Below are 56,255 nucleotides of genomic sequence, written 5' to 3' on the forward strand. Positions count from 1 at the left end.
CGTACCCCCTGCTGGGCCAGCCACACCCCCTCGGCCACGATCTCGTCCGGTACGCGGGAGACGAAGGACCCGCGGAAGGACGGGATGGCGCAGAACGAGCAGCGCCGGTCGCAGCCGGAGGCGATCTTGAGCGAGGCCACCGGGCCGTCGTCGAGCCGCTTGCGGGCCACGGTCGGCCCCCAGGCGTGGCCGGGCACGGTGACGTCGGTGCGCTGCCGCTCGACCGGGGAGATCGGCAGCAGCGTGCGCCGGTCGACCGGGACGTGCGAGGGGATGCTGTGCCCCGCGATGACGTCGCCGAGCCGCTCGGCCAGGTCCGGGTAGTGGTCGAACCCCAGGACGGCGGCGGCCTCGGGCAGGCTCTCGGCCAGTTCGGTGCCGTAGCGCTGCGCCATGCACCCCACCGCGACGACCTTCGCCCCGGTGTCGGCCGCGGCCAGCAGCGTGTCCACCGAGTCCTTCTTGGCCGACTCGACGAACCCGCAGGTGTTGACCACGATCACATCGGGGGTCTCCTCGGCGTCGACCAGGTCCCAGCCGCCCCCGGCCAGCCGCCCGGCCAACTCCTCGGAGTCGACCTCGTTGCGGGCGCACCCGAGGGTGAGCATGGCGACACGGCGTGGTGTGGTGGGAGAGGACACGGGCCAAGGGTAACCGCCCGGTGTCCAGGGGTTGGACACGTGCTTCCCGACCGCCCCTGGGACAGGATGACCCCATGGTGACCGAGGACGACGTGCGCGCGGCAGCGTTGGCGCTACCTGGCACGACGGAGAAGCCCTCTTACGGCACCCCGGGCTTCCGCGTGAAGGACAAGCTTTTCGCCCGGTTGAAGGACCCCGTGACGCTGGTGGCCTGGGTGGCGGACGAGTCCGAGAAGCACGCACTCATCGCGGAGGACCCCACCCGCTACTTCACCACCCCGCACTACGACGGCTACGCCTCCGTACTCGTGCGGCTCTCGGAGATAGAGGTCGCGGACCTGGAAGACATCCTCTTGGAGGCCTGGCGGGTCCGCGCCCCCTCTCGCTTGGTCGCCGAGTTCGACGCGACCTGACCGGTCAGAGCCGCTCGAACACCGCCGCGAGGCCCTGGCCCCCGCCGATGCACATCGTCTCCAGCCCGTACCGCCCGTCGACCCGGCGCAGGCCGTGGAGCAGCGTCGCCAGGACCCGCCCACCCGTCGCGCCGAGCGGGTGTCCCAGGGAAATGCCGGAGCCGCTGACGTTGGTGCGGTCCCAGTCGGTGTCCTTGAAGCCCCACTCCCGGGTGACCGCGATGACCTGGGCCGCGAACGCCTCGTTGAGCTCGATCAGGTCGATGTCGGCGAGGGTGAGGCCCGCGCGCTCCAGCGCGCGCGCCGTGGCCGGGACCGGGCCCAGGCCCATGCGGGCGGGTTCGACACCGGAGACCGACCAGCTGACCAGGCGGGCGAAGGGGCGCAGGCCGAGGTCCGCGGCGAGCTCCGGGGTGGTCACCAGGCACGCGGCGGCGCCGTCGTTCTGGCCGCTGGCGTTCCCGGCGGTCACGGTGGCCTCGGGGTCCTGGTGGCGCATGATCGGCTTGAGCTTGCCGAGGGACTCGATGTTGGCGTCGGCGCGCGGGTGTTCGTCGCGGGTGACCTCGCCGACCGGGACGAGTTCGGCGTCGAAGTGGCCCGCGGCGATGGCCGCGACCGCCCGCTGGTGCGAGCGCAGGGACAGCTCGTCCTGCTCTTGGCGGCTGATGCCGTAGTCGCGGCGGAGGTTCTCGGCGGTCTCGACCATGCCGCCGGGCACGGGGTGGTTGACCCCGCCCGCGGTCACCCTCGCGCGCGCAAGGCGGTCGTGCAGCTCCACCCCGGTGCCCTTGACCCCCCACCGCATGGCCGTGGAGTAGAACTCGACCTGGCTCATGTTCTCCGCGCCGCCCGCGATGACGACGTCGTTGGCGCCGGTCTGCACGCGCATCGCGGCGTCGACGACCGCCTGCAGGCCCGACCCGCAGCGGCGGTCGACCTGGGTGCCGGGCACGGAGATCGGCAGGCCCGCGTCGAGCGCGGCGACCCGGCCCAGCGCCGGGGCGTCGCCGTTGGGGTGGCACTGGCCGAACACGACGTCCTCGACCAGCGCCGGGTCGACACCGGTGCGCCGGAGGAGCTCGGTGATCACCGTCGCGGCGAGGGTGGTGACACCGACCCCGGTGAACACCCCGCCGAAGCGGCCGACCGGGGTGCGGAGCGGCTCGCAGATCACGGCCTCGCGCATGGGACTCCTCTGGTTGGTTCGGCAGGCGTGTCGATTCTGCCCGTGGCCGGGCCGCCGCGTCGCGGGGTCTAAGTTGAGCCGTTGTGAACCCCCTGGTACGGCGGGCGCGGGTGACCGATGTCCGCGCCATGAAGGCAGTCATCGACACCTACGTCGGCAAGGTCCTGCTCGCCAAGGCGCTGGTGACGCTCTACGAGGACATCCAGGAGTTCTGGGTGGCCGAGGTGGACGGCGAGCTGGTCGGCTGCGGCGCGCTGCACGTGCTGTGGGAGGACATCGCCGAGATCCGCACCATCGCGGTGGCGCCGAGCGCGCGCGGCAAGGGGGTCGGGCACATCCTGGCCCGCCAGCTGATCGAGGTCGCCCGCGAGCTGGGCCTCGGCCGGATCTTCGTGCTCACCTTCGAGACCGAGTTCTTCGCCGGGCACGGGTTCGTGGCCATCGACGGGACCCCGGTGAGTCCGGAGGTCTACGCCGAGATGCGCCGGTCGATGGACGAGGGCGTGGCGGAGTTCCTGGACCTGGAGTACGTCAAGCCCAACACCCTGGGCAACACGAGGATGCTTCTCAAGCTCTGATTCTTCGAGTGTTCACTCGAAGAGTCTTGACTCGTACCGCGCGGACCCACCATGATCGTGTCTCGTGGGACGGGACACCGCGCTGACCGTCGAGCAGCTCGCCGCCGAGGCGGGACTGCCGACGAGCACGATCCGCATGTACCAGACGAAGGGCCTGCTGCACGCGCCGCGGCGGCGGGGCCGAACGGCCCGCTACGACAGCACGCACGTCGAGCGGCTGGGTCTGGTGCACCGGTTGCAGCAGCGCGGCTTCTCCCTGACCGCGATAGCCGAGCTCATCGCCGCGCGAGACCTGGGGGCCCGCGTCGGCGATGTGCTCGGCCTCGACGGGACCGGCGGACCGGACGACTGGGTGCCGCTGCGGGTCGGCGAACTGCTCTCGACCGCGCCCGCCAGGCAGCTCAAGCCCACCCTGGTCGCGCGGGCGACCAGGACCGGGCTGCTGCGCTGGCGCCGCGGCTGGCCGCACACCCGGCGGTGGTCGGCGGAGGCGGGCATGCGGTTGACCCGCCTCGGCGTGCCGCAAGTCGAGATGCTCGACGCCTTCGACCGGGTGCACGCCGCGAGCGCCGAGATCGCCGCGGACTTCACCGCGCTGTTCGAGAAGCACCTGTGGCCGTCGCTGGCCGCCCACGCCGCCGAGGAAGACCAACTGGAGCAGGTCCGCGCCCTGCTGCTCGAGCTCACCGAGACCGCCCAGTCGGTGGTGGCGGGCGCGTTGCGCGAGGCCATCCGCACCGCGGCCGAGACCTTCGCCGCGGAGCAGGACCTGCTGCCAGACGACGGCGACGCGCCGTGGGCGAGCCACACGCCGCCGGTGCTGGTGCGGCCGGACGACGAACCGGACGACCCGGCGCCCAGCGACGCCGAGATCCAGTGCTTCCTCGACGAGATCGTCCAGTCCCCCGACGGGCCCGACGAGCACAGTGGACGATCCACAGGGGTCCCCGGCGCGGACCAAGGGGGACCTCAGGGTTGACCGGACCCCTTGCCGGGCAAGGGAAACCTCGCGGCCACCCAGCGTTCCCCCCGGATCGCCCGAACGGTGGTGCCGCGGGGACGGGCGGGCGGTGCGTAATTGTCCCACCGACCGCGCCCCCTTCCCGCGAGGAGCACGCCGTGCCCAACTCCACCCTCCGCCGCTTCGGCCGCGGTGTCGTCACCACGATCGCCGTGAGCGCCGCCCTGGTCACCGGGGCGGGCGTCGCCGCAGCCGACCTGAGCCAGGCGCAGCTGCGGTCGACCACCGACAGCTACCTGTTCTCCCAGAGCCTGAACCAGTTCCAGACCACGCGGGCCAACCGGCCGTACGCCACCCAGCTGGACTGGTCCTCCGACGGGTGCTCCAACTCCCCCGACAACCCGTTCGGCTTCACCTTCGTGAAGGCCTGCTACCGGCACGACTTCGGCTACCGCAACTACAAGAAGCAGGGCCGGTTCACCGAGACCACGCGCCTGTCGATCGACAACAACTTCAAGACCGACCTGTACACGATCTGCGCGGGCAACTGGTCGTGCAACCGCACCGCGGACGTCTACTACGCGGCGGTCCGCCAGTTCGGCAACAGCTGATCGGCCGCGATCGGGTGGGACCGGGCCCCGCGCCCGGTCCCACCCGCCGCGATCACGCCTTGCGGACCACCAGCGTGGCGACCGCACCCGGCACGTCGAGCTTCACCAGGCTGACCTTGTAGCCGCCCGCCTCCGCCTCCATCGGGAACTGCTTGTTCGTGTGGACCTGCACCGCCGAGCCCGCCAGGGTCAGCTCCACCGTCGCGTCGCCCTCCCAGACGCACGCCTGGCCGGGCTTGCACCGGCTGTCCTGGGAGACCTCGCGGAAGGCGATCAGCACGTCGGAGTCCGACAGGGCGGTCGACTCGCCGCGCTCCAGGTCGAACTCGGTGTTGAGCGGCGGACCCACCCGCTCGGTCGTCGTCGGCTGCGCGGGGATCGTCGGACCACCCCCGCCGGGGGCACCGTTCGCGGCCTTGCCGCACGCGGACAGCATCACCAGCGCGCCCGCGGCCACGAGCACCTTGGTCATCGCACTCATCTTCATCGCCACTCCTCACCCTCGCCCACAAGACGGTGCGGGCGAGGGATCGGGTTGCATCGCCGGACGATCAGCCGCCGTAGGGCTGCTGGGGGTGGCCACCCTGCTGCGGGTAGCCCCCTTGCTGCGGGTAACCGCCCTGCTGGGGATACCCGGGCTGCTGGTGCCCGCCCTGCTGGGGGTATCCCTGCTGCTGCGGGTAACCCTGCTGCGGGTAACCGCCCTGGACCGGGTAGCCGGGCTGCTGGTAGCCACCTTGCTGCGGGTAACCGGGCTGGACAGGGGAGCCGGGCTGCTGGTAGCCACCCTGCTGCGGGTAGCCGCCGCCGGGGCCGTGGCCGCCCGCGAAGGCCGGGTCGGCGACCGGGCCCACATACCGCGCGCTGCCGAACGCCAGGATCAGCAGGCCGATGAAGCTGAACAGGATGAGCACCACGGCGAAGCCGCCGTCCTTGCCGAACGCCTTCGCCAGGTCGATCATCACGATGATCAGGATCACGACGTTGACCAGCGGGATGAACAGCAGCAGCAGCCACCAGCCCGGTCGCCCAACGATCTTGAGCAGCACGTAGGTGTTGTAGAACGGCACGATCGCCGCCCAGCCGGGCTGCCCGGCCTTGGTGTAGACCTTCCACATCGCGACGACGCCGATGACGGCGAACGCCAGGCCGACCACCATGGCGCCGATGAACACGCCCCACGGGAACTCGGCCGTGGTGGTGTAGTTGTAGTCGTACGGGTCCACGCTGCTGGATCCTCCCTCAAGCCGCGCCCGGGTGCGGGCGCGCGCAATCATCCGCCGGTACCTTGGCCGGAACCCGGCCCGGATACGGCGGTTCGCGAGGTCGTTAGCTGTTCGAGACCTCAAGGGACCGAGGTCCGACCGAAGTGGTCACTCGGGGTCGTCGTCCACAGCCGACGGTCCACCCCGGAGCGTCCACAGCACGTTCTCCAGCTCGTCCGGCTTGATCAGCACCTCGCGGGCCTTGGAGCCCTCCGAAGGCCCGACCACGCCCCTGGTCTCCAGCAGGTCCATCAACCGACCCGCCTTGGCGAAGCCGACCCGCAGCTTGCGCTGCAGCATCGAGGTCGAGCCGAACTGCGAGGTGACGATCAGCTCGGTGGCCTGCACCAGCAGCTCGAGATCGTCGCCGATGTCCGGGTCGATCTCCTTGGCCTCGCCCGGCTTGGCGGCGGTGACGCCGTCGGTGTAGTCCGGCTGCGCCTGCTCCTTGGTGAACGCCACGATGTCGGCGATCTCCTCGTCGCTGACGTAGGCGCCCTGCACCCGGACCGGCTTGGCCGCGCCCATCGGCAGGTACAGCCCGTCGCCCATGCCGATCAGCTTCTCGGCGCCCGGCTGGTCGAGGATGACCCGGGAGTCGGTCAGCGACGAGGTCGCGAACGCCAGCCGGGACGGCACGTTGGTCTTGATCAGGCCGGTGACCACGTCCACCGAGGGCCGCTGGGTCGCCAGCACCAGGTGGATGCCCGCCGCCCGCGCCTTCTGGGTGATCCGCACGATCGCGTCCTCGACGTCGCGCGGCGCGGTCATCATCAGGTCGGCCAGCTCGTCGACGATGGCCAGGATGTAGGGGTAGGGCCGGTACTCGCGCTCGCTGCCCGGCGGCGCGGTGATCTCCCCCGACTTCACCTTCTTGTTGAAGTCGTCGATGTGGCGCACCCGGTTGACCTGCATGTCCTGGTAGCGCTGCTCCATCTCCTCGACCAGCCAGGTCAGCGCGGCGGCGGCCTTCTTGGGCTGGGTGATGATGGGCGTGATCAGGTGCGGGATGCCCTCGTACGGGGTCAGCTCGACCATCTTGGGGTCGATCAGGATCATCCTGACCTCGTCCGGGGTGGCCCTGGCCAGCAGCGAGACCAGCATCGAGTTGACGAAGCTGGACTTGCCGGAACCGGTGGAGCCCGCGCACAGCAGGTGCGGCATCTTGGCCAGGTTCGCGGTGATCATGTGGCCCTCGATGTCCTTGCCGAGGCCCACCACCATGGGGTGGCCGTCGCCCATGGCCGTCGAGGAGCGCAGCACGTCGCCGAGGCGGACCATCTCGCGGTCGGCGTTGGGCACCTCGATGCCCACCGCGGACTTGCCGGGGATCGGCGCCAGCAACCGCACGTTGTCGGTGGCCACCGCGTAGGCGATGTTCTTGGTCAGCGCGGTGATCTTCTCGACCTTGACGCCGGGACCCAGCTCCACCTCGTAGCGGGTGACCGTCGGGCCGCGGGTGAAGCCGGTGACCTGGGCGTCGATGGAGAACTGGTCGAGCACCCCGGTGATCGCCTCGATCATCGTGTCGTTGGCCTTGCTGCGCGCCTTCGGGGCGTCCCCGGCGACGAGCAGGCCGGGGTCGGGCAGCTTGTAGTCGCCCTCGACGGTGCGGGTGACCGAGATGGTGTCCTGGTCCGGCTTGGGGTCGACGACCTGCGGGGTCTCCTTCACCTCCACCGGGCGCTTGCGGGCGGGCTTGACCGGCGCGGGCTCGTCGAGCGGCAGCGTCGGCTGCTCGGCCGGGTCCGCCGCCTGGTCGGCGGCCTTGCGGCGCGGGGCCTTGCGCGGCTTGAGCGGGGGTTCGACGAGCTCGGGCTCGTCGCCGAAGAGGTCGGCGCCCTCGGCATCGGCCTCGCTCGGGTCGCGGCCGAGGTCGCGCAGCCGGGTGGGCACGTCGCGGATCCGGGTGCCGGTGAACACCAGCACACCGAAGCCCAGCAGCAGGAACAGCACCGGGATCGCGACCCACGCGGTGACGCCCTTGGCCAGCAGCCCGCCCGACAGGTAGCCCAGCGCGCCGCCCGCGTACATCCTGCCGTCGTTGTCGACCGGCTGACCAGCGAACACGTGCAGCACACCGAGCAGGGCGAGCACCACGAGCAGCGAGCCGACGGTGTAGCGGGGGCGCTTCTCCGGCTGCGGGTCGGTGCGCATCATCGCGACACCGAGGACGAACAGCAGCAGCGGCATCGCCACGGTCATCGCGCCGAGCACGGTCCGCACGCCGTCCTCGAGGTAGCCGCCGACCTTGCCGACGTGCCACCACACGGCGGCGCCGAGGATCACCCCGAGGGCGACCAGGGCGAACCCGATGCCGTCCCGGCGGTGCGCCGGGTCGAGCTCCTTGGTGCGACCGATCGCGCGGACCAGCGAGCCAGCGCCCTTGGCGAGCAGGCCCCAGGCCGCGGCCAGGACGCCCTTGCTCGGCGGTGGTGCCTTGCGAGCGGCGGGGGTGCGCTTGGCCGGGGGGCGGGAGGCGGCGGGTTTGCGCGGCCCGCCCTTGCCCTTCGCTGTCGTCGTCCGGCTCGCCATGGGATCACACGGTAGTGGGCGAGCCGCCCGCTCGGGGCTTGCCACACCGTGCGCCCCCGCACCGGCGCCCGCGCGCGGCCGTGCGATGCTCACGCCATGTCCGCGCTGCGCAGCCCCGCGCCCCGCCCTTCGCGCCACCCGGGCGGCCCCGGGCAGACCCCGCCGGTGTGGCGGGCGATGTGCGCGATCGACACCGCGCTGGTGCGCTCGGTCGGCACGCTGGAGATCACCGGGGAGTTCCCCGCGCACCTGCGCGGTCAGCCGGTGCTGGTGGCGGCCAACCACATCGGCATGTTCGACCCGTTCGTGATGATCGCCGCGATGCGCGCGATCGGCCTGCTCCCCCGGTTCATGCTGACCGCGGGCCTGCTGGACGCGCCGGTGCTCGGGTACTTCCTGCGCAAGGCGGGGCACCTGCGGGTCGACCGCGGCAAGGCCAACATCGCCGACGCCTTCGGCCGCGCGACCCAGGCGCTGACCACGGCCAGCGTGCCGCTGCTGCTCTACCCCGAAGGCCGCGTCAGCCGGGACCCCGGCCTGTGGCCGGAGCGCGGCAAGACCGGGGCGGCGCGGATGGCGCTGCACGGGAACGTGCCCGTCGTGACGGTGAGCCAGTGGGGCGCGCACGAGGCGGTGTACTGGGGCACGGAGGTCGTGAACGGCCCGGCCGACGTCAAGCCGCTGGTCACGTCGTTCTTCAGGGCCGTGCGCAAGCGCCCGGTGTTCAAGGTCCACTTCGGCGACGTCGTCGACCTGGCCGACCTGTCGGCGACCAAACCCGGTGACGCGATGCGCGCCCACGCCCGGATCATGCGCCAGATCACCGACAACCTGGTCGCCCTGCGCCCCGGCGAGCTGGACAAGCCGCACTTCCACGACCCCACCCGCCCCTGCGACTCGATCAGCCCCTGGCGCTCCTGACACCGGCACCCGGGGCAGGCCGGGGAGCGGTCGACCACCGGCGTCTCGCGGGGCCGCCAGCCCGGGCACGAGCGCAGCTCAGCGACCGCGCCAATGAGACAGTCGCCGCAGGCGAACCGGCCGCCACCAACCCGGAGGCCGCGCCCCTGAGCCCGGCAGGCCGCTCCGCTCTCCGCCGCGTTCCCGCCCGGAGCCGTGGGCCCTGTTCCGGGTTCGAAGTCTGGCCGGAAACGTCCTACCATTGGCCGTCGACTTCGGACAGACTGCTGGCGTGACCACCGCAACGACAACGCCGGTTAGGCAGCACCGCGGTCGCGGGACCGTGTTCATCCTCGTGGCCTCCACCGCTTTCGGCAGTTCCGGCCCGCTGGCCAAGCCGGTGATGCAGGCCGGGTTCGCCCCGGAGCAGGTGGCCGCCGCCCGGGCGGGACTGGCGGCGCTGATGCTGCTGGTCGGGGTGGCGCTGGTGCGGCCGCGGATCCTCAAGGTGCGCCGCGAGCATTGGCGGGTGGTCGTCGCCTACGGGCTCATCGGGGTCGCGGCGGTGCAGTTCCTCTTCTTCGTCGCCGTCTCCCGCCTGCCGGTCGGGGTGGCGATGCTGCTGGAGTACACCTCGCCGGTGTTGGTCGCGCTGTGGGTGCGGTTCGTACGGCGGGTGCGGCTGCCCGCGCTGTCGTGGCTGGGCACCGGGCTGGCGCTGGGCGGGTTGGCCCTGGTCGCGCAGGTGTGGTCGGGGCTGCGGCTGGACGGCGTCGGACTGCTGGCCGGGGCGGGCGCGGCGCTGTGTTCGGCGGGCTACTACCTGCTCGGCGAGAAGGGCGCGGGCGAGCAACACCCGATCGGGATGGTCACCTGGGGCATGGCGGTCGGCGCGCTGGGCCTGTTCGTGGTCGCGCCGCCGTGGCGGCTGCCGTTCGACAAGTTCGACGACACCGCGCTGCTGGGCGACACCGCGGTGCCGATCTGGGCGCTGCTGGTGGCCGTCGCGGCGATCAGCACGGCCATCGCGTACGCCCTGAGCACCAGTTCTCTGCGCCACCTGCCCTCGACGGTGGCCAGCGTGCTCGCCCTCTCCGAGCCGGTGGTGGCCACCCTGCTGGCCTGGACGCTGCTGGGCGAGGTGCTCGCCCCGGCGCAGATCGTGGGCATGGTGGTGCTGCTGACCGGGGCGATGCTGGTCCAACTGGCCGCACGCACCCCTGTCACACCAGCAGAACCACTGCCCACCGAATGAGACCGCGGTCACGTCAGAATCACACCGTCGAGTGAATGTGCGGGTTGTCACGCCGTCACCGGAACCGTGAAAGGTAAAGGGTCGTTTACCTGACGGACGCGACACATCGTGGTTGATCGGTCACCATGTGCTCACCAGGGCCCGATCCCCGGGGCCTGGCTCGACCGACCCGCGATCACTTTCACCCGATACCCAGGAGGTTCCGCCATGGGCCAGGTTCGCCCCAGCGGTCCAGCGCACGCACCCCCGCTGGCGAGGGCCAGCCGCTGGCTGCGCGCAGACGCCCGGTTCGACCTTTCCGCCTCGCTCGTCGTCTTCCTCGTCGCCATCCCGCTGTCGGTCGGCATCGCCGCCGCATCGGACGCCCCGGTCATGGCCGGGCTCATCGCCGCCGTCGTCGGCGGTGTCGTCGCCGGATCGCTCGGCGGTTCCCCACTGCAGGTCAGCGGCCCCGCCGCCGGGTTGACCGTGGTCGTCGCCGAACTGGTCGGCCAATTCGGCTGGGCCGTCACCTGCGCGATCACCGTCCTCGCAGGCGTGCTGCAGGTGGCCCTCGGCGCCTGCCGGGTCGGCCGCGTCGCGCTCGCCATCTCCCCCACCGTCGTCCACGCGATGCTCGCGGGCATCGGCGTGACCATCGTCCTCGGCCAGCTGCACGTCCTGTTGGGCGGCGCGGCGGAGGCGACCGCCTGGGAGAACGTGCGCGACCTGCCCGCCACCGCCGGGTCGATGAACCTGGCCGCGGCGGCCACCGGTCTGGTGGTGATCGGCCTGCTCGTGCTGTGGCCGAGGATGCCCGCCAAGGTGCGCGCCGTGCCGGGACCGCTCGTGGCGATCGTGCTGGTCACGGTGACCAGCGGGCTGCTGGTGCTCGACGTGGCGCACGTGGCGCTGCCCGACGACCCGCTCTCGGCCATCCAGCTCCCGCAGCTGCCCGAGGGCGGCCAGTGGTTCGCCTTCGCCGTGGGCGTGGCAACGATGACGATCATCGCGAGCGTGGAGAGCCTGCTGTCGGCGGTGTCGGTGGACAAGATGCGCGCCGGGCACCGCAGCGACCTCAACCGGGAACTGGTCGGGCAGGGCGGCGCCAACATCGCCTCCGGCCTGCTCGGCGGCCTGCCGGTCACCGGGGTGATCGTGCGCAGCTCCACCAACGTCCGCGCGGGGGCGCGGACCAGGGCCTCGGCGGTGCTGCACGGGGTGTGGGTGCTGCTGTTCACCGTGCTGCTGGTCGGCCTGGTCGAGCAGGTCCCGCTGGCGGCGCTGGCCGGTCTGCTGATCGTGATGGGCGTCAAGCTCGTGCGGCCCGCCGACATCGCCGTCGCCCGCAAGCACGGCGACCTGCACGTGTACCTGGTCACCCTCGGCGGGGTCGTGCTGCTCGACCTGCTGCAGGGGGTGCTGCTCGGGCTGGCGGTGTCGCTGCTGGGCATGCTGCGCCGGGTCGTGTGGGCCAGGGTCCGGGTGCGCACCGGCGACGACACCGACGAGGACGGCCGCCCCCGCTGCGCGGTGATCGTCGAGGGCACGCTGAGCTTCCTGTCGGTGCCCCGGCTGTCGCGGGTGCTCACCCAGGTCCCCGACGGCAGCGCGGTCCAACTGGAACTGGTCGTGGACTACCTCGACCACGCCGCCTACGAACACCTGTCCGGCTGGCAGCGCTCGCACGAGGAGACCGGCGGGACCGTCGCGGTCGACGAGATCGGCAGCATCCCGCGCCGCCGCGAGGGCCTGCCCCGGTGGTTCTCGCCGTGGTCGCACTGGCAGGACACCGACGTGGACGAGCGACCGCTGATCCCGACCCAGCGCGCCACCGGGTCGGACCACATCCTGCGCCCCCTGGTGGCGGGCGCCCGCGAGTACGACCGCACCGGCGCGCCCGCGCTGCGCCCGCACCTGCGCAAGCTCGCGGGCTCGCAGCAGCCGCACGCGGTCTTCCTGACCTGCGCCGACTCGCGCATCGTGCCCAACGTGATCACCGCGTCCGGGCCGGGTGACCTGTTCACCATCCGCAACGTGGGCAACCTGGTGCCCGACCCGGGACCCACCGGCGACCACTCGGTGCACGCGGGCGTGCTCTACGCGGTCCGCGCGCTGGCCGTGCCCACCCTGGTGGTCTGCGGCCACTCCGGCTGCGGCGGGATGGCCGCCCTGCTGGGCGATCGCACCACCCTGGGCCAAGACGACCCCATGGGCCAATGGCTGCGCTGGGGCGAACCGAGCCTGTCCGCCCTGCGCGACGGACACCCCCTCGGCGAACGCGCCGCCACCGACGGCTGGTCGGAGGTCGACCGCCTGGCAATGGTCAACGTGGCCGTCCAGGTCGACAAGCTCCAAGCGATCCCCGAAGTCGCCAACACCGGCGTCCGCGTGGTCGGCCTCTTCTTCGACATCCCCACCGGCTCCCTCCTCCTGCTCGACGGCGACCGCATAGCCCCCCTCGCCGACACCGCCCTCACCGGCTGACGCACCACGCACGAAGGGCCCGGGATCGCTCGATCCCGGGCCCTTGTTTGTCACGATGGCCGACTTCCGGAGGCTGCCCAAGCAAGCGGCCGCCACCGCCCTCACCGGCTGACACACCAGGCACGACCAGCCCAACCACCCGACTCCGACCACCCAAAGCAACCACTGGACACTCGGAGTCGCTGGTGCCAAACCAACCCACCGAGCCAGCCCCGCCAACCTCACCACTGGACACTCGGAAGCCGCTGGTGCCAGGTCAGCCCCGCCGGGTCAGCCCCGCCAACTCAGCCACCCGACTCCGACGGCATTACCGACCACTGGACACTCGGAAGTCGCTGGTGCCAACTGCTCGATGTGGTGGACCTGTTTTGTGTGGAGGAGCGGCAGTCGTAGCGTTCCTGCGCGGACAGGGCCACGCTTTTCGGCCCCAGCTTTGCGGTCCTGCCACGGCTGGCGCAGGGGCCCCACGCAAAACAGGTCCACCACATCGAGCCTGCACTCAAATCGCGGATCCAGCGCAAGGTCGCGAAGCGACGAGCCGACGATCCGATGCAATGCCGAAGGCGAGCCGATCAGGCCCCTTGTTTGTCCTCAGTGGACAGAGCGCCGATCAGCCGCCGTTGGTCGGGGTGTAGCGGGGGCTGGCGGTGGGGCCGGGGACGGCGGCGAGGAGGTGGGGGCCGAGGGTGGCCCGGGCCCGGACAGCGGCGTGGGTGCCGCCGAAGTCGGTCGGGTCGCCTGCGCCTTGCGAGAACAGGGCGTAGGTGAGGATCGGGGTTCCGGCGGCGTCGAAGACGATGCCCGCTTCGTTGCGGCCGTCGTTGAACCAGCCCGCTTTGGTGGCGACGCGGGCGCGGTCGTCCGACGACATGTTTCGGCGGATGCCGTCGGTGTGCGCGGCCTGGGAGCGCAGGATCTTGAGCAGGTACGCCGTCGACGCGGCTGTCAGGAGGCGGCCCGCGGCGAGGGCGGTGAACAGGTCGTGGGTTTCGCGCGGCGTGGTCTTGCCCAGGTAGAACCGGTTCGGGTTGGCCGTGGGGACCACCTGGGTCTTGGGGAAGCCCTTCGCGACCAGGGTGGCGTTGACCTCGGCCGTCGGCGTGACCAGACCGGCCAGCCGGTTGGCGGTGTCGTCCGAGACGGTGAGCAGCAGGGCGTGGCCGACGGTCACCGAGCTGGGGTAGGCGCCGTCGAGCGGGAAGATGCCGTCACCGGCGGTGTTGACGATCTCGGCGGTGACCTCCAGGCGCTGGGTCAGCGCCGCCTGGCCGCGGTCGACCTTGTCGAGCACCGCGACCGCCACCGCCACCTTGTTCACGCTGTACGCCTCGACCAGGTCGTCGGCCCGCGCACTGACGATCTCCTGGCCAGCGAGGGTGATCAGCGACTGCCACGCCCCGCCCGCAGCGCGGGTCTCGCGCGCGTACGCCCACTGGACCCGTTCGACGGGGGTGCCCCCCAGCGGGACCCGCCGGAACGGGTCGGCCGCGGCGGGCGCCGGGGTCCCCACCGCGGCCACCGCCGCCGCGCCCAGTCCCAACGCGGCCCGCCGGTTCAGCCCTGACGTCATCGCTCGATCCCCCTCGGTCGGCGGGCCCGCTGCCCGCGCCCGGCGTCGAGCGTGCCACGGCGCGGGCTCCGACGACCGGCAGCTTCAGACCGGGATCACCGTCGGGACGATCATCGGCCGCCTGCGGTAGGTGTCGGCCACCCAGCGGCCCACCACCCGGCGCACCGCCTGCGCGATGCGGTGGGTGTCGGTGATGCCCTCGGACTCGGTGTGCGACAGCTCCATCTCCACCAGCGACACCACGTCGTCGAGCGCCTTGGGGTCGTCGGAGAAGCCGCGGCCGGACACCGTCGGCGGGGACACCGCGCGCCCGGACGCCGAGTCGACGACCACGGTGATCGCGATGAAGCCGCCCTCGCCGAGCACCAGCCGGTCCGACAGGGTGGACTCGCCGACGTCGCCGACCGAGAGGCCGTCGACGTAGACGTGCCCGACCTCGACCCGACCGGTGATCGCGGCGCGCCCGTCGACCAGGTCGACCACCACCCCGTCCTCGGCGATGACCACGTGATCGGCCGGGACGCCGGTCTTCACCGCCAGTTCGGCGTTGGCCCGCAGGTGCCGCCACTCGCCGTGCACCGGCATGACGTTGCTCGGCCGGACCGCGTTGTAGAGGAACAGCAGCTCACCGGCGGGGGCGTGCCCGGACACGTGGACCTTGGCGTTGCCCTGGTGCACCACGTGCGCGCCGAGCCGGACCAGGCCGTTGACCACGCCGAACACCGCGTTCTCGTTGCCGGGGATCAGCGAGCTGGCCAGCACGACGGTGTCGCCGGGCCGGATGGAGATCTGCCGGTGCTCGCCGCGCGCCATCCGCGACAGCGCCGAGAGCGGCTCGCCCTGCGACCCGGTGGAGACGAACAGCACCTTGTCCTCGGGCATGGCCATCGCCTCGTCCAGGCCGACCAGCAGCCCGGGCGGCACCGACAGCAGGCCGAGGTCGGCGGCGATGCCCATGTTGCGCACCATCGAGCGGCCCACCAGCGCGACCCGGCGGCCGTGCGCCACCGCCACGTCGAGCACCTGCTGGACCCGGTGCACGTGGCTGGCGAAGCAGGCCACGATGACCCGCTGGCCCGCGCGGGCGATCACCCCGTCGATCACCGGGCCGATCTCGCGCTCGGAGATGACGAACCCGGGGACCTCGGCGTTGGTCGAGTCGACCAGGAACAGGTCGACGCCCTCGTCGCCGAGGCGGGAGAACCCGGCCAGGTCGGTGAGCCTGCCGTCGAGCGGGAGCTGGTCGAGCTTGATGTCCCCGGTGTGCAGCACGATGCCTGCCGGGGTGCGGATGGCGACCGCGAGCGCGTCGGGGATGGAGTGGTTGACCGCGAAGAACTCGCAGTCGAACTCGCCGTAGGTGACCTTCTCGCCCTCGCGGACCTCGTGCAGCTTCGGGTCGAGCCGGTGCTCCTTGCACTTGGCGGCGACCAGGGCGAGGGTGAACCGGGAGCCGACCACCGGCAGGTCGGGGCGCAGCCGCAGCAGGAACGGAACCGCGCCGATGTGGTCCTCGTGGCCGTGGGTGAGCACCAGCGCGTCGATCTCGTGCAGCCGCGACTCGATGGGCCGGAAGTCGGGCAGGATCAGGTCGACGCCGGGCTGCTGGTCCTCGGGGAACAGCACGCCGCAGTCGACCACGAGCAGCCTGCCCGCGTGCTCGAAGACGGTCATGTTCCTGCCGACCTCGCCGATGCCGCCGAGGGCGACCACCCGCAGGCCGCCCTCGGGCAGCGCGGGCGGCGGGTTGGTCGGCCACTTGCCGGACTTGGGGGGCTGCCTCACCGCAGCACCACCCGCTCGGCACCGCCGGTGCGCTCGGGGCGCGTGGCCCCACAGGCGGCGCCCGACCGCCCGATCGACGCCGCCGAGCAGGAGTGCACCGCGCCGCGGACGGGCAGCCAGGCCATCGCGCGCAGCGGGCGGGAGCTGCCCCGGGCGGCGGTGGGCGGGCGGTGGGGCGCTGGCGAACGGGTCGTCACTGGTGCACCGTCCCGGTGCTGGTGTGCGTGGTGGCCGCGATGTAGGCGGCGTTGGCGTCGGCGTGCGCGACCCTGGCGGTGGCCACGTGCGAGGCCGGGGCCTGCGCGAGCGGCACGCCCGCCTCGGCGAGGTCGGCGGCGATGGCCGCGACCTGCTCGGGGGTGGCGGGCGGCAGCGGCAACCTCGGGTCGCCCGCGTCTTGGCCGCGCAACCGCAGCGCGGTCTTGCTGAACACGACGCCGCCGACCCGGCTGAACGCGCGCAGCACCGGCAGCAGTCCGTTGTGGATGTTGCGTGCGGCGCTGACCTCGCCGTTCTCGTAGGTGTCCAACATGGACCGCAGCCGCCCGGCCACGACGTGGCCGATCACGCTGACGTAGCCGACGCCGCCGATGGACAGCCACGGCAGGTTGAGCGCGTCGTCGCCGGAGTAGTAGGCCAGGTCGGTGCTGGCGATGACCTGGCTGCCCGCGAGCAGGTCGCCCTTGGCGTCCTTGACCGCGGCGATGCGCGGGTGCTCGGCCAGCCTGCGCAGCGTGTCGACCTCGATCGGCACCACCGACCGCGGCGGGATGTCGTAGAGCATGACCGGCAGCGGCGTGGCGTCGGCGGCCGCGGTGAAGTGCGCGATCAGCCCGGCCTGCGGCGGCCGGGAGTAGTACGGGGTGACCACGAGCAGCCCGTGCGCGCCCGCCTTCTCCGCCTGGCGCGCCAACTCCACCGTGTGCGCGGTGTCGTAGGTGCCGACCGACCCGATCACCGTCGCCCGGTGCCCGACCGCCTCGACCACGGCGCGGACCGCGTCCGCCTTCTCCCGGTCGGTGGTGGTGGGCGACTCACCGGTGGTGCCGTTGACCACCAGGCCGTCGTTGCCCAGCTCCACGAGGTGCTCGGCGAGGGCCTGGGCGCGGTCGAGGTCGATCGACCCGTCGGCGGCGAACGGGGTGGCCATGGCGGTCAGCACCCGGCCGAAGGGCCGTCCGGGAGCGGCGGTGGGACATGCGGTCATGGCGGTGACGCTACTCGCTGGGGCCGTGGGTGACGCCTACCACTGCCAAGTTGTGCACGGTTCGGGGGCTTGTGGACAACTCGGGTCGAGCAGCTCAGAGCCCTCGGCGCAGCTCGCGCACGGCGGCGACCGCCGAGTCCGGTCCGGAGTGGTCGACGACCACCTCGGCCCGGCCGAAGGCGTCCAGCAGCAGCTCACCGGGCGCGCCGGTGATCGTGACCGGGTCCGGCCCCGGCCGGGCCGTGGTGGCCCGGCCGTCCGGGGTGCGCAGCACGACCCCGACCGGGCTGCGTCGGAAGTGGAGCTTGGCGACGCGGGCGAGCGCGGCCCACAGGGCGTTGTCGCGGCGCGGGTCGGCCGGTCGGGGGGCCCAGCCGGAGGCGGCCCGGCGGACGTCCTCATGGTGGACGAAGAACTCCGTGGTGTTGACCGGTTCGTCGAGCAGCCGCAGCGGCGACAGCGGCGGCGGCCCGGTCCGCACCAACTCGACCAGGTCCGCCCAGGGCCGGGCGGCGTAGCCGCGCTGGACCCGCTCGGTGTGCCCGGCCAGCGGCTTGATCAGGATCCCGGCCGCCGCGTCCGGCCTGCGTTCCCTGATGACCAGGTGCGCGGCCAGGTCCCTGGTCAGCCACCCGCCGCACAGCGTCGGCGCGTCCGGCCCGACCTCGGTGAACAGGTCGCACAGCGCTGCGCGTTCGTCCCTCGCGACACCCATGCCACCCACCCTACCGGCAGGTAACGCCTCAGTTCGGCGACTCGACCTGGCTGCCGGTGATCTTCGCGCCGTTGGCCCGCAACAGGACGCAGTGCATCGTGTGGTCCCGCCCGGAGGAGGAATCTTTGGCGTCCCAGCTGTCCTGCGAAGGCAGGATGACGGCGTAGGTGAGGTCCTTCTTGTTGTCTTCCTTCACCCGCTCCGTGCTGAACAGCCAACCGCAGTAGGACTCGCCCAGCGCGTCCAGTTCGGACTTGCGGTAGCCCCACGGCGCCGACGAGCTCGACGGCTCGAGGGTGCCGAACACCTGGACCTGGAACACCTCGGCGCAGTCGTCGTTCGAGCTGAACGCGGTGCCCTTCTGCAGGACGCTGGTCGCGCAGTACCCGTCGGAGATGGAGAACTCCGGCAGGTCGCCCGCGTCGCCGCCGTAGGTGTACTTCGCGATCTGGCGGGGCTGCTCCTGCTCGGCGGGGGCGTTGAGCGCGGAGTTGAGGAAGTACCCGCCGACCGCGCCGAGCAGCAGCACGAGCACCGCAGCGATCGCCAGCACCTTGGACTTCGGCCGACCGGGCGGCAGCGGGGCGGGCGCCGTCGAGTTGGGGGTCGGGTAGTGCACCGCGCCCGCGGTCACCGCCGTGGGGCCCGTGGCCGGGCCGGTCGGGACGTAGGTGAGCAGGCCGTGCACCTGGGCCGAGGTGAGCCGCGCGGCGGGCGTGCCGATCATCAGGCCGCTGATCACCGAGGCCAGCGCGCCCTGCGCCCTGGTCAGGTGCGGCACCTCGGCGAGGATCGCGTGCATGGTGGCCGCGGTGGTGGGCCGCTCGAACGGGTTGTAGCCCTCGATGGCGTAGAACAGCACCGCGCCCAGCGCCCAGAGGTCCGAGCTCGCACCGGCCTCCTCGCCGCGGATCCGCTCGGGCGCCATGTAGGTCGGCGAGCCGATGAGCATGCCGCTGCTGGTCAGCCTCGGGTCGTCGAGCGACTGCGCGATGCCGAAGTCGGTGAGCTTCGCCCGGCCGTTCGCGGCGAGCATGATGTTGCTCGGCTTCACGTCGCGGTGCACGATCCCGGCCTGGTGGGCGGCTTCCAGCGCGGAGAGCAGCTGCTCGGCCAGCTTGGCGACCTGCGCGGCGGGCAGCGGACCGCGCTCGCGGACGATGTCCGACAGCGTCGGGGCCTGGATCAGCTCCATCACGATGTAGGTCGCCCCGGCCTCCTGGACGACGTCGAACACCGTCACCACGGCCGGGTCGTTGAGCCGACCCGCGGTGCGGGCCTCGCGCAGCACCCGCTCCTCGAACACCGCGCGCTCGTTGCCGGGCACCCCGTCCGGCAGGTGCAGTTCCTTGATCGCCACGTGCCGACCGATCATCCGGTCCTCGGCGAGCCACACCACGCCCATGCCGCCGCGGCCGAGCTCGTTGAGGATCGCGTAACGACCCGCCACCACCCGGGGTCCGTGCGCGACGGTGGGTCCCTGATCTTGCGACACCGGCAAACCTCCTCTGGCCGCGGGAATCCTAATGCGCCACCCCCGGGGGCGAGGACGAACCGGCTAACTCGTGTGCACGTCGTGACCGGCTTCGCGCAGTGCGGCCACCGCGCGGTCCAGGTCGGAATCGTGCACCAGCACGTGGTCGGTGTCGAAGGTGGACACCGCGAACAGCGGGACCCCGGCCGCGGCCAGCGACCCGGCGATCGAGGCCATGATGCCGGTGAGGGTGAACTCCAGCGGCCCGCGCACGGTCAGCAGCCGCCACCCCGCCTCCGAGCGGCCACCCGCCGGGGTCGCGCTCACGGTGGCGACCACGGACAGCTCGTCGGGGGTGCTGGTGACCGAGACCAGCCCGGCCGAGGTGAACAGCTCGGGGGCCACGGCGGTGCCCGGCTCGAACCGGGTTATCGCGTAGTCGCCCGCGACCACGTCGATGACGAGGCGGCGCACGGCTCAGCCCTCGGCGACGAGCGGGCTGGAGGCCACCTCGGTGCCGTCGGGCAACGCCGAGATGGTGAAGTCGGCGAACGCGTTGCCCGCGGCCTTCTGCAGCTGGCGCAGGCACTCGACGGCCAGCGCGCGGATCTCGACGTCGGCGTGCTCGGTGGCGCGCATGGCGATGAAGTGCCGCCACGCGCGGTAGTTGCCGGTGACCACGATGCGGGTCTCGGTGGCGTTGGGCAGGATCGCGCGGGCGGCCTGGCGGGCCTGCTTCTTGCGCAGGGTCGCGCTGGGCACGTCGGCGAACTTCTGCTCAAGGCCCGCGAGCAGCTCGTTGTAGGCGTCCTGCGCGGCCTGGGCGGCGGCGAGGAACTTGGCGTGCAGGTCCGGGTCGCCCGCGATGACGTCCGGCTCGACCATGGCCGCGGCCTTCTCCGGGACGTAGCGCTGCGAGAGCTGCGAGTAGGAGAAGTGCCGGTGCCGGATCAGCTCGTGGGTCAGCGACCGGGAGATGCCGGTGATGTAGAAGGAGACGCTGCCGTGCTCGAGCACCGACAGGTGGCCGACCTCGATGATGTGCCGGATGTAGCCCGCGTTGGTCGCCGTGGCCGGGTTCGGCTTGCGCCACGACTGGTAGCACGCGCGGCCCGCGAACTCGGCCAGCGCCTCGCCACCGTCGGCGTCGGTGGACCACGGCACGTCCGACGGCGCGAAGAACTCGGTCTTGGCGATGAGCTGCACCTTCGGCGACACCGTCTCGGTCACGTCCACGTCCTCTACTTCCGCGCGATCTGCTCGGCGCCACAGTAGTCCGGCATCCGGAGTAGCGGCGCGTGACATCAGATGACACCACGGTCCGGGTTGACTGATGTCGCGAATGACGTCATGGTGGTGTCATGGATCTGAGCAGCTACCTCACCACCCTGCGCGACGACCTGAGCACCACGGCGTCCGCGGGCGACGAGTCCACCCGGCGGGCGGCGGCGGTGCTGGCCGCGGCCCTGGAGCCCTCCGCCCGACTGGCGATCATGACCGCGCTGTCGGACCTGGCGGCGGAGGTGACCGCGCACCTGCCCGACCACGTGGTCGAGGTGCGCCTCGACGGCCGCGACGTGCGCGTGGTGGTCACCAAGACGACCCAGGCGCAGGCCGACCCGCCACCGCGCGCGGAGGAGGGCAAGTCGGAGTTCGGCGGCGACATGAGCCGGATGACGCTGCGCCTGTTCGACGAGCTCAAGGCGAAGGCGGAGCGGGCGGCGTCCTCGCAGGGGGTGTCGCTCAACACCTATGTGCAGCAGGCGCTGCAGGGTGCGCTCAGCGGGCACCGCAAGCACGGGGGTGGTCACCGAGCGGCGGACCCGGACAAGGGCGCCTCGCGAGTGCAGGGGTGGTACGGGGGATGAGCGAGACGCGCATGGAGCAGTTCACCACCGGCACCGACCCGGTGGAGATCACGGTCGCGACCGGGTCGGGCCGCATCGACGTCCGGCTGACCGACGAGGAGGGCATCGACGTCGAGGTCAGGCACGCCCCCGAGGACGCCAACCCCTGGGCGGACGGCATCACCAACCTGGTGTCGTGGTTCAGCACCCAGTTCGGCGAGGCCCCACCGCAGGACGCCGCCGCGGAGGCGGTGCGCCGCACCCGGGTCGAACTCGTCGGCGGCCGCCTGGTGGTGCGCTCGCCGAAGGAGCCGCAGCTGCGCGGGATCCCGATCGCGGTGACCGTGCGCGGCCCCGTCGGCTCCACGGTGTCGGCCCGCAGCGGCGCGGCGTCCATCAGGGTCACCGGCCTGGCCGACCGGGTCGACGTGACCACCGGCGCGGGCAGCGTCGACGTGGCCGAGTCCACCGGCGCCGTCCAGGCCACCAGCGGCACCGGCTCGGTGAAGATCGGCCCGGCCCCCGCGGGCGTCCAGGCCCGCACCGGCAGCGGCGAGGTGGAACTGGCCGCCATCGGCGGCCCCACCACGGTGACCACGGGCGGCGGCGACGTCTGGCTCGGCGCGGTCACCGGCGACGTCACCGTCCGCAGCGGCACCGGCGACATCACCGTCGCCGACGCGGCGGAGGGCACCCTCGAACTGACCACCGGCTCCGGCGCCCTGCGCATCGGCATCCGCCCCGGCTCCCCCGCCGAGGTCGACGTGTCCTCCGGATCCGGGGAAGCCCGCAGCGAACTCCCGCTGACCGACACCCGCCCCGAACAGCCCCCCGCCCTGCGGATCAAGGCCCGCACCGGCCTGGGCTCAGCCCTGGTCACCCCCGCGACCCGCTAGCCCCGCTCCGCCCCGAGTCCCCCCTGGCCCCTCAGCCCGGGGGGACTCGCCTATTCCCGCCCCCGCACGATCGTCGGCTCATACTCCTCATCCTCCAACGGCGTCCCGACCGGCCACCCTGGCCCCCGCCCCCCGATCACTTCCGTGCGCGGCACGGGAAGCACGAGTTCCCGGCTGTCCACAGTGGTTCTCTCCATCGAAAACCCCTCCGCCCGTTCATCCGTATCCAGCCAGGGTGCGGCCCACCCGCCCCCAGCGCCACCGGATTAACCACACCCAGGGATACCCCCCAGACCTCACCCCCCGCCAGCACACCCACCAGGTGGACACCCCCAGCCCCAGTTCAGAAGCCGCCGGTGCCAGCCCAGCCACCCGACTCCGACAGCATTGCCAGCCACTGGACACTCGGAAGCCGCCCACCCGAATGCTCGATGGGGCGGACTTGTTTTGCGTGGGGTGGCGGCAGTCGTAGCGTTGTGCGCGGACAGGGCCATGCTTTTCGGCCCCAGCTTTGCGGTCCTGCCACGGCTGGCGCAGGGGCCCCGCGCAAAACAAGTCCGCCCCATCGAGCACACCGCACCACCACGGGGCCAGCCCCGCCAGCCAGACCACCGCTCCCGGAAGCCGCTGGTGCCAGATGCTCGATGTGGTGGACCGACCCCGATGCCGCAGGCGAGGCGTCCCCGAAGCCGAAAGCCCCGAATCCCTTGCCGCACAAGATCACCTGCCGCAAGATCCCCCGAATACACAGCCTATCGAGGACCACCGACAAGTCGGCCGCGGCAACCGGAGCCTGTGCACAACTCACGCCATTGTGGACAAACCCTCACACCACCTTCCGCAGCGCCCCCGCCAATTCCCCCCGCTCCCCCACCACGACCCCCGCCAACCCCAACCACCGCGCCATCACACCCAACTCCGCCCCCAACTCCGACACCACCCGCCCCACATCACACCCGTCCTCCCCATACGCCCCCTGCACCCGCAGCACCCCCGCCGCGCGATCCGCCTTCAGATCAACCCGCGCCACCAATTCCCCGTCCAACAGGAACGGGAACACGTAATACCCGTACACCCGCTGCGCCTCAGGCACATAGATCTCGATCCGGTACCTGAACCCGAACAGCCGCTCCGCGCGGTCCCGTTCCCAGATCAGCGGGTCGAACGGGCACAACAACGCCCGCCCCTGCACCTTCCGGGGCGTCCGCGCGGACACGTGCCGGTACCCCACGTGCCGCCAGCCCGGTACGGACACCGGTTCCAGCAAGCCCTCTTCCACCAACTCCGCGACCGCGCGCTGCGACCGCGCCGGGTCGAGCCGGTAGTAGTCGCGCAGGTCCTTCTCCGTCCCGACCCCGTGCGCCACCGCCGCGCGCAGGGTCAACTGCCGCGCGGCTTCGTCGTCCGGTATGCGTGGGGCGGCCATCACCGCGGCGGGGAGGACACGCTCGGGGAGGTCGTACAGGCGTTGGAAGCCGACGCGGGTGGCGGTGGTCAGTTGGCCGGTGGCGAACAGGTATTCGCAGATGTGCTTGACGTCGGAGCGGTTCCACCAGCCGCCCTTGGCCCGGGGGACGGCGCCGCCGAGGGCGGTTTCGAGGGTTCCGGCGGCGACCGGGCCCAGGTCCTTCACCGTGGCCAGCACGTCGTCGACCAGGCCTGGGGACTGGGCGGCGATGCGGGACACGTGGCGGGCGTAGCGGGTCTCGTACTGGTCCATCCGCCAACGCAGCAGCGGCCAGTCCTCGACCGGGATCAGGCTCGCCTCGTGCGCCCAGAACTCGACCAGCAGGCGCGGGCGGCGGGCGGTGGGCGACCACGCGGCGTCGTCGACCAGGGACGTGGGGTAGGGGCCCAGGCGGGAGAACAGCGGCATGTAGTGGGCGCGGACGGCGACGTTGACGGAGTCCAGTTGCAGGAGCTGGACCCGGTCGAGGGCGCGCTGCAGGTGGCGGCGGGTGGGCACGCCGGTGGGGCGGGTGTCGGCGAAGCCCTGCGCGGCGAGGGCGGTGCGGCGGGCGGCCGACGGGGTCATCTGGATCACGGGTGGCTCCTGGTGGGTGGGACCACCCGATGCTCTCACCCGGCACCGACAGTCGCGGGCCATCCACTACCTTCAGCGCCATGGCCGAAGCCGCCGTGCGTGCCGCGGGTCCCGATGACGTCGCCGAGTTGGCCCGGGTGCAGGTGAGCACCTGGCAAACCGGGTTCGCGACCCTGCTTCCCCCCGATGTGCTGGCCGCGCTGGACGTCGAGGCCGCCGCGGCGGAGTTGGCGCGGGTGGTCGAGCAGGGGCCCGCGACGGTGCACGTGGCGACCGAGGCGCGTTGGCTGGTCGGTTTCTGCGTCGCCGGGCCGTCACCGGAGTCGGAGTCGGCGGGGGCCAACGACGTACCGGTGCCGGACGCGGAGACGGTCGCGCTGGTGGGAACGCTGCTGGTCGAGCCGAGGTGGGGTCGGCGCGGGCACGCGGGACGGCTGCTGGCGACCGCGTGCGCGGCGGCCGCGGCGGCGGGGATGACTCGGGGGATCTGCTGGGTGCCCGAACGCAGCCAGTCGCTGGTCGGGTTCTTCAAGCGCGCCGGGTGGGTGCCCGACGGGGTGGTGCGCACGCTCGACGCGGGCGGCATGCCGCTGCGCGAGGTCCGGCTGACCGGGCCGCTCGCGCTCGACCTGGTCTGAGGGCCCGCATACTGGTCCGCGACGGCTCCGGCCGGACCCACGCCGCCGCCGACCGAGGAAACCCCTTGTCGGCCGCGGTCTCGGAGCGGACCCGACCGGTCCGCGCGACACCAGCGGGGAACCGAACGATGACCGAACCGGTGCGCCACCACGGCGCGACACCCGAGATCAACGACCTCGCCGACTTCCTCGGCGCGCACACCGCGGCGCTGACCGAGGGCGAACTGTGTGCCCGCTTCGGCAACTGGGCCGCGCTGTGGGCGGAGTACCGCTCCGGCGAACGGATCGTCCCCTGGCACCTGCTGCACCGGGTGATCGACGACCAGGTCCCAGACCGCCTGCAGCGCCTGATCGCGGTGACCCAGGCCAGAACCCTCTACGACCGGGCCGAGGCCTCGGCCGCCCGGATCGAACTCGCGACCACACCCCCCGCCCGCCGCACCCTGGCGGTCACCGCGCTCGCCACCGCCCTCGCCGCCCTGATAGCCACCGGCCTCCTCCGGCGAACCCCCTTGCACCGCAAGGCAAGCCACCAGCCACAACAGTGACCGCCCGATCACGACAAGCAACGACTCGTGCCGCGTGCGGCCACTAGGCGATCACCTTCGCGCTGCGCGGCGCGCAACCGGCCGCGGCCGTGATCGCATGGCCGCAACAACCACCGCTGCGGGCATCGCGCGGTGTGCGGCAAGCGGCCACCGCCGTGATCACCGCGGCTCGCACCGAACACCGTTGCCCCGCAACGCACCCACCAACCCCCGACAGTAACCGCTCGGCCACTCTGCGCCGCGATTCCCCACCGGGGCGGTCATCGCGGTAGCGGGACGGGTGCGGGCAGGGGGTGGTGTGGACAACTTGAGCAGGCCTGGTCGGGTTCTCAGGTACCGTCGGTGCGGGTTTTGTTGATGATGGAGGGGGGTGCCTCGTGCTGGGTTGGCTCTGCGTGACCTTCGGTGTCGCTTTCAGCTCCGCGCTGGTGCCCCTCGTCAGCGTCGAGCTGTTCGTCCTCGGTCTGGCCGCGCAGGAGCCGCAGGTGCACTGGCTGGCGCTGGGCGCGGTGGTCGCCGTGGCGCAGGTGCTGGGCAAGCTGCTGTTCTACTTCGCCGCCCGCGGTTGGATCCGCTTACCGGCGTTCCTGCACCGCCACCACGACCGGGAGCGGCCGATGACGCCGCGCCGGGCGCGCTGGGAGGTGCGCACCAAGCGGCTGCGCGACTGGGTCGCCGAGATCCGGGAGCGCTGCGAACGCCACCCGGGCTGGCTGTACGGCACCTACAGCGTCAGCTCCGTCGTCGGCATGCCGCCGTTCATGGCCATGGTCGTGCTCGCGGGCCTGGTGCGGATGCGGCTGTCGGCGTTCATCGGTGTCGGGCTGCTCGGGCGGTTCATCCGCTTCAGCGCGTTAGCCGCCTCGCCCGCCCTGTTCGCGGGCTGGTTCCTCTAGGCGGCTACTGCTTGGCGCCGCGCACCACGAGCCGGTCCAGCAGTTCCTGGGTCGCCGCGGTCACCGCGTCCACCGCCGCTTCGAACGCCTCGGCGTTGTGCGGCGCGGGGGCCCGGAAACCGGAGATCTTGCGCACGTACTGCAGCGCGGCCGCCCGGACATCGTCGTCGGCCACGTCGTCGACGAAGGGGGCGCGGAGGGTCTTGATGCTTCGGCACATGGCCCCATCATGCCCCCGGTCACCGACGAACGCCGAGGCGCAGGACGACCGGTGGGGGCCGGGACACCCCGGCCCCCACCGGCGCTAGTCCTGCTCGGACTCCTCCGCCTCGTAGGCGCACCCTGGCGCGCCGACGTCGTGCAGTTCCCGTCGGCCGGGGATGTCGGAGTAGGCCGGGCAACGGCAGACCCCGGTGGAGTCCTCGACTTCGAATGTGCTCACGATCCGCGTTCTCCGATCGGTGACGACCGCGACATGGTAGTCCGAGCGGATCAGTCGCGTACGCGGTATGCGACCTCGGTGCGCCAGTCGGCCGGGTCGGGGGTCACCGCGGGGTCGCTGAGGTAGGACTCGAACCGGCCCGCCCAGACACCGTCGGTGACGTCGAAGTCGACGCCGGTCTCCTCGGCCCACGCGTCGAGCGCGGCGAAGGTCTCGCGGATCCGGTCCGGGTGCCCCTCGTGCATCAGCACCGCATACCGACCAGCGGGTTTGCTTCCCGCGACCACTCGCCCGTCACCCTCGACCGCGGTGGGCACCGGCACGCCGACCTCGACGTCGATCACGTCCTCGGCGACCGAGTGGTAGCGGTAGAACAGGGCACCCGCGGGTGCGATGTCACGCTCGGTGATCCAGCCGTAGACCTCGCCGATGAGCGCGTTGACCCTGCCCCACTCGGCCAGGCTCGCCTGGGTGCGGAGGGAGACGTACGGCTGCTCGGGCCTGGTCTCTATGGCGGGCTGCTGCAAAGGAACTCCTATAGTCGTGCGGAACTGGGCATCACGACCCGATGTCCACCAACGCGCGCACGAGGCCCTCGGGGTTGGCCAGGGCGGCCAGGTGCCCGCCCGCGATCTCCACCGGTTCGATGCCCAACCGCGTCCGCAGCAGCTCCCGCTGGAACTCGATCGGGAACAACCGGTCCCCCGCGCTCGCGACCGCGCTCGTCGGCACGTCCGGCCACCCGTCGAGCGACCACGGCTTCTCGAACGGCGTGCCGGACTGCTCCAGCGACTCGTCCCGCAGCGACTCGGGGATGTCGTGCAGGAAGACCTCCACCGGGTCGAACTCGCGGTCCGGGTCCCGGCCCTCCCGCACGTCGTTGGCCCGCATGGCCGCCGAGGACCCGGAGGTGCGCCACCACTGGTCGCCGGTCTCCCCCGCCAGCGGCACCATGGCGTTGAGCAGCACGATCCGCCGCACCGGCACCCGGGTAGCCACGATCGGCGCGGTGAACCCGGCCATCGACTGGGCCACCAGCACCAGGTCCGAGTACCCGCGCACCGCGTCCACCACGACGTCGGCGTACTCGTCGAACCCCGCCGAGTCGTCCGCGCACGGCAGGTCCGGCGTGATCACGTCGTGCCCGTGCCCGCGCAGCAACGGCACCACCAACTTCCAGTGCCGCGAGTCGGACGCCGCACCGGGCAGCAGGACGTAGGTCGTCATGCGGGCCAGGCTAACCCGGGGGTCCGACAAATCGGTCCACTCCAGCCACCGGCACGGCCCTAACCTGGGGCCGTGGAGTGGGAGTGGACGTGGCCCCGGCCCGACTGGGTGGCGGCGCGGTACGTGGCGGTCGCGGTCGGCCTACTCGCCGTCGCGGCGCTCGTGGGGTTGGTGGCGGGGTTCGGGAGCGGTCTCTGGGCGGGCCTGGTCGCCGGGTTCGTGGCGCTCGTGGCGGGGCTGGCGTTGTACCTGCGCTGGCGGCTCATGAAGTACTCGCAGGAGGTGGTGTGGGCACGGCTGGCACCACCGCTGGAACCGACACACGTCGAGTTCCGCCGCCACAACGGCACCACGGGGACCCGGTCGTTCACCGCGTGCACGCACATGGACGTCCGCTACACCCGGAACCTCGGCGATTCCGAGCCGTTCGAGGCCAAAGCCCTGCTGCACTCGGGCGACGAGTCGCTGCGACTGCGCACGATCGCCTATTCGCCCGAGCTCGCGGCCTGGGTCCGCCGCATCCGCGAAGCCGGGCTGCCGGTGTCGGAGGAGACGCGCATCGAGCGCCCGGACAGCACCTAGTCGGCGAGCTCCAAGGCCTTGCGCATGGAGTCGCGGGCTCGGCCGCGGTCACCGGCGACGTCATAGGCGACGGCCAGGCGGTACCAAGAGCGCCAGTCTTCTGGCGCGGCTTCGGTCTCGGCGCGGAACTGCTCGAAGAACTCGTCCGCCGCCGCCCGGTCGACCCGACCCGACGGCGTGCGAGGTAGCTCCGAGGTGTCCGGCAGCCCCTCTTCCTCGGCCAGTCGCCGCCCCAACTCCTGGGTGCGGACGCCGAAGCGGAGGGTGGACCACACGACCCAGGCGCCGACCAGCGGCAACAGGACCACGCCGACCCCGAGGCCCAGCGCCACCGGGGAGCCGTCGCGGAACAGGGCCACCGCGCGACCGCCGAGCAGGACGAAGTAGACGACCAGCACGGCGGTCAGCAGCAGCGACACCGAACGCGCGGACATCACAGGTCCAGCAGGTTTTCCAGGCCGACGACCAGACCGGAGTGGCCGAGGATGGCCCGCACCCCGTGCAGCACACCGGGCATGAAGGACTTGCGGTCCAACGAGTCGTGCCGGATGGTCAGCGTCTCGCCCTCGCCGCCGAAGAGCACCTCCTGGTGCGCCACCAGGCCGCCGAGCCGCACCGAGTGCACCCGCACCCCCTCGACCGAGGCGCCGCGGGCACCGTCCACCTCGGACGTCGTCGCGTCCGGGACCGCGCCGAGCCCGGCGGCCGCACGGGCCTGGGCGATCAGCCCGGCGGTGTGCGCCCCGGTGCCGGACGGGGCGTCGGCCTTGCGGTTGTGGTGCAGTTCGATGATCTCCACGGTGTCGTAGTACTTCGCCGCGAGCTGGGCGAAGCGCATCGACAGCACCGCGCCCAGGGCGAAGTTCGGCGCGACGAGCACCCCGAGCTCCGGCTTGGGCTCCAGCCACTGCCGCACCGTGTCGAGCTTGGCCGCGTCGAACCCGGAGGTGCCCACGACCGCGCTGATGTCGTGGTCGACGCAGAACCGCAGGTTCTCCATGACCACGTCGGGGTGGGTGAAGTCGACGACCACCTCGGCCCCGGCGTCGGCCAGGTCGAAGGTCCAGTCGCCGGAGTCGACCATGGCGACGACCTCCATGTCGTCGGCCGCCTCCACCGCGGCGCACACCTCGGCGCCCATCCGGCCGCGGGCACCGAGGACACCGACCCGGATCGGGTTGTCGGCCGAGCGGGTGGGGGGAACGGAGCTCGTCACGTGCTCACCTCGTGCAGTTGGACCGGAACGTCGTCGGTGTGAGCGTAGGGGCCGACCACGGCCGCGGCGAGGGGCCGGGCCAGCAGGTCCCGCGCGAGCGCCGCGACGTCCTCGGCGGTGACCCCGGCGTAGCGGTCCAGGGTCTGCTCGACGGTGAGGTAGTCGCCGTAGGCGAGCTCACCCTTGCCGATGCGCGACATCCGGGAGCTGGTGTCCTCCAGGCCGAGCACGAGCCCGCCGCGCAGGCTCCCCTTGGCGCGGGCCACTTCCGCGTCGGAGAACCCGTCCTTGGCGACCTCGCGCAGCACCTCGCGGATCACGCCCGCGACCTCGCCGAGCCGATCCGGTTGGCACCCGGTGTAGATGGACAGGTGACCGGTGTCGGCGTACGCGGCCACCGACGAGTACACCTGGTACGCGAGCCCGCGCTTCTCCCGGACCTCTTGGAACAAGCGGGAGCTCATGCCCCCGCCGAGCGCGGCGTTGAGGACGCTCAAGGTGAACCGGCGGTCGTCGTGCCGGTCGAGCGCGCGCACGCCGAGCATCATGTGCGCCTGCTCGGTGTCGTCGGTGTGCAGCACCAGGCGGGGCGCGGAGCCGAGCCTGGCCCGCCCGGTGCGCGGCGCGAGGGGCAAGCGGTCGCCGGTGAGCCGGTCGCGCAAAGCCTTGCGCACCAGGGTGAGCACTGTGCGGTGGTTCACGTTGCCCGCCACGGCCAGGACCATCCGCGGCATGGTGTAGCGGCGGCGGTAGAACCCGTTGAGGGCGGTGCGGGTCATCGCGGTGATCGACTGCTCGCTGCCGAGGACCGGGCGGCCCAGCGGGTGGTCGGCCATCAGCGCGGTGCAGAACGCGTCGTGCAGCAGGTCCTCGGGGTCGTCGTCGCGCATGGCGATCTCCTCGAGCACCACCCCGCGCTCGGTCTCCACGTCGGACTCCGCGCACACGGCGTCGAAGACCACATCGGACACCAGGTCGATGGCCAGCGGCAGGTCCTCGTCGAGCACGTGCGCGTAGTAGCAGGTGTGCTCCTTGGCGGTGAACGCGTTGAGCTCACCGCCGACGGCGTCGATCTCCTCGGCGATCCCGGCGGCCGTGCGGCGCGCGGTCCCCTTGAACAGCAGGTGTTCGAGGTAGTGCGCGGCACCGGCGACCGAGCTCGGCTCGTCGCGGGAACCGACCTGGACCCAGATGCCGACCGAGGCGGAGCGGACGCCTGGCACCCGCTCGGTGATCACCCGCAGGCCGCCGGGCAGCAGCGTGCGCCGGACCTCGGTGTCGCCGTCGCGCTCGAGCAGCACGGTGCTGCCGGGCTTCTGCAGGTGACCCGGTACGCGCCGGGTCGCGGTGGCCGGGGTGGCGGGGCGGGGTGCGGAACGGCCGCGGGCGCCGTGGGCGCCCGCGGCCGTCACCGGGGAACTGGGACTCACTGGGCGGGAGCCACCTCGGCCTCGGCGGGCGCGGCGGCACCGTTGTCCGAGCCGCCCGCGCTGTCCTCCTCGCTGACCAGCACCAGGCTGATCTTGCCGCGCTGGTCGATGTCGGCGATCTCCACCCGGAGCTTGTCGCCGACCTTGACCACGTCCTCGACCTTGTTGACCCGCTTGCCGTTGCCCAGCTTGGAGATGTGCACCAAGCCGTCCTTGCCCGGCAGCAGCGAGACGAACGCGCCGAAGGCGGCTGTCTTGACGACCGTGCCCAAGAACCGCTCGCCGACCTTGGGCAGCTGCGGGTTGGCGATCGCGTTGATCAGGCCGATCGCGGCCTCGGCGGACGGGCCGTCCGCGGCACCGACGTAGATGGTGCCGTCGTCCTCGATGGAGATGTCCGCACCGGTCTGCTCGGTGATCGAGTTGATCATCTTGCCCTTCGGGCCGATGACCTCGCCGATCTTGTCGACCGGGATCTTCACCGAGGTCACCCGCGGCGAGTAGGGGCTCATCTCGTCCGGGCCGTCGATGGCCTCGGCCATGACCTCCAGGATGGTGTGGCGCGCGTCGCGGGCCTGGCCGAGCGCCTGCGCCAGCACGTCGGACGGGATGCCGTCGAGCTTGGTGTCCAGCTGCAGCGCGGTCACGAAGTCCTTGGTGCCCGCGACCTTGAAGTCCATGTCGCCGAAGGCGTCCTCGGCGCCGAGGATGTCGGTCAGCGCGACGTACTCGGTCTTGCCGTCGACCTCATCGGACACCAGACCCATCGCGATGCCCGACACCGGCGCCTTGAGCGGCACACCGGCGTTGAGCAGCGACATGGTGGACGCGCAGACCGAGCCCATCGAGGTGGAACCGTTCGAGCTCAACGCCTCCGACACCTGGCGGATGGCGTAGGGGAACTCGTCGCGCTTGGGCAGCACCGGCGCCAGCGCGCGCTCGGCGAGCGCGCCGTGGCCGATCTCGCGCCGCTTCGGCGAACCGACGCGGCCGGTCTCACCGGTGGAGAACGGCGGGAAGTTGTAGTGGTGCATGTAGCGCTTGTGCGTCTCGGGCGAGAGCGAGTCGATCTGCTGCTCGAGGCGCAGCATGTTCAGCGTGGTGACACCCAGGATCTGGGTCTCGCCGCGCTCGAACAGCGCCGAGCCGTGCGCCCGCGGGATCAGCGCGACCTCGGCGCCAAGACCGCGGATGTCGGTGAGGCCGCGGCCGTCGATGCGGACCTTGTCGCGCAGGATCCGCTGGCGCACCAGCTTCTTGTTCAGCGACCGGAACGCGGCGCCGATCTCCTTCTCGCGGCCGTCGAAGGCACCGCCCTCGACCGCGCCGACCTTCTCCAGCACCAGGGCCTTGACCTCGTCGATGCGGGACTCGCGCTCCTGCTTGTCGCCGATGGTCAGCGCGGCGGCGAGCTCGTCGCTCACGGCGGACTCGACCGCGGCGAAGGCGTCGGGCTGGTAGGCCGGGAACGTCGGGTACGGGCGGGTCTCCTTGGCGGCGACCGCGGCGAGCTGGGCCTGCGCCTCGCACAGGACCTTGATGAACGGCTTGGCGGCCTCCAGACCCGCGGCGACGACCTCCTCGGTCGGGGCCTGCGCGCCGTCGGCGACCAGTTCGATCACGTTCTCGGTGGCCTCGGCCTCGACCATCATGATCGCGACATCATCACCGACGACGCGACCGGCGACGACCATGTCGAACACGGCGGTCTTGAGCTGCTCGTGGGTCGGGAAGGCGACCCACTGGCCGCCGATGAGCGCGACCCGCACGCCGCCGATCGGACCGGAGAACGGCAGGCCCGCGAGCTGGGTGGAGGCGGAGGCGGCGTTGATGGCCACCACGTCGTAGAGGTCCTGCGGGTTGAGGCTCTGCACGGTGATGACGACCTGGATCTCGTTGCGCAGGCCGTCCACGAAGGACGGGCGCAGCGGCCGGTCGATGAGCCTGCAGGTGAGGATCGCGTCGGTGGACGGGCGACCCTCGCGGCGGAAGAACGCGCCGGGGATGCGACCCACGGCGTACATGCGCTCCTCGACGTCCACCGTCAGCGGGAAGAAGTCGAACTGGTCCTTCGGCTGCTTGGAGGCGGTGGTCGCCGAGAGCAGCATGGTCTCCTCGTCGAGGTAGGCCACGACGCTGCCCGCCGCTTGGCGGGCGAGGCGGCCGGTCTCGAAGCGGACGGTGCGCGTGCCGTAGGAACCGTTGTCGATGACGGCCGTGGTCTCGTGCACAGCGATGTCGGTCATGTAGGGAAGACTCCTCGTCGTCAGGCCAGCGCGCTGCCCGGGCACGGGGTCGCGGTTCATGACGAGGCCGGTCTTCGATCGAAGTCCCCGGAGCCCTCTCGGCTCAGCGGGAACCACTACCGAGGACCGGCGAACTGGTCCCGTGACGCGCGTCGTGCTGCCTGTGTGGTTCGCCCGCGGGGTACCGGTGTCCGGCCCGCGCGGGGTGGTTTGCTGGTTATGTGCCCGGGGGGAGCGGCTTGGCGGCCACTCCCCCCGGGGTTCGAGCTATCGGCGCAGGCCGAGCCGCTGGATCAGCGACCGGTAGCGCTCGATGTCCACCTTGGTCAGGTAGTTCAGCAGCCGCCTGCGACGACCGACCAGCAGCAGCAGTCCGCGCCGCGAGTGGTGGTCGTGCTTGTGCTGCTTGAGGTGCTCGGTGAGGTCCTTGATGCGCTTGGTCAGCAGCGCGATCTGGGCCTCGGGGGATCCGGTGTCCGAGTCGTGCACGCCGTACTCGGCAAGGATCGTCTTCTTCTGCTCGGTGGACAGAGCCACTCGTCAACTCCTCGGTGGTGCCTGTGCCGTGAGGGGGAAGTCGGTATCGGCCGCCACGGACCGCAGCCGTACCCAAACACCAAGGTTAGCACCCCGCTATCGGAGCGCTCGTGGTGAGCAGGGGCACGCGGCCCAGTGGGGTGTAGTCCCCGCGGTGGCTGGCGTAGAGCACCAGCTCGCTGGGAACCCACTCCGGTCCCTGGTATCCCCGCAGCTCAGCCGCCAGGTCCAGGCCTCCGGCGGTCTCGGCGGACCACCGGGCGACGGTGACGTGCGGCGTGTAGTCGGGGTGGCCGCCGAGCTGGTGCTCAGCCGCCTCCGCCAGGGTACGCAAGTCCACCGGATCGGGGGTAGCGATTTTCAGCAGGCACACCCCGGCGAAGGTGCCCGACCCGCTCATCCGCAGCCGCGGCGCGGGCAGTCCCGCCACCCGGTCGGTCAGCCGGGCCAGGCGCCACTCGGGGTCGCTCTCGCCGTAGTAGGCGGTGGTGACGTGCCACAGCCGCCGCGGCGTGGGGCGCACGCCCGGCGGCGGGGCGGGCAGGTGCGCGGCGAGGTGGTCGGCGACCTGGTCGGGCAGCGCGAAGGCGGAGAACAGCCGCACCGGGTGGTGGTCGGAGCGCCTCACGCGCGCTTTCCGGCGCGCCGCAACAGGTCGGCCAGGTCGGGGAAGCGGTCGTCGAGCAGCCCGGCGGCCTCGGTGAGGTCGTCGGCGGTGGCCAGCCTGCGCAGTGCGAGGATGGCGCTGCGGCCGACGTCGACGGGCAGGTTATCCCTGGTCACGGCCGGTTTGGAGGCGCGGACGTCGTCGAGGGCGCGCTGCAGGGCCTCGCGGCGGCCGGAGGCGACCTCGGGGGTGAGGATCTTGCGCTCGAGCATGATCAGCCTGGCCAGCACCGCAGGGTTGCCGATCTTGGCCCGGCGCCCGCTCATCACCTGGCTGAGCATCGGGGCGCTGATGCCGAGGACATCGGCCAGGTTGGCCTGGGAGACGTCGAAGGCCACCACGAGCCTGCGCACCCGGTCCCCGAGGGGTTCGCCGTACCACTCCCGCTGCAACGCGATGTTGCGTTGGACGATCTTGTGGTCCTCCACCCGCGCCTCTCCCCTAGTGCCCGACCGGTCCCCCCTGACCTCGGGAGTATCTTGCCGGCCCACCAGTTCGTTTCGTGGGATAACCACCGCAGGCGCTAAGCGAGCAGCTCCCTGGTCAGCGCCACGTCGCGGTGCATCTGCTCGACCAGAGCGGCTGAGCTGGGGAAACGCTCCATCGCGCGCAGCCGGTCGACGAAGTCGATGGCCACCCGCTGGCCGTAGAAGTCCTCGTCGACGTCGAGCACGAAAGCCTCGACCCGGCGCTCGCGGCCGGAGAAGGTCGGGTTGGTGCCCACCGACACCGCGGCCACCAGCGGCGGCCTGTTGTGCCCGTTGAGCAGGGTGAACCTGGCCGCGTACACCCCGTCGGCCGGCACGGCGGCGAAACGCGGGGTGGACAGGTTCGCGGTGGGGAAGCCGAGCTCGTGCCCGCGGCCGTCGCCGCGCACCACGATGCCCTCCAGCCGGTGCTCCCGGCCGAGGGCGGTGGCCGCGGCCCGCACGTCGCCCGCGTCGATGCAGGAGCGGATGTAGGTGGAGGAGAAGGCGAGTTCCCCGGCGGTCACCAGTTCCGCGCCCTCGGTGGTGAAGCCGAAGCGCTGGCCGAGGGTGGTGAGCAGCTCGACGGTGCCCGCGGCGCGGTTGCCGAAGGTGAAGTTCTCCCCCACCACGACCGCGGCCGCGTGCAGGCGCTCGACCAGGATCTCGTGGACGAACTCGTCCGGGGCCACCTTGGACAGCTCCTGGGTGAACGGCAGCACGCAGAACACGTCCACGCCCAGTTCCTCGACCAGTTCCGCCTTGCGGCGCAGGGTGGTCAGCTGGGCGGGGTGGCTGCCGGGGCGGACCACCTCGGAGGGGTGCGGGTCGAAGGTGAGCACGACGCTGGGCAGGTCCCGCTCGGCGGCCAGGGCCACGGCCCGGGAGATCAGTTCCTGGTGTCCTCGGTGGACTCCGTCGAACACGCCGATGGTCGCCACACAGCGACCCCAGCCCCCGGGTAGGTCCGCAAGACCGCGCCAACGCTGCACAACCGCAAGCCTAGTGGGTTGACCCCGGGGGTGCGGCGAGCCGGGTGTGTGACCGAACTCCCCGTTCGGACGGGTGTGCGGGACCACACGTTTAGCTAGGCTAACAATCGCGTCGCGACTGCCGCAGCGGACGACGAGAGGAGCGGGCCGTTGCCAACCACCGGGCGCAGGGCACTGGCGATCTGGGCCGCCGCCGCGGCGGTGTACCTGCTGGCGATGTTCCACCGCACCTCGCTCGGGGTCGCCGGGCTGCAGGCCGCCGACCGCTTCGGGATCACCGCGGCCCAACTCGGCACGTTCACCGTGCTGCAGATCGGGTTGTACGCGGCCATGCAGGTGCCGACCGGACTGCTGGTCGACCGCTTCGGCCCGCGCAGGGTGCTCACCGCGGCCGCGTTGGGCATGGGCCTGGGGCAGGTGCTGTTCGCCGTCGCCTCCAGCTACTCGCTGGCCCTGGTCGCGCGCGGCGTGCTCGGCATCAGCGACGCGATGAGCTTCGTGAGCGTCCTGCGGGTCGTCGCCGCGCACTACCCGCCGCGCAAGTACGCCCTGCTCGCCTCCGTGACCGCGGCGCTCGGGCAGCTGGGGAACCTGCTGGCGACCGTGCCGCTGACGTTCCTGCTGGCCAACGCGGGCTGGACGGCGACCTTCGTGATCGCGGGCGCGGCGACGGCGGCGTACTCGCTGGTCGTGCTGCTGCGGGTGCGCGACACCCCCGGCGGCGAGCACGAGCCGAGCCCGGCGACCGCACTGGCCGATGTGGTCGGTCAGGTCCGGTTGGCGTGGCGGGTGCCGGGGACCCGGCTGGGCTTCTGGGTGCACTTCGCGACGATGTTCTCCCCCGGCGTGCTGAGCCTGCTGTGGGGCTACCCGTACCTGGTGCAGGGGCAGGGCCTCTCGCCTGCGGCCGCCGGGTCGGTGCTGAGCCTGCTGGTGCTGGTGTCGATGGTGACGGCACCGCTGATCGGGCAGCTGATGGGCCGGTGGCCGCAGAGCCGGATGCCGATGGTGGGCGGGTTCCTGGCGGTGGCGGTGCTGGTGTGGGCGGTGCTGCTCGGCTGGCCGGGCGGGGTCGTGCCCGCGCCGGTGGTCGCGGTGGCGTTCGCGATCTTCGCGGTGGGCGGCCCGCTGTCCGGTGTGGCGTTCGCCCTGGCCCGCGACTACAACCCCCTGCACCGGGTCGGCACCGCCAGCGGCGTCGTCAACGTCGGCGGCTTCACCGCGATCACGGTGTCCGCCCTCGGCGTCGGCCTGCTCCTCGGCGGCGACACCGCCTCGGCGGGCCCGTCGGCGTTCCGGATGGCGTTCCTCGCGGTGACCACTGTCCTGCTGCTGGGCGCCTGGCGGACCCTGGTGTGGTGGCGCCGCGCGCGGGCCGCCGTGTTCGCCGCCGAGACCAGGGGCGATGAGGTGCCGGTGCGGATCAGGCGCCGCCCGTGGGACATCCCGGCAGAGCAGGAAGCGGCGGCGTCTTAGGATTGCCGCTCGTGTCTCAGCGTGCAGCAGTCCCCCCCGGCCTCATCGTCGTCGACAAGGCCCCCGGCATGACCTCCCACGACGTCGTGGCCAGGGTCCGCAGGATCATCGGAACCCGCAAGGTCGGCCACGCGGGCACCCTCGACCCGATGGCCACCGGCGTCCTCGTGCTCGGCGTGGAACGGGCGACCAAGCTGCTCGGGCACCTGGCGCTCGACCGCAAGACCTACCTGGCCGCCATCCGCCTCGGCGTGGCCACCACCACCGACGACGCCGAGGGCGAGGTCCTCGACACCGCCGACCCGGCCGGCGTCACCGACGAGGCCATCGCGGCCGGGATCGCGGCCCTCACCGGCCCGATCCAACAGGTCCCGAGCTCGGTCAGCGCGGTCAAGGTCGACGGGAAGCGGGCCTACGCCCGCGTGCGCGCGGGCGAGGAGGTCCACCTGGCGGCCCGCCCGGTCACGGTCTTCCGCTTCGACCTGCTGGCCACCACCCGCACCGAGTCCACCCTGGAACTCGACGTCATGGTCGACTGCTCCTCCGGCACCTACGTCCGGGCCCTGGCCAGAGACCTCGGCACCGCCCTCGGCGTCGGCGGCCACCTCGGCGCCCTCCGCCGAACCACGGTCGGCCCGTTCGACCTGCGCATGGCCCGCACCCTGGAGGCCCTGGAGGAGGACCCGGCCCTGTCCTTGAACATGGAAGCCGCCGTCTCCGCCGCCTTCCCCCGCCGCGACCTGGACCGCGTCGAAGCCCTGGCCCTGTCCCACGGCAAGCGCATCCCGGCGGGCGGCATCGAGGGCACCTACGGACTCTTCGACCCGGCAGGCAAAGCCGTCGCCCTGGGGGTCGACGAGGGCACGACGGCCAAGGCCCTGGTCGCCCTCAACGTGACGTAGCAAGGGGAACTGTGACTGAGTACGCGGACCTGAGCCGCTACGAGTACTGGGACTCGGCTGACGAGGAGTCTCCTCCCGCCAAGACGCTCAACGTGGGGTGGCTCGGAGACGCCTTGCCCTCCGTTCCTGAGGAGCCCGACCCGGTGCTTGTCAGCGCCTTGGTCCGGCTCGCTCAGTCGCACCGGGTGCGACAGACGCGGGGATCCCACGGTTGTCGGCTTTGCCCAACGCGGGACCGCGGTATCCGCGTGGAGACCGAGGAATCGCCGACCGGATCAGTCCACTTGGGATCAGCGGAGATCGAGGTCCGAGGCACGGACGGCACGGTCTACGCGGCACCGACGTTGATCGCGCACTACGTGGCCGCACACCACTATCGACCCCCGGGTGCTTTCGTGGAAGCCGCGGTCGCGGCGGCGGAGGGAGCGGGGCCGTACCACTCGCTGGTGCCGGGCCCGTTCCCGGAGATGGGCACCGCGACCGACCGCCATGGCGACGAGCACACCCACGTGGGCTGGCTGACGCCGGGAATGCCGTTCGACACCGCAGCGCCCGACGCTCGCCTGGTCGATGCCCTGCGCGCACTGTGGACGACGCACTGGAGTTGGCGCAGCGGCGGCACCTACCTGTGCCCGGTGTGCCTCGAGCGCGCCATCCCACCGGATCCAGCAGGCTTCGGGATGAGCGCGATCACGCTCCCCCGCGACCGCGGTGCGCCCTTCCACGTGCCCTGGACGATCTTCCACCTCATCGAGGCACACCGGTACCGGCCACCGGCGGAGTTCACCGCAACCGTGTTCGCGGCTACCGGATCGCTCCGGTGACCGCCCAGCGGCCGGTGCGCATGCGGGCCAGCAGGGTGATCAGGCGCAGCACGATGAACAGCGTGAGGCCGGTCCAGATCCCGGCCAGTCCCCAGTCGAAGGCTTGGGACAGCCAGATCAGGGGCAGGAAGCCGACCATGGCCGAGGCGAGGGTGGCGGTGCGGAGGTAGGCGATGTCGCCCGCGCCGAAGAGGACGCCGTCGAGGGCGAAGACCACGCCTGCCACGGGTTGCATGGCGACGAAGAACCACCAGGCGTGGGGGATCTCGGCGAGGACGGCGGGGTCGGTGGTGAACGCGCGTGGGAGCACGTGGGACAGTCCGGCGAACAGGAGTCCCAGGGCGACGCCGAAGACCAGGCCGTAGCGGGCGAACTGTCCGCTGAGGTCGCGGGCGCGTCGAGCCGCTCCGGCGCCGAGCGCCGCGCCGACCAGCGATTGCGCCGCGATGGCCAGCGAGTCGAGCACCAGGGCGAGGAACGTCCACAGTTGGAGAACAACCTGGTGCGCGCCCACCGCGCCGACCGAGGTCCTGGCGGCGACCGCGGCGGCGGACAGGAAGCAGGCCTGCATCGCCAGGCTGCGCAACACGAAGTCGCGCCCCAGCTTCAGCTGCGCCCAGATCACCCGCGGCCGCGGCGGTTGCGCGTGTCCCCGCAGCGCGCCGAGGAACAACACCGCGGCCACCGCCTGCCCGATGACGTTGGCCACCGCGGAACCGTCGAGTCCCCAGTCGAGGGCGTGGACGAACGTCGGGCACAGCACGACCGAGACGCCGTTGCCCGCCAGGACGTACCACAGTGGTCGCCGGGTGTCCTGCACACCGCGCATCCAGCCGTTGCCCGCCAGGGTGATCAGGACCATCGGCACGCCGAGTAGCGCGATCCGCAGCCACCCCTCGGCGGCCGCGGCCATGTCCCCCGACCCGGCCAACGCCCGCGCCACCGGCCCGGCCACCGCCTGGCCGACCCCCACCAGCACCAACCCCAGCCCCACCGCCAACCACGTCGCCTGCACCCCCTCGGCGGCGGCCTCGGCCCCGCGCCCGGCCCCGTGCAGCCGGGCCGCGCGGGCCGTGGTGCCGTAGGACAGGAACGTGAGCTGGGTGGACAGTTGCGCCAGGACGACCGCGCCGATCCCCAGGGCACCCAGTTGGACACCGCCGAGGTGACCGACGACCGCGGTGTCCACGAGCAGGTAGAGCGGCTCGGCGGCGAGAACGGGCAGGGCGGGCACGGCCAGTCCGAGGATCTGCCGCAACGAGGCTCGGTCCACGGCGCTGACGATACGCAGCCGGGTGTCACACCGCCCGGTGATCGCCAGGGGTATCGATCAAGCTTATTTGGCCGTCTTCCAGAACTTGGCCTGGCGGTCGGCCATGGCGTCGATGAAGTCGGCGGCCGAGATGTCGCCGCGCAGGAGGGTGTCGGTGAGCGGGTAGAGGACGGTCTCGGCCCAGGCGCCGCCCGCGAGGGCGTTGACGCCGTCGAGGTAGATGGCCTGCTCGGCGCCGGGGTCGGTCAAGCCCGCCTTGATGTCCTTTTGTGACTCCGGGACGGCGAGGTCGGCGCGCGGGGTCAGGTTGTCCGCGACCGCGGGGACGCCGGAGAGGATGTCCTTGTTGAGCACGTAGGCGATGAAAGCCTTGGCCGCGCCCGGGTTCTTCGCCTTGGCGGTGATGGCGAACCCGACCGGGATCCGCTCGACGACGGTGTGCGTCGCGGCGGTGGGCTGCGGGAACGGGAACGAGGCCAGGCTCAGGGTGCGCCCCTCGCCCTTCTTCTCCAGGTACCGCTTGGACTCGCCGGGCAACCAGCCCGGCATGGACAGGTACGCGGCCTCGCCGTCGGCCCAGCGCTGCTGCAGGGTCGGGTACTTCGCCGAGTCCCAGCCCGGGGCCAGGTACCGGCCCTTGGCGATCTTCTCGACGAACTCGGCGGCCTGGTAGAGGCCGACGTCGTTGCGCCACACCTCACCGGTCTTGTCCTGCGCCGCCTTGACCACCCCGCCCGCGCCGAGGAAGCGCAACGCCGCCTGGGTGAACAGCGACGCGTTCGACACCGGCCGGTCGCCGTCCTGGGCGAGCGCGGCGACACCGGAGGCCTTGGCGTTGTCGAACAACCCGAACAGCTCGTCCGTGGTCTTCGGCGGGGTCACCAGCCCGGCGACGGCGCGGTCGTACCACCAGGCGGACCCGAACACCACGTACGGTATCTCGAAGATCTTGCCGTCCGGGCCCTTGTTCTGCGGGAAGTCGTAGGAAGCCGCGGGCAGCACGTCGCGGACCTTCAGCTCCCCCTCGCCGACCTTGTAGTCCAGCACGTCCTCCACCGGCTGGGTGCCGCCCGCGCTGACCACCGACGCCATGACCTGGCTGACGTCCTGGTCGAACAGGTCGGGCACGGTGCCGGTGTTGAGCGCGGGCGCGACGTTGCGGGTCAGCAGGTCGCGGCCCAGCCACAGCACGTTGACCTTGACGCCGGTCTTGTCGGTGAAGCAGCGGATCGCCTTGCTCAGCACCTGCCCCTGCGGCTCGTCGGCGTTCCACATCGACCAGTAGGTGAACTCCTTGTCCCCGTCGGGCCGGATCCCCGCGTCCGGGCAGTCGGAGACCAGGAACGCCTGGGGCCCCTGCGGCGCCCCGGCGGCCGGGTCCGCCCCGCCTCCGCCGGACCCGCACCCGGTGACCACCAGCGCGCAGGCGAGCACGAGCAGCGTGACCTTGGTCGAGGACATCAGCACCACCTGATCGAGTCGGCGAACCACCGGCGGCGCACGTCCCGACCCACACGCCCGGCAACGAATGGTTTATACCATCAGGCCATCACGTGACCGGCGGAAAACGTCGAGAAGTCGCGCTTTCGCCGCGGCCGGGTCACACCGGGTCCCGACCCGGTCACCCAGTGGTCCACACCACGGCCGCGACGCCCCCGTGCGCTCCGGTGTGGACGGCTCAGGCGAAGGCGTTCTTGATGAGCACGAGCACGTCCTCGGCCGACCCCTGCGCGGGGAACCCGGCGGCCAGCCGGTGCCCGCCGCCGCCGAGCGAGGCCGCGACCGCGCGCACGTCGGCCGAGCCCACCGCGCGCAGCGACACCGACCAGCGCCCGGGGGTGAGCTCCTTGGCCACCGCGGCGACCTCGGCCCCGTCGACCGTGCGGACCAGGTCGACCACGCTGTCGGCGTCCTCGGGGTCGAGGCCGACCAGGTCGGTCAGCGACACCACGGTCACCACCAGCCCCTGCCCGTCCACCGCGTCCGGTACGAACTGCGCGCGCGCCAGCACCGACGACACCATCCGCAACCAGCCGAACGGGTGCGAGTCCATCAGCTCCCTGGCCACCGCGGTCGGGTCGACCCCCGCGGCGATCAGGCGCCCCGCGGTGGCGTGCGTGTCCGGGGTGGCCCGGCGGAACGACCCGGTGTCGCCGATCAGGCCCGCATACAGGCACGTGGCGATCGCCGGGGTCAGCTCGGCGCCGAGCTCGTCGAGCAGCGCGAGCACCAGCACCACGGTGGCCGGGGCGGTCTCGTCGAGCACGTGGTCGGTGCCGAACCGGGTGTTGGCCACGTGGTGGTCCACCACCAGCACCCGACCGCCCGCGGCGGTGGTGGCGGGCACCCGGTCCACCAACTGCCCGAGCCGCTGCTCACTGGCGCAGTCGAGCGCCACCAGCAGCGAGGGGACGGCGGGAACCTCGGCGGCGGGCACGACCAGCCCGACCGGGTCCAGCCCGCGCAGCGACCGCGGCACCTCGGCCGGGAACCCGAAGGAGACCCGGACCACCGCCCCGCGCGCGTGCAGCGCCATGCCCAGCGCCAGCGCGCTCCCCAGGGCATCGGCGTCCGGGCTGACGTGCGCCAGCAGCGTCACATCGGTAGCGGTGCGGAGCAGGTCAGCGGCGGCGGCCAGGTCGGCGGCAAGATCAGTTCCCACTCCACCCAGGGTTCCCGCGCACGGGCACGCTGTCCAGTCGGATCACCAGGCGGGCTCAGGTCAGGACGGCTTCCTGCCGCCCCGGTCACGGGTCTCCTGCGACCTGGTCACCAGAGCGGCGCCGAGCGATCACCAAGCGCCGCCAGGCCCGCCTTGGATTTCCGTCGCCGAAGACCCCGGGCAGGCCCAAGATCACCACGGGGACCCGCCACCCAACCGGGCAACCCGACCGCCGCCCGGTCAGGGCTCTTCTGCCACCGTCGGTCAGGGTGTTTTCTTGCCGAGCGAGTCGCCGATGTTGCGCAATACCTCCGGGAGGACTTTCTTCCAGTAGGCCGTCGTGTGGTCGCCGTCGCCGAAGACCGCCGGGTTCGCCTTGGTGCGTTGGGCCAGTTCACGGGCGGCGGGCAGCAGCGGGTCGTCGGTGCCGCACCAGACCGCGAAGGGCAGTCCGGCGACCGCGGTGAGGTTGCGCAGCGGCTCGGTGCGCTGCCACTGCTTCTCGTCGGTGTAGCCGCCGAACTTCTCCGCGTCGGACCAGTCGGTGAACACCGCGGGGCTGACCGCGGTCAGCAGCGCCAGGCCCGGGGTGCGGGCGTACTCGAACGCCCCGACCGCACCGGAGGAGATGCCCAGCACGGCGAACGGGGTGTCGGCGAGTTCGGCGCGGCTGAGCCAGTCCGGCAGCTCCTTGGCCAGCATCGTCTGCGGCGCGCCGAGCCAACTGTTGGTGCCGCCGTCGACCGCGACCACCGCGAAGGGCCTGGTCCCGGCCCGCACGGTCGCGGTGAGCAGCGGCGGCAGCCCGATCTCGACGAACTGGTTGGCGTCGGTGCCCTCGCCGTGCAGCGCCAGGCAGACCGGCAGCGGCCCGGTGACCTCGCGCGGGCGCATCACGATCATCTTGACGTCGCCGATCGAGGAGCGCCAGATCAGGTTGCTCACCGAGGTCGAGTCGACCGGGGGCGCGCTGCTGGGCAGGGCCTTGGGCGGCGCGGCCGGGGTCTGCTGCTGCTGGCGGGCACCGCAGCCCGCCGCGGCCACCGCGGCCGCCCCGGCGATGAGGAACCCGCGTCTGGTCCAACGTCCGTCCACTGTGGAACTCCCGTGGTGGGATGATCGGTGGTCAGCACCGCCTCGGCGGGCAGCCCCGACGCGAACAGCGACCGCTCGGGCCGGTGCGGAACAATAGGTCTACACCACTCGGGTCAGATGTGCGAGCCTATGAACGACAACGCCTCGGGCACGACCGTGGTCCAGTAGTCGGCGTCGTGGCCCCCTGGCGCGGTCCTGGCCACGGCGGGTCGCGCCGTATCGATGAGCCGGTTGGCCGAGGGCAGTAGCGGATCGGCTGTGCCGCACCATACACCGAGTTTCGCCCCGCGGAGGGCATCGATGTGACGCAGCGGCTCGGTCTGCTCCCACTGGGCCCGGGTGGTGAACACCCCGCGCGCCCGCGCTTCGGTCCAGGAGGTGAACACCGCCGGGCTGATCACCGCGGCGGCGCGCACCGCGTCCGGGTGGTCGCGCACGTAGTTGAGGGCCCCGTAAGCCCCCATCGAGACGCCGAGCACGGCGAACGGGCGCGGGTTGAGGCCGAGGTCGGTCAGCCAGCCGGGCAGTTCGTCGGTGAGCATCGCCACGGGGTCGTCCTTGGCCGAGGTCTTCACCCAGTAGGAATCGCCACCGTCGACGGCCACCACCGCGTACGCCGCCGCGGCGCTGAGCTGGCCGCCGACGCCAAGACCGGTGAAGACCCTGGCCCGCGCGCCCCGACCGTGCAGGGCCAGGCAGACCGGCAGCGTGCCCGGCGCGACCCCGTCCGGGCGGAAGGCGACGACCTCGACCTCGCGGTTGCGCGCCGCGGACTTCACGGTGCGCACCTCGAGCAGCTTGGGCGGCCGCGTGGTGGTGGTCGGCCCCATCTCGGTCGGGATGGGGGTCCGCGCGTCACTGGCCGCCGGGGTCTCGTCGCGGCGCAGCGCCCAGGCGCCGAACAGCCCGAGACCCACCGTGGTGGCCACACCCCCCACCGACGCCGCGATCACCTGGCGGCGGGACAACCCGGACATGCGCTCCCCGGAACGGCCGATCTCGGAGACGCCCCGACGACTCTCCGTACCCCGGAATCTTTCCGGTTGTCGCCCGATAGCGCTAGTACCCCGTCACCCGAACGACGGAGGAAACGATTGTCAGTCGTCGTCTTCGTCGTCGGCGCGCGGGGCCTTGTACGGGTCTGCCTCGCCCGCGTAGGCGGCACCGGAAGCCCTGGCGGCAACCTCGGCGTCGGCGGCCCTGGCGCGGGCCAGGAGGTCGTCGATGCGGCGGGCGTCGTCGGGGACGGTGTCGGCGATGAAGGTCAGGGTGGGGGTGAAGCGGACGCCGGTGCCCTGGCCGACCAGGGTGCGCAGCACGCCGGTGGCGCTGTCGAGCGCCGCCTTGGCCGCGGTGTGGTCGGGCTCGGCGTCGAGCTTGTCCCCGAGCACCGTGTAGTAGATCGTCGCGTCGTGCAGGTCCGCGGTCACCTTGGCGTCGGTGATGGTGACCCGGGCCAGCCGGGGGTCCTTCACCTCGTGCTCCAGTGCCGAGGCCACGATCTGCGAGATGCGCTTGGCGAGCTTGCGCGCGCGGGGTGCGTCGGCCACGACGCTCCTTCTTTCCGTGTTCGGTCGGTGATCAGTCGTCCGGCCCGAGCAGCCTGCGCCGAGCCGACAGCAGTTCCAGCTCGGGGCGCCCGGCGACCAGCCGTTCGCAGGCGTCGAGGACGTCGGTGACGTGCCCGGCGTCGGCGGCGACCGCCGAGACGCCGATCAGGGCCCTGCGGTGCAGGTCGAGGTGACCCGCCTCGGCGGCGGCGACCTCGAACCGCTTGCGCAGCTCCGCCACCACCGGCCGCACCGCCGAGCGCTTCTGCTTGAGGGAGTGGACGTCTCCGAGCAGGAGGTCCAGTTCCAGGGCACCGACGTACACCAGGCATCACCGAAGAGGGTGAGTAGGGAACCCCGGGGGCCGCGGACGGCCCCCGGGGTGGTTGCCACTTACGTGCGCGGCTTCTCGCGCATCTCGTAGGTCTCGATGATGTCGTCGACCTGGAGATCGCTGTAGGAGCCGAGCGTCAGACCGCACTCGAAGCCCTCGCGGACCTCGACGGCGTCGTCCTTGAACCGGCGCAGCGAGCTGACCGGCAGGGCCTCCTGGATGACCACGCCGTTGCGGATGAGCCGGGCCTTGGAGTTGCGCCGGATCTCGCCCGAGGTGACCATGCAGCCCGCGATCGTGCCGACCTTCGAGGACTTGAACACGTCGCGGATCTCGGCGCGGCCGAGCTCCACCTCCTCGTAGATGGGCTTGAGCATGCCCTTGAGGGCCGCCTCGATCTCGTCGATGGCCTGGTAGATCACCGAGTAGTAGCGGACATCGATGCCCTCGCGGTTGGCCAGCTCGGTGGCCTTGCCCTCGGCGCGGACGTTGAAGCCGATCACGATGATGTTGTCCGCGATGGCCAGGTTGATGTCGCCCTCGGTGATCGAGCCGACGCCGCGGTGGATCACCCGCAGCTCGACCTCGTCGCCGACGTCGATCTTCGTGAGCGCGTCCTCGAGTGCCTCGACGGTACCCGAGTTGTCGCCCTTGATGATCAGGTTGAGCTGGCTGGTCTCCTTCAGCGCGGCGTCCAGGTCCTCCAGGCTGATGCGCTTGCGCTTCTGCGCGTTCTGCGCGGCCCGGTTCCTGGCTGCCCGCCGCTCGGCGATCTGGCGCGCCGTGCGGTCCTCCTCGACGACGAGGAACGTGTCGCCCGCTCCCGGCACCGAGGTGAAGCCGATGACCTGGACCGGACGCGACGGGGTCGCCTCCAGGATGTCCTCGTTGAACTCGTCGACCATGCGCCGGACGCGACCGTAGGCGTCGCCCGCCACGATCGAGTCGCCGACGCGCAGGGTGCCGCGCTGCACGAGGACCGTGGCCACCGGACCGCGACCGCGGTCGAGGTGCGCCTCGATCGCCACGCCTTGGGCCTCCATGTCGGGGTTCGCCCGCAGGTCCAGCGCCGCGTCCGCGGTGAGCAGGATCGCCTCGAGCAGGCCCTCGATGTTGGTGCCCTGCTTGGCCGAGATGTCGACGAACATGGTGTCGCCGCCATACTCCTCGGCCACCAGCCCGTACTCGGTGAGCTGCTGGCGGATCTTCTGCGGGTTGGCGCCTTCCTTGTCGATCTTGTTCACCGCGACCACGATCGGCACGGCGGCCGCCTGGGCGTGGTTGATCGCCTCCACCGTCTGCGGCATGACGCCGTCGTCGGCGGCGACCACGATCACCGCGATGTCGGTGGCCTGCGCACCGCGGGCACGCATGGCGGTGAACGCCTCGTGACCGGGGGTGTCGATGAAGGTGATGAGCCGCTCGCGGTCCTCCAGGGAGGTCGCGACCTGGTAGGCGCCGATGTGCTGGGTGATGCCACCGGCCTCGCCCTCGTGCACCGTCGTCTTGCGGATGGTGTCGAGCAGGCGGGTCTTACCGTGGTCGACGTGGCCCATGACGGTCACGACCGGCGGGCGGGCCTGCAGGTCGTCCTCGTCACCGGCGTCCTCGCCGTAGCTGATCTTGAACGAGTCGAGCAGCTCGCGGTCCTCCTCCTCGGGGGACACGACCTGCACGGTGTAGTTCATCTCCGAGCCGAGCAGCTCCAAGACCTCGTCGGAGACCGACTGGGTCGCGGTGACCATCTCGCCGAGGTGGAACAGCACCTGCACCAGCGAAGCCGGGTTGGCGTTGATCTTGTCGGCGAAGTCGGTCAGCGAGGCGCCGCGGGCGAGCCGGATGACCTCGCCGCTGCCCTTGGGCAGCCGGACACCACCGACGCTGGGCGCCTGCATGTTGTCCATGTACTCCTGGCGCTTCTGGCGCTTGGACTTGCGGCCGCGCCGCGACGGCCCACCGGGCCGACCGAACGCACCCGCCGCGCCACCGCGACCACCGGCACCGGGGCGACCGCCGCCACCACCGCCACCGCCGCGGAAACCACCGCCACCACCGGCCGGGGCACCGCCGCCACCGCCACCGGGGCCACCGCGGAAACCACCGCCGCCGCCACCGCCACCGGGACCGCCGCGGAAACCACCGCCGCCGCCACCGCCACCGGGGCCACCGCGGAAGCCGCCACCGCCGCCCCCACCGGGACCGCCGCGCGGGCCGCCGCCGGGGCCACCACGGGCACCGCCGGGACCGCCACCAGGACCGCCGCGACCGCCACCCGCGGGGCGGGCGGGCCGGGGCGGCATCATGCCGGGGTTGGGCCGGGGCGGCATGTTGCCGGGGTTCGGGCCACCCGCGGGACGCGGGCCTGCGGGCCGGTCACCACGGGGACCACCCGCGGGCCGGTCGCCACCGGGACGCGGCGGGCGGTCGCCACCGGGGGCACCGCCACCGGCGGGCCGGTCACCACCGGGCCGGGGCGCGCCCGGCCGGGGCGACGGGGCTCCGCCACCGACGCCGAACGGGTTGTTGCCCGGCCGGGGCGCGCGCGGCCCCGGCTTCGGGGACTGGGTCCGCGGCGGGACGACCCCGCCGCCCTGACCACCCTGCTGGGGCGGCGTTGACCGCTCCTGGCGCTGGGCGGGCTTGGGCGCGGGGGGCGTCGCGGGCGCGGCGGCCGGAGCCTGCGCGGCAGCGGCCGGGGCCTGCTGCTCGCGGACCGGCTCGGCCTGGCGCGGCGCGGGCTTGGGCCGCGGCGGACCGGGGACGAATCCGGGCTTGGGCGGCAACGACGACGCGGTCTGCGCCGGTGCCGGGGGCCGCGCCGGAGTCGGCGCGGGTGCCGGTGCGCTCGGGGCGCTGCTCGCGGCCGCCGGGGCCTGCGCGGCGGGGGCTGCTGCCTCCGGGCGCGGCGCCGGGGGGCGCGGGGTCGGCTTGGGGCCGGGTCGGGGGCCTGGCTTGGCCTCGCCCTTGCCCGGGTAGGCGTCCCGCAACCTGCGGGCCACGGGCGCCTCCACGGTGGAGGACGCCGACTTCACGAACTCGCCCAGGTCCTTCAACTTGGCGAGTACATCCTTGCTGGTGACTCCGAGCTCTTTCGCCAGCTCGTGCACACGGGCCTTGCCTGCCACTGCTCTCCTCGTCTGATGAGGCCGGCGGCAGTCCCGTCGACCTCGTCCTATCGTCGCGCGATCATGTCTTCAGCTTCACGGCTGACTCATGACGGGTCGACCTGCTTCCTCTGTTCCTCCACGGGACGGGAGTATCCCGTCCCGACACCGCCCGCGATCCGCTCGATCTCCGATCGCAGACCGGCCACGTCGAGCGCGTCCTGGACCCGCAGGGCCCTGGGGAACGCCCGCCGCTTCTCGGCCTTGGCCAGACACCCTGGGTCGGGGTGCACCCACGCGCCCCGGCCCGGCATCCTGCGCCGCGGATCGGGGACCAGGTCCCCGTCCGCGTGCACCACTCGCAGCAGTTCCGCGGCCGCCACCCGAGCCCGGCACCCCACGCAGGTGCGCACCGGGGTTGCCCCAGGCAGGCGCGTGGAAACCGGGTGTTGATGGCGAACCATGGGAAAGTCTATCTTGTCCGGCTCAGTCAGCAGAACCGGATACCGGAGCCGCCTGCGCGCCCGCCGCCGCGTCGCTGCGGATGTCGATGCGCCACCCGGTCAACCGCGCCGCCAACCGGGCGTTCTGGCCCTCCTTGCCGATGGCCAGCGACAGCTGGAAGTCCGGGACCACCACCCTGGCGGTCTTGGCCCGCTCGTCGACGACCGTGACCGACACCACCTTCGCGGGCGAGAGCGCGTTGCCCACGAACGTCGCCGGGTCGTCGGAGTAGTCGATGATGTCGATCTTCTCCCCGGCCAGCTCGCTCATCACGTTGCGCACCCGGGCGCCGACCGGGCCGATGCAGGCGCCCTTGGCGTTGACCCCGGCGACGGTCGAGCGGACCGCGATCTTCGAGCGGTGCCCGGCCTCGCGGGCGACCGCCGGGATCTCCACCGTGCCGTCGGCGATCTCGGGCACCTCCAGGGCGAAGAGCCTGCGCACCAGGTTGGGGTGCGTTCGCGACAACGTGATCTGCGGCCCGCGTGTTCCCCGGGTGACGCCGACCACGTAGCACTTGATGCGGGTGCCGTGCTCGTAGTTCTCGCCCGGCACCTGCTCGACCGCGGGCAGCACGCCCTCGGTGTCGCCGACCTGCACGACCACCATGCCCCGGGAGTTGGCCCGGGTGTCGCGCTGCACCACGCCCGCGACGATCTCGCCCTCCTTCGCGGAGAACTCGCCGAAGGTGCGCTCGTGCTCGGCGTCGCGCAGCCGCTGCAGGATGACCTGCCTGGCGGTGGTCGCCGCGATCCGGCCGAAGCCCTCGGGGGTGTCGTCCCACTCCTCGTCGACCTCGCCGTCGGCGCCTGTCGTGTAGGCCAGCACCCTGACCAGGCCGGTGCGCTTGTCGATGTCGATGCGCGCGTGCGGCTGGTGCCCCTCGGTGTGCTTGTAGGCGGTCAGCAGCGCCGTCTCGATGGCCTCGATGACCGTCTCGAACGGGATGTCCTTGTCGCGCTCGATCGCCCGCAGCGCCGCGATGTCCACGTTCATCGCGCGTCCTCCTCAGTACCGGACGCCCGACCTTCGAGCATCGCCATCTCCGCCACCGGCGGTTGTTTGAACTCCACCTCGACCACGGCGTGCGCGACCTCGCTGTAGGTGACCCGGCGCAGCTCGCCGTCGAGCAGCACCTGGACACCGCCTTCGGGGTCCTCATCGGCCGCCCCGACCCTTGCGGTGAACTCCGCGCCCTCCACCGGGCGGATCTTGACCAGCCGCAGCTTGGCCCGCCGCCAGTGCCGGGGCCGGGTCAGCGGCCGGTCCACCCCCGGTGAGGTGACCTCGAGGGTGTAGGGCCCGCCGAGGACGGCGTCGTGCTCGTCGAGCACCGCCGAGACGGCCCGGCTGACCACGGCGACCTCGTCGAGGCCGACCCCGTCGTCGCCGTCGACCACGACCCGCACCAGCCGCCTGCGCCCGGCCTGGGCGACGTCGAGCTGCTCGAGCTCGAACCCGGCCGCGGCGATGGCGCCCGCCACCACGGGTTCCAGCTCGGCCGTGACGTGGTCGCCTTGTCCCTGGTTGGCCACCGTGGCCGCTCCCTGTTCTGGTCGATGGTGCGATTGTCTGCCGGTCGGCGGTACACCCGCCCACCGTGGTCACCTAGCGTATCTCGCCCGCCATGGGACAGCCGCCGCAGGCGATCATCCCGACTCCCCGACCGCCCGAACCCGGGCCTGGCAGGATGACCGACCGTGAGCACCACCGGATCCCTCAGCCGCCGCGCACTGCTGCTGGCGGCGTCCGCGGTCGGGCTGGCGGCCTGCACGCCGACGCAGGCCGCACCGCCACCACCGGACCCGCTGGCCGAATTGGAGGCACGGGCATTGGCGGACGCGACCACCGCCCGGGCACTGGGTGCGACGGCGGTGGCGGACGCCAGGGCCGAGCACGCGCGGGTGCTGCGGGCCGAGATGGACCGCGAACGCCCGCCCAAGCCCTCCTCGTCCGGCGCACCGACCACGACTCAGGCCCCCACTCCCCCGGCAGACCCGAAGGCCCTGGTCGAGTCGTTGACCAAAGCCCAGCAGGAAGCGACGGCCCTGGTGGCCACGCTGCCCAGGTACCGGGCCGGGCTGGTCGGCTCGGTCGCGGCGGGGTGCGCGTGCCTGGTGGAGGTGCTGGCATGACCCAACCGACAACCCAGCCGGTGTCGACGTCGGTGCCGCCCACCCGGGCACCGCTGGCACAGGACTCGCTGGCCGCGGTCCAGGCCGCCCTGGGCGCCGAACACGCCGCCGTGTGGGTGTACGGCCTGGTCAGCGCCTTCCTCCCGGCCTCGTTCGACAAGCCGATCGGGGACGGCGCCCAAGCCCACCGAACCCGCCGCGACACCACCGAGCGACTCCTGGGCGCCTCCGGTGCCACCCCGGCCCCGGCCGAACCCGCGTACCTACCCCCCAAACCGGTGACCGACCAAGCCTCAGCCCTGACCCTGGTGATCGACGCGGAACAGGACTGCACAGTCGCCTGGCGCGCCGTCCTGGAACGCACCGACGCCGAGGTCGCCGCCGATGTCCGGGCCAACGCCGCCCTCGCCCTGACCGAGTCAGCGGTCCGCGCCACCCGATGGCGCAAGACGGCGGGAATCACCCCCCTGACTCCCGTACTCCCAGGCCAGCCCTAGACCCGGACGACGGGTGCTGAACCGCACCGCCGATGTCGGATCCACGCCGCCACGGCGGGGATCAACCCACCAGCCCGCTGTGCCGCCGGGGCCAGCCCGGCACCTTCGAGCCGCACCCTCCGCAGCGGCGTGCTGGCCAGCCCTAGGCCCCGGCTGAACCGCATCGCCGATGTCGGATTCCCGCCGCCCGGCGGCGGGAATCACCCCATCCGCACCCTGTGTCGCTGAGGCTCGCCCGCAGCTGGCTCGGCACTTCGGGCCGCGCACTCCGCAGCGGCGTACCGGGCGGTCGTCGAGCACGCCCCGTGCTCCACGCCAGCCCCAGGCCCCGATCGAGAGGTGCTGAACCGCACGGCCGATGTCGCGGCCAACCCGACACCTTCGAGCCGCACCCTCCCGGTCGGCCGTCGAGCACGCCCCCAGTGTTCTCAGGCCAGCCATTGGCCCCACGGACGTCCCCGGACAAGGCGAAACCGGGCAGGGCTCCCTTGGGGTGGAGCCCTGCCCGGTCACCGGACCCGCGTTCGGTACTGGAGCGGTCAGTACGTGAAGCGGGTGACCATTTCCTGGAGCCTGCCGCTGAGGCGGGTGAGCTCCGAGGTGGCTTGTTCGGCTTCGGTGACGCCGCGGGAGGTTTCGTCGGCGGCGCCCGCGACCTCGGTGATGGCGGAGGCGATGGCGTTGGTGCCGTTGGCGGCTTCCGAGACGCTGCGGCTGACCTCGTCGGAGGTGGCCGACTGCTCCTCGACGGCCACCGCGATGGCCGACTGGAACTGGTTGACCCGGTCGATGACCTGCACGATCTGCCCGATCGCGGCCACGGCGGCCTCGGTGTCGGCCTGGATCGCGGCGACCCGGCGGCCGATGTCCTCGGTGGCGCTGGCGGTCTCCTGGGCCAGGTCCTTGACCTCACCGGCGACGACGGCGAAGCCCTTGCCCGCGTCACCGGCGCGGGCGGCCTCGATGGTGGCGTTGAGCGCCAGCAGGTTGGTCTGCTCGGCGATGGAGCGGATGGTCTTGAGGACGTCGCCGATCTCGGCCGAGGAGGAGCCGAGGCGGGTGATGATGTCGTTGGTGTGCTGGGCGGTGGCGGTGGCCTCGGCGCCGACCTTGGCCGCCTCGGAGGTGTTCGCGGCGATCTCGCGGATGGAGGCGCCGAGTTCGTCGGCGGCGGCGGAGACGGTGCCGACGCTGTCGGACACGCGGCCCGCGGCGTTGGACACCTCACCGGCGCGGTGCGAGGTGGAGCCCGCGGCGTCGGTGAGCCTGCCGTTGGTGGCGGCGAGCCGGTCGGCGGACCCGGCCAGGCCGGAGGCGGACTCGGCGACGTCGGAGACGACGGTGCGGATCTCGTTGACCGCGTGGTGCAGCGCCCGGCCCATCTCGCCGATCTCGTCCTGCGAGCTCACGGACAGCTTCTGGGTGAGGTCGCCCGCGGCGACCCGGTTGGCGTAGTCCTGCAGGCCGCGGACCGGCCTGCGGATGCTGCGGGTCAGCAGCCAGCCGAGGGTGAGGGCCAGCAGCACGGCGGCAGCGATGACGCCGATGGTCAGCCAGCGGGAGGTGGCGGTCATGTCCGCGATCTCCTGGCGCTGGGTCTCGGCGTAGCGGACCAGCGCGTCGGTCAGGTTCGCGAAGTCGGCGGTGACCTTGGGCAGGTTCTGCTGGGCTTCCTGGTTGTACTTGACCTCGTTGGCGGTGTCACCGGCGGCGGTGGCGGCGCGGCGGTTCTTGTGCGAGGTCCAGAAGGTCTCGTTGTCGCTCTTGAGCTGGGTGAGCATCGGCTGCAGCTCGGCCGGGATGCTGCCGGCCAGCTTGGCGAAGGCGGCGTCGGTGTCGGCGAGCTGCTGGTCGCGGCCCTTGGCCAGGCTCTCCAGGGCGCCGGGGTCCTTGACGGTCTCCATGACCACGTCGGTGGTCAGCGCGGAGAGGTTGTTGGTCTGCACGGACTTGACGTCCACCAGCGGGGTGACGGTGTCCTCGGAGATCGAGGCGGCCCGGTCGCTGACGTTCGCCTGCTGGGTGAGGCTGAACACGCCGAGCGCGATGACGACGACGGCGAGCACGAGGAAAGCGCTGAACACCCGGGTGCCGACACTGCGCCGCAGCGGGTTGCGAGTCCCTGAATCAGCCATGCGAGCCTCTCCCTGTCCGGTGCGCGGACGAGCCCGCGCCGACGGCGCCACCGAGCACCGGTGGCACTCCTCAGGCGTGGTATCGGGCGGCGCGGGCCCGGGAGTAGGAGTTTCGCGTCACTTCACGCCGACGGGTTCAGCCGCCGGTGTCGGGGTCGATCTCGGCACCGAGCCGCAGCGCGTCGGCGCAGACCTTGTCGAGCTGGGGCTTGTCCGCCTTCGTGCCGACCGCTTTGCCGCCCGAGGGGGCGTAGTCGGCCTCGACGATGACCACGACGGTGCCGTTGAGCTGGGAGTCGTAGCCGTTGCTGACCGACTTGAGCGGGGCGGCTTTGACGACGCCCTCGCGGACCAGGTCGTTGACGTTGCCGGTCTCGTCCTCGTTGGTGAGCGCGATGAGGCCCGCGGCCTTCTCCTTGTCGGCCATGTGCACGACCGACACCGAGACCAGCGCCTGCTTGCCGCCGACGTCGGCGGTGTACATGGCCTGGGTGACCTTGGTGCACTGGCCCGGCTGCGAGAGCAGCTGCTTGGTCTTGCCGTAGGCGTGCTGCTGGCAGTCGCTGTCGACCCTCGGTCGGGGGACATCCGGGTGGGCGACGAAGGTGTAGACGCCCGGGGCCTTCGGTCGGGTCTGCTCGGTGCTCGGGGTGGTCTGCTGGGTGCTCTCGCCCTGCACGTACCAGAACACGAATCCGGAGATCACGGCGATGGCGACCAGGCCCGCGATGCGCAACGCCCAGGTCAGCGCCGGGTTGCCGGTCGGGGCGGGTGCCTGCTCCTGGAAGCGGAACGGTTCGTCGGGGCGTCGGCCCGCTTGCACGCGCGGGATCCACTCGGTCTCCCCGGAGCGGTTGTACTGCTCGGGGGGCCAAGGCGGTCCGGGGCGCTGGGGATCCGACACGAACGCTGACAGTAGTTGGTGTGGCCCGCCGGTGTCATTCGACCCGTTTCATCCGAGTCGTCCACGTCGGATTGCGGCGACCGCCACGTCGACGTCTTCGGCGGTGTTGTAGAGGTGGAAGGCGAGCCGGGTGCGGCCTGCCCGGTTGGCACAGCGAACACCCGCTTCCGCGAGTTGTTCGGCGGCACCGGGCAGGTCGAGGGCGACGATCGCGGAGCCCTGCGGTGGCAGGTCCAGCTGGGCTAAGAGGCTGTCGGCGAGCCCAACGACGTGGTCACGCACTGCGACCTGGTCGAGGCTAGCGAGCCACGGCAGCGCTGCGGCGGCGCCGACTTGGGAGAACCAGGCCGGGCCGATGTCGTAGGCGCGCGAACTGTCCGCTAGGCGCAGCGGCAGGCCATAGATCGAGTCCCACGGGTCTTCTCCGGCGTACCAGCCTGCGGCGACGGGCCGGGTCCACTCGCGGGCCTGGGGGCGGACCGCGAGCCAAGAGGCGCCGCGCGGGGATACGAGCCACTTGTATCCGGCGCCGACGACCCAGTCGACCCAGGTCAGGTCCATGGGGAGCCAGCCGAGGGCCTGGGTGACGTCGAGCAGGACGCGCGTTCCGGCGGCGCGCA

General features: G+C 72.1%; 58 protein-coding genes (2 of these 58 only partly in view). 18 read left to right on the plus strand and 40 right to left on the minus strand.

Annotated elements, in window-relative coordinates; translation table 11 throughout:
• Positions 1–608, minus strand: the 5' portion of a protein-coding gene (gene rimO, locus JOD54_RS30060) for a 30S ribosomal protein S12 methylthiotransferase RimO (RefSeq protein ID WP_204456834.1). It extends 796 nt beyond the left edge of the window; the window shows 608 of its 1,404 coding nt (coding positions 1–608); it begins with the start codon at positions 606–608; its stop codon lies off the left edge, out of view.
• 107 nt (positions 609–715) lie between these two features.
• Here rimO and JOD54_RS30065 point away from each other — a divergent pair, with 107 nt between their 5' ends.
• Positions 716–1,054: an MmcQ/YjbR family DNA-binding protein gene (locus tag JOD54_RS30065; RefSeq protein ID WP_204455317.1), complete on the plus strand. Its 339-nt coding sequence runs from the start codon at positions 716–718 to the stop codon at positions 1,052–1,054.
• A gap of 4 nt (positions 1,055–1,058) precedes the next feature.
• On the opposite strand, the gene JOD54_RS30070 is transcribed toward JOD54_RS30065, so the two are convergent.
• Positions 1,059–2,243, minus strand: a complete 1,185-nt coding sequence (locus JOD54_RS30070) for an acetyl-CoA C-acetyltransferase (RefSeq protein WP_204455318.1) — start codon at positions 2,241–2,243, stop codon at positions 1,059–1,061.
• Between the two features lie 83 nt (positions 2,244–2,326).
• Here JOD54_RS30070 and JOD54_RS30075 point away from each other — a divergent pair, with 83 nt between their 5' ends.
• The 3 genes from JOD54_RS30075 to JOD54_RS30085 all read left to right on the plus strand — a co-directional run bounded on the left by JOD54_RS30075 (position 2,327) and on the right by JOD54_RS30085 (position 4,393).
• A complete protein-coding gene (locus JOD54_RS30075) occupies positions 2,327–2,821 on the plus strand; it encodes an amino-acid N-acetyltransferase (RefSeq protein ID WP_307860404.1) in 495 nt (164 codons plus the stop codon).
• A gap of 64 nt (positions 2,822–2,885) precedes the next feature.
• Positions 2,886–3,800, plus strand: a complete 915-nt coding sequence (locus tag JOD54_RS30080; RefSeq protein WP_204455319.1) for a MerR family transcriptional regulator — start codon at positions 2,886–2,888, stop codon at positions 3,798–3,800.
• Between the two features lie 140 nt (positions 3,801–3,940).
• Positions 3,941–4,393, plus strand: coding sequence for a phospholipase (locus tag JOD54_RS30085; protein ID WP_204455320.1), 453 nt, complete (start codon positions 3,941–3,943; stop codon positions 4,391–4,393).
• 52 nt (positions 4,394–4,445) lie between these two features.
• Here the strand turns inward: JOD54_RS30085 and JOD54_RS30090 are convergent, their stop codons facing one another.
• From JOD54_RS30090 to JOD54_RS30100, 3 genes are all read right to left on the minus strand, one after another.
• Positions 4,446–4,880: a hypothetical protein gene (locus JOD54_RS30090; protein ID WP_204455321.1), complete on the minus strand. Its 435-nt coding sequence runs from the start codon at positions 4,878–4,880 to the stop codon at positions 4,446–4,448.
• 64 nt (positions 4,881–4,944) lie between these two features.
• Positions 4,945–5,619 carry a DUF5684 domain-containing protein gene (locus JOD54_RS30095; protein WP_204455322.1) on the minus strand — a complete coding sequence of 225 codons (675 nt, stop codon included), beginning with the start codon at positions 5,617–5,619 and terminating at the stop codon, positions 4,945–4,947.
• Between the two features lie 147 nt (positions 5,620–5,766).
• Positions 5,767–8,193 carry an FtsK/SpoIIIE family DNA translocase gene (locus JOD54_RS30100; RefSeq protein WP_204455323.1) on the minus strand — a complete coding sequence of 809 codons (2,427 nt, stop codon included), beginning with the start codon at positions 8,191–8,193 and terminating at the stop codon, positions 5,767–5,769.
• Between the two features lie 96 nt (positions 8,194–8,289).
• On the opposite strand from JOD54_RS30100, the gene JOD54_RS30105 reads away from it, so the two are divergent.
• The 3 genes from JOD54_RS30105 (at position 8,290) to JOD54_RS30115 (ending at position 12,814) form a co-directional block, all read left to right on the plus strand.
• Positions 8,290–9,114 (plus strand): lysophospholipid acyltransferase family protein, encoded by an 825-nt coding sequence (locus JOD54_RS30105; RefSeq protein WP_204455324.1) that lies wholly within the window; start codon positions 8,290–8,292, stop codon positions 9,112–9,114.
• Positions 9,115–9,385: 271 nt separating this feature from the next.
• Positions 9,386–10,348, plus strand: coding sequence for an EamA family transporter (locus JOD54_RS30110; RefSeq protein ID WP_204455325.1), 963 nt, complete (start codon positions 9,386–9,388; stop codon positions 10,346–10,348).
• Between the two features lie 207 nt (positions 10,349–10,555).
• Complete coding sequence (locus tag JOD54_RS30115) at positions 10,556–12,814, plus strand: SulP family inorganic anion transporter (protein WP_204455326.1); 2,259 nt, start codon at positions 10,556–10,558, stop codon at positions 12,812–12,814.
• A gap of 610 nt (positions 12,815–13,424) precedes the next feature.
• Here the strand turns inward: JOD54_RS30115 and JOD54_RS30120 are convergent.
• The 8 genes from JOD54_RS30120 to thyX form a co-directional block, all read right to left on the minus strand.
• Positions 13,425–14,384: a serine hydrolase gene (locus tag JOD54_RS30120; protein ID WP_204455327.1), complete on the minus strand. Its 960-nt coding sequence runs from the start codon at positions 14,382–14,384 to the stop codon at positions 13,425–13,427.
• An 84-nt stretch (positions 14,385–14,468) separates the two neighbouring features.
• Positions 14,469–16,169, minus strand: coding sequence for a ribonuclease J (locus JOD54_RS30125; protein ID WP_204455328.1), 1,701 nt, complete (start codon positions 16,167–16,169; stop codon positions 14,469–14,471).
• Complete coding sequence (locus JOD54_RS30130) at positions 16,166–16,366, minus strand: hypothetical protein (RefSeq protein WP_204455329.1); 201 nt, start codon at positions 16,364–16,366, stop codon at positions 16,166–16,168. The genes JOD54_RS30125 and JOD54_RS30130 overlap by 4 nt, the downstream gene beginning before the upstream one ends.
• On the minus strand, positions 16,363–17,376 hold the full coding sequence (gene dapA, locus JOD54_RS30135; RefSeq protein ID WP_204455330.1) for a 4-hydroxy-tetrahydrodipicolinate synthase: 1,014 nt from the start codon (positions 17,374–17,376) through the stop codon (positions 16,363–16,365). Before dapA ends, JOD54_RS30130 begins: the two co-directional genes overlap by 4 nt.
• 94 nt (positions 17,377–17,470) lie before the next feature.
• Positions 17,471–18,091 carry a TIGR03085 family metal-binding protein gene (locus JOD54_RS30140; RefSeq protein ID WP_204455331.1) on the minus strand — a complete coding sequence of 207 codons (621 nt, stop codon included), beginning with the start codon at positions 18,089–18,091 and terminating at the stop codon, positions 17,471–17,473.
• A gap of 28 nt (positions 18,092–18,119) precedes the next feature.
• Positions 18,120–19,586: a serine/threonine-protein kinase gene (locus JOD54_RS30145; protein ID WP_307860406.1), complete on the minus strand. Its 1,467-nt coding sequence runs from the start codon at positions 19,584–19,586 to the stop codon at positions 18,120–18,122.
• A 63-nt stretch (positions 19,587–19,649) separates the two neighbouring features.
• Positions 19,650–20,039: an ACT domain-containing protein gene (locus tag JOD54_RS30150; RefSeq protein WP_204455332.1), complete on the minus strand. Its 390-nt coding sequence runs from the start codon at positions 20,037–20,039 to the stop codon at positions 19,650–19,652.
• Positions 20,040–20,042: 3 nt separating this feature from the next.
• Positions 20,043–20,795 (minus strand): FAD-dependent thymidylate synthase, encoded by a 753-nt coding sequence (thyX, locus tag JOD54_RS30155; protein ID WP_204455333.1) that lies wholly within the window; start codon positions 20,793–20,795, stop codon positions 20,043–20,045.
• A 131-nt stretch (positions 20,796–20,926) separates the two neighbouring features.
• On the opposite strand from thyX, the gene JOD54_RS30160 reads away from it, so the two are divergent.
• Together JOD54_RS30160 and JOD54_RS30165 are read left to right on the plus strand one after the other, a co-directional pair.
• Positions 20,927–21,433, plus strand: coding sequence for a toxin-antitoxin system HicB family antitoxin (locus JOD54_RS30160; RefSeq protein WP_204455334.1), 507 nt, complete (start codon positions 20,927–20,929; stop codon positions 21,431–21,433).
• Entirely contained in the window at positions 21,430–22,308 is an 879-nt protein-coding gene (locus JOD54_RS30165; RefSeq protein ID WP_204455335.1) for a DUF4097 family beta strand repeat-containing protein, read from the plus strand. The genes JOD54_RS30160 and JOD54_RS30165 overlap by 4 nt, the downstream gene beginning before the upstream one ends.
• Positions 22,309–23,134: 826 nt before the next feature.
• On the opposite strand, the gene JOD54_RS30170 is transcribed toward JOD54_RS30165, so the two are convergent.
• Positions 23,135–24,343: a winged helix-turn-helix domain-containing protein gene (locus JOD54_RS30170; protein WP_204456842.1), complete on the minus strand. Its 1,209-nt coding sequence runs from the start codon at positions 24,341–24,343 to the stop codon at positions 23,135–23,137.
• A gap of 89 nt (positions 24,344–24,432) precedes the next feature.
• On the opposite strand from JOD54_RS30170, the gene JOD54_RS30175 reads away from it, so the two are divergent.
• The 3 genes from JOD54_RS30175 (at position 24,433) to JOD54_RS30185 (ending at position 26,434) form a co-directional block, all read left to right on the plus strand.
• Positions 24,433–24,990 carry a GNAT family N-acetyltransferase gene (locus JOD54_RS30175; RefSeq protein ID WP_204455336.1) on the plus strand — a complete coding sequence of 186 codons (558 nt, stop codon included), beginning with the start codon at positions 24,433–24,435 and terminating at the stop codon, positions 24,988–24,990.
• A 128-nt stretch (positions 24,991–25,118) separates the two neighbouring features.
• Positions 25,119–25,538, plus strand: a complete 420-nt coding sequence (locus JOD54_RS30180) for a hypothetical protein (protein WP_204455337.1) — start codon at positions 25,119–25,121, stop codon at positions 25,536–25,538.
• Between the two features lie 377 nt (positions 25,539–25,915).
• Positions 25,916–26,434: a YqaA family protein gene (locus JOD54_RS30185; protein WP_204455338.1), complete on the plus strand. Its 519-nt coding sequence runs from the start codon at positions 25,916–25,918 to the stop codon at positions 26,432–26,434.
• A gap of 4 nt (positions 26,435–26,438) precedes the next feature.
• On the opposite strand, the gene JOD54_RS30190 is transcribed toward JOD54_RS30185, so the two are convergent.
• The 4 genes from JOD54_RS30190 to JOD54_RS30205 all read right to left on the minus strand — a co-directional run bounded on the left by JOD54_RS30190 (position 26,439) and on the right by JOD54_RS30205 (position 28,103).
• Positions 26,439–26,654: a DUF2277 family protein gene (locus tag JOD54_RS30190; RefSeq protein ID WP_204455339.1), complete on the minus strand. Its 216-nt coding sequence runs from the start codon at positions 26,652–26,654 to the stop codon at positions 26,439–26,441.
• 84 nt (positions 26,655–26,738) lie between these two features.
• Entirely contained in the window at positions 26,739–26,876 is a 138-nt protein-coding gene (locus JOD54_RS30195) for a hypothetical protein (RefSeq protein ID WP_204455340.1), read from the minus strand.
• A gap of 50 nt (positions 26,877–26,926) precedes the next feature.
• A complete protein-coding gene (locus JOD54_RS30200; protein ID WP_204455341.1) occupies positions 26,927–27,403 on the minus strand; it encodes a GyrI-like domain-containing protein in 477 nt (158 codons plus the stop codon).
• Between the two features lie 31 nt (positions 27,404–27,434).
• Positions 27,435–28,103: an alpha/beta fold hydrolase gene (locus JOD54_RS30205; protein WP_204455342.1), complete on the minus strand. Its 669-nt coding sequence runs from the start codon at positions 28,101–28,103 to the stop codon at positions 27,435–27,437.
• A 72-nt stretch (positions 28,104–28,175) separates the two neighbouring features.
• Here JOD54_RS30205 and JOD54_RS30210 point away from each other — a divergent pair, with 72 nt between their 5' ends.
• Positions 28,176–28,685 carry a PP2C family serine/threonine-protein phosphatase gene (locus JOD54_RS30210; RefSeq protein ID WP_204455343.1) on the plus strand — a complete coding sequence of 170 codons (510 nt, stop codon included), beginning with the start codon at positions 28,176–28,178 and terminating at the stop codon, positions 28,683–28,685.
• On the opposite strand, the gene JOD54_RS30215 is transcribed toward JOD54_RS30210, so the two are convergent.
• The 8 genes from JOD54_RS30215 to JOD54_RS30250 all read right to left on the minus strand — a co-directional run bounded on the left by JOD54_RS30215 (position 28,682) and on the right by JOD54_RS30250 (position 36,240).
• Entirely contained in the window at positions 28,682–29,119 is a 438-nt protein-coding gene (locus JOD54_RS30215) for a tetratricopeptide repeat protein (RefSeq protein WP_204455344.1), read from the minus strand. The two genes, JOD54_RS30210 and JOD54_RS30215, sit on opposite strands and share 4 nt — an antisense overlap.
• Positions 29,119–29,901: a 4-hydroxy-tetrahydrodipicolinate reductase gene (gene dapB / locus JOD54_RS30220; protein ID WP_307860407.1), complete on the minus strand. Its 783-nt coding sequence runs from the start codon at positions 29,899–29,901 to the stop codon at positions 29,119–29,121. Before dapB ends, JOD54_RS30215 begins: the two co-directional genes overlap by 1 nt.
• Entirely contained in the window at positions 29,898–31,223 is a 1,326-nt protein-coding gene (locus JOD54_RS30225; RefSeq protein WP_204456846.1) for a M16 family metallopeptidase, read from the minus strand. Before JOD54_RS30225 ends, dapB begins: the two co-directional genes overlap by 4 nt.
• A 104-nt stretch (positions 31,224–31,327) precedes the next feature.
• Positions 31,328–33,577 carry a polyribonucleotide nucleotidyltransferase gene (locus JOD54_RS30230; protein WP_204455345.1) on the minus strand — a complete coding sequence of 750 codons (2,250 nt, stop codon included), beginning with the start codon at positions 33,575–33,577 and terminating at the stop codon, positions 31,328–31,330.
• Positions 33,578–33,844: 267 nt separating this feature from the next.
• Positions 33,845–34,114 carry a 30S ribosomal protein S15 gene (gene rpsO, locus JOD54_RS30235; protein ID WP_204455346.1) on the minus strand — a complete coding sequence of 90 codons (270 nt, stop codon included), beginning with the start codon at positions 34,112–34,114 and terminating at the stop codon, positions 33,845–33,847.
• Between the two features lie 85 nt (positions 34,115–34,199).
• Positions 34,200–34,742 (minus strand): 2'-5' RNA ligase family protein, encoded by a 543-nt coding sequence (locus JOD54_RS30240; protein WP_204455347.1) that lies wholly within the window; start codon positions 34,740–34,742, stop codon positions 34,200–34,202.
• Complete coding sequence (locus JOD54_RS30245; RefSeq protein ID WP_204455348.1) at positions 34,739–35,209, minus strand: XRE family transcriptional regulator; 471 nt, start codon at positions 35,207–35,209, stop codon at positions 34,739–34,741. Before JOD54_RS30245 ends, JOD54_RS30240 begins: the two co-directional genes overlap by 4 nt.
• Before the next feature lie 95 nt (positions 35,210–35,304).
• On the minus strand, positions 35,305–36,240 hold the full coding sequence (locus JOD54_RS30250; RefSeq protein WP_204455349.1) for a bifunctional riboflavin kinase/FAD synthetase: 936 nt from the start codon (positions 36,238–36,240) through the stop codon (positions 35,305–35,307).
• A 150-nt stretch (positions 36,241–36,390) separates the two neighbouring features.
• Here JOD54_RS30250 and JOD54_RS30255 point away from each other — a divergent pair, with 150 nt between their 5' ends.
• Genes JOD54_RS30255 through JOD54_RS30265 form a run of 3 tightly spaced genes read left to right on the plus strand, consistent with a single transcriptional unit; the run spans position 36,391 to position 39,442 of the window.
• Positions 36,391–37,716: an MFS transporter gene (locus tag JOD54_RS30255; protein WP_204455350.1), complete on the plus strand. Its 1,326-nt coding sequence runs from the start codon at positions 36,391–36,393 to the stop codon at positions 37,714–37,716.
• 11 nt (positions 37,717–37,727) lie between these two features.
• A complete protein-coding gene (gene truB / locus JOD54_RS30260; protein WP_372440362.1) occupies positions 37,728–38,618 on the plus strand; it encodes a tRNA pseudouridine(55) synthase TruB in 891 nt (296 codons plus the stop codon).
• An 11-nt stretch (positions 38,619–38,629) separates the two neighbouring features.
• A complete protein-coding gene (locus JOD54_RS30265; protein WP_204455352.1) occupies positions 38,630–39,442 on the plus strand; it encodes a DUF7919 family protein in 813 nt (270 codons plus the stop codon).
• Here JOD54_RS30265 and JOD54_RS30270 read toward each other — a convergent pair.
• The 11 genes from JOD54_RS30270 to rimP form a co-directional block, all read right to left on the minus strand.
• On the minus strand, positions 39,423–40,715 hold the full coding sequence (locus JOD54_RS30270) for an MATE family efflux transporter (protein WP_204455353.1): 1,293 nt from the start codon (positions 40,713–40,715) through the stop codon (positions 39,423–39,425). The genes JOD54_RS30265 and JOD54_RS30270 overlap by 20 nt on opposite strands.
• Before the next feature lie 63 nt (positions 40,716–40,778).
• Positions 40,779–42,176, minus strand: a complete 1,398-nt coding sequence (locus JOD54_RS30275) for an ABC transporter substrate-binding protein (protein WP_239573555.1) — start codon at positions 42,174–42,176, stop codon at positions 40,779–40,781.
• Between the two features lie 217 nt (positions 42,177–42,393).
• Positions 42,394–43,377, minus strand: coding sequence for a DHH family phosphoesterase (locus JOD54_RS30280; RefSeq protein ID WP_204455354.1), 984 nt, complete (start codon positions 43,375–43,377; stop codon positions 42,394–42,396).
• A gap of 264 nt (positions 43,378–43,641) precedes the next feature.
• Positions 43,642–44,472, minus strand: coding sequence for an alpha/beta hydrolase (locus JOD54_RS30285; protein ID WP_204455355.1), 831 nt, complete (start codon positions 44,470–44,472; stop codon positions 43,642–43,644).
• A gap of 113 nt (positions 44,473–44,585) precedes the next feature.
• Positions 44,586–45,449, minus strand: coding sequence for an alpha/beta hydrolase (locus JOD54_RS30290; RefSeq protein WP_204455356.1), 864 nt, complete (start codon positions 45,447–45,449; stop codon positions 44,586–44,588).
• 120 nt (positions 45,450–45,569) lie between these two features.
• Positions 45,570–46,022 (minus strand): 30S ribosome-binding factor RbfA, encoded by a 453-nt coding sequence (gene rbfA / locus JOD54_RS30295; protein ID WP_204455357.1) that lies wholly within the window; start codon positions 46,020–46,022, stop codon positions 45,570–45,572.
• Positions 46,023–46,053: 31 nt separating this feature from the next.
• A complete protein-coding gene (locus tag JOD54_RS30300) occupies positions 46,054–46,347 on the minus strand; it encodes a DUF503 domain-containing protein (protein ID WP_204455358.1) in 294 nt (97 codons plus the stop codon).
• 68 nt (positions 46,348–46,415) lie between these two features.
• The gene (gene infB / locus JOD54_RS30305; protein WP_204455359.1) at positions 46,416–49,481 is read right to left on the minus strand and encodes a translation initiation factor IF-2; all 3,066 of its coding nucleotides are present in this window, start codon (positions 49,479–49,481) and stop codon (positions 46,416–46,418) included.
• Between the two features lie 86 nt (positions 49,482–49,567).
• Positions 49,568–49,843 carry a YlxR family protein gene (locus JOD54_RS30310; protein WP_372440363.1) on the minus strand — a complete coding sequence of 92 codons (276 nt, stop codon included), beginning with the start codon at positions 49,841–49,843 and terminating at the stop codon, positions 49,568–49,570.
• A 103-nt stretch (positions 49,844–49,946) separates the two neighbouring features.
• The gene (nusA, locus tag JOD54_RS30315; RefSeq protein WP_204455361.1) at positions 49,947–50,960 is read right to left on the minus strand and encodes a transcription termination factor NusA; all 1,014 of its coding nucleotides are present in this window, start codon (positions 50,958–50,960) and stop codon (positions 49,947–49,949) included.
• Positions 50,957–51,499: a ribosome maturation factor RimP gene (gene rimP, locus JOD54_RS30320; RefSeq protein WP_204455362.1), complete on the minus strand. Its 543-nt coding sequence runs from the start codon at positions 51,497–51,499 to the stop codon at positions 50,957–50,959. The genes nusA and rimP overlap by 4 nt, the downstream gene beginning before the upstream one ends.
• 165 nt (positions 51,500–51,664) lie before the next feature.
• Here rimP and JOD54_RS30325 point away from each other — a divergent pair, with 165 nt between their 5' ends.
• Positions 51,665–52,099 (plus strand): hypothetical protein, encoded by a 435-nt coding sequence (locus JOD54_RS30325; protein WP_204455363.1) that lies wholly within the window; start codon positions 51,665–51,667, stop codon positions 52,097–52,099.
• On the plus strand, positions 52,096–52,596 hold the full coding sequence (locus tag JOD54_RS30330) for a ferritin-like domain-containing protein (protein ID WP_204455364.1): 501 nt from the start codon (positions 52,096–52,098) through the stop codon (positions 52,594–52,596). The genes JOD54_RS30325 and JOD54_RS30330 overlap by 4 nt, the downstream gene beginning before the upstream one ends.
• A 539-nt stretch (positions 52,597–53,135) precedes the next feature.
• Here the strand turns inward: JOD54_RS30330 and JOD54_RS30335 are convergent.
• The 3 genes from JOD54_RS30335 to JOD54_RS30345 form a co-directional block, all read right to left on the minus strand.
• Positions 53,136–54,731, minus strand: a complete 1,596-nt coding sequence (locus tag JOD54_RS30335) for a methyl-accepting chemotaxis protein (RefSeq protein WP_204455365.1) — start codon at positions 54,729–54,731, stop codon at positions 53,136–53,138.
• A gap of 136 nt (positions 54,732–54,867) precedes the next feature.
• Entirely contained in the window at positions 54,868–55,635 is a 768-nt protein-coding gene (locus JOD54_RS30340; RefSeq protein ID WP_204455366.1) for a hypothetical protein, read from the minus strand.
• A gap of 48 nt (positions 55,636–55,683) precedes the next feature.
• Positions 55,684–56,255: the 3' portion of an aminotransferase class V-fold PLP-dependent enzyme gene (locus tag JOD54_RS30345; protein ID WP_204455367.1), read on the minus strand. Its footprint extends 460 nt past the window's final position; the window shows 572 of its 1,032 coding nt (coding positions 461–1,032); its start codon lies off the right edge, out of view — the gene reads right to left on this strand; it ends in the stop codon at positions 55,684–55,686.

The sequence above is a fragment of the Actinokineospora baliensis genome (assembly GCF_016907695.1).
In the GTDB taxonomy this organism is placed as follows: domain Bacteria; phylum Actinomycetota; class Actinomycetes; order Mycobacteriales; family Pseudonocardiaceae; genus Actinokineospora; species Actinokineospora baliensis.

Excerpts from the sequence above, each read along its gene's own strand:
- JOD54_RS30335 (WP_204455365.1), bottom strand. The coding sequence starts at position 54,731 with ATGGCTGATTCAGGGACTCGCAACCCGCTGCGGCGCAGTGTCGGCACC.
- JOD54_RS30275 (WP_239573555.1), bottom strand. The coding sequence starts at position 42,176 with ATGTCCTCGACCAAGGTCACGCTGCTCGTGCTCGCCTGCGCGCTGGTG.
- JOD54_RS30120 (WP_204455327.1), bottom strand. The coding sequence starts at position 14,384 with ATGACGTCAGGGCTGAACCGGCGGGCCGCGTTGGGACTGGGCGCGGCG.
- JOD54_RS30290 (WP_204455356.1), bottom strand. The coding sequence starts at position 45,449 with ATGTCCGGGTTGTCCCGCCGCCAGGTGATCGCGGCGTCGGTGGGGGGT.
- JOD54_RS30330 (WP_204455364.1), top strand. The coding sequence starts at position 52,096 with ATGACCCAACCGACAACCCAGCCGGTGTCGACGTCGGTGCCGCCCACC.
- JOD54_RS30190 (WP_204455339.1), bottom strand. The coding sequence starts at position 26,654 with ATGTGCCGAAGCATCAAGACCCTCCGCGCCCCCTTCGTCGACGACGTG.
- JOD54_RS30180 (WP_204455337.1), top strand. The coding sequence starts at position 25,119 with ATGACCGAACCGGTGCGCCACCACGGCGCGACACCCGAGATCAACGAC.
- JOD54_RS30140 (WP_204455331.1), bottom strand. The coding sequence starts at position 18,091 with ATGGGTGTCGCGAGGGACGAACGCGCAGCGCTGTGCGACCTGTTCACC.
- JOD54_RS30230 (WP_204455345.1), bottom strand. The coding sequence starts at position 33,577 with ATGACCGACATCGCTGTGCACGAGACCACGGCCGTCATCGACAACGGT.
- JOD54_RS30165 (WP_204455335.1), top strand. The coding sequence starts at position 21,430 with ATGAGCGAGACGCGCATGGAGCAGTTCACCACCGGCACCGACCCGGTG.
- JOD54_RS30205 (WP_204455342.1), bottom strand. The coding sequence starts at position 28,103 with ATGACGACCTACGTCCTGCTGCCCGGTGCGGCGTCCGACTCGCGGCAC.
- JOD54_RS30115 (WP_204455326.1), top strand. The coding sequence starts at position 10,556 with ATGGGCCAGGTTCGCCCCAGCGGTCCAGCGCACGCACCCCCGCTGGCG.
- JOD54_RS30175 (WP_204455336.1), top strand. The coding sequence starts at position 24,433 with ATGGCCGAAGCCGCCGTGCGTGCCGCGGGTCCCGATGACGTCGCCGAG.
- dapA (WP_204455330.1), bottom strand. The coding sequence starts at position 17,376 with ATGACCGCATGTCCCACCGCCGCTCCCGGACGGCCCTTCGGCCGGGTG.
- nusA (WP_204455361.1), bottom strand. The coding sequence starts at position 50,960 with ATGAACGTGGACATCGCGGCGCTGCGGGCGATCGAGCGCGACAAGGAC.
- JOD54_RS30100 (WP_204455323.1), bottom strand. The coding sequence starts at position 8,193 with ATGGCGAGCCGGACGACGACAGCGAAGGGCAAGGGCGGGCCGCGCAAA.
- JOD54_RS30105 (WP_204455324.1), top strand. The coding sequence starts at position 8,290 with ATGTCCGCGCTGCGCAGCCCCGCGCCCCGCCCTTCGCGCCACCCGGGC.
- JOD54_RS30070 (WP_204455318.1), bottom strand. The coding sequence starts at position 2,243 with ATGCGCGAGGCCGTGATCTGCGAGCCGCTCCGCACCCCGGTCGGCCGC.
- JOD54_RS30065 (WP_204455317.1), top strand. The coding sequence starts at position 716 with ATGGTGACCGAGGACGACGTGCGCGCGGCAGCGTTGGCGCTACCTGGC.
- JOD54_RS30160 (WP_204455334.1), top strand. The coding sequence starts at position 20,927 with ATGGATCTGAGCAGCTACCTCACCACCCTGCGCGACGACCTGAGCACC.
- JOD54_RS30170 (WP_204456842.1), bottom strand. The coding sequence starts at position 24,343 with ATGACCCCGTCGGCCGCCCGCCGCACCGCCCTCGCCGCGCAGGGCTTC.
- JOD54_RS30090 (WP_204455321.1), bottom strand. The coding sequence starts at position 4,880 with ATGAAGATGAGTGCGATGACCAAGGTGCTCGTGGCCGCGGGCGCGCTG.
- JOD54_RS30215 (WP_204455344.1), bottom strand. The coding sequence starts at position 29,119 with ATGTCCGCGCGTTCGGTGTCGCTGCTGCTGACCGCCGTGCTGGTCGTC.